At 45.8% G+C, this 57,671-nt stretch carries 50 protein-coding genes and 1 tRNA gene (2 of these 51 cut by a window edge); 34 read left to right on the top strand and 17 right to left on the bottom strand.

Annotation, left to right across the window (positions count from 1 at the left end; all coding sequences use genetic code 11):
• On the bottom strand, positions 1-248 hold the beginning of the coding sequence (gene xthA / locus RHEIN_RS06625; protein ID WP_008898205.1) for an exodeoxyribonuclease III. 565 nt of this gene lie to the left of the window's left edge; only the first 248 of its 813 coding nucleotides appear in the window; it begins with the start codon at positions 246-248; its stop codon lies off the left edge, out of view.
• A 137-nt stretch (positions 249-385) separates the two neighbouring features.
• On the opposite strand from xthA, the gene RHEIN_RS06630 reads away from it, so the two are divergent.
• Positions 386-1,075, top strand: a complete 690-nt coding sequence (locus tag RHEIN_RS06630) for a M48 family metallopeptidase (RefSeq protein WP_008898206.1) — start codon at positions 386-388, stop codon at positions 1,073-1,075.
• Between the two features lie 324 nt (positions 1,076-1,399).
• Entirely contained in the window at positions 1,400-2,134 is a 735-nt protein-coding gene (deoC, locus tag RHEIN_RS06635; protein WP_008898207.1) for a deoxyribose-phosphate aldolase, read from the top strand.
• A 32-nt stretch (positions 2,135-2,166) separates the two neighbouring features.
• Here the strand turns inward: deoC and RHEIN_RS06640 are convergent, their stop codons facing one another.
• The gene (locus RHEIN_RS06640) at positions 2,167-3,855 is read right to left on the bottom strand and encodes a response regulator (RefSeq protein WP_008898208.1); all 1,689 of its coding nucleotides are present in this window, start codon (positions 3,853-3,855) and stop codon (positions 2,167-2,169) included.
• Positions 3,856-3,958: 103 nt separating this feature from the next.
• Positions 3,959-4,043: transfer RNA gene (locus RHEIN_RS06645), tRNA-Tyr, on the bottom strand.
• Between the two features lie 111 nt (positions 4,044-4,154).
• On the opposite strand from RHEIN_RS06645, the gene RHEIN_RS06650 reads away from it, so the two are divergent.
• The gene (locus RHEIN_RS06650; RefSeq protein WP_008898209.1) at positions 4,155-4,613 is read left to right on the top strand and encodes a VC2046/SO_2500 family protein; all 459 of its coding nucleotides are present in this window, start codon (positions 4,155-4,157) and stop codon (positions 4,611-4,613) included.
• A gap of 7 nt (positions 4,614-4,620) precedes the next feature.
• On the opposite strand, the gene RHEIN_RS06655 is transcribed toward RHEIN_RS06650, so the two are convergent.
• The 3 genes from RHEIN_RS06655 to RHEIN_RS06665 form a co-directional block, all read right to left on the bottom strand.
• A complete protein-coding gene (locus RHEIN_RS06655) occupies positions 4,621-5,121 on the bottom strand; it encodes a YchJ family protein (RefSeq protein WP_139056422.1) in 501 nt (166 codons plus the stop codon).
• A gap of 165 nt (positions 5,122-5,286) precedes the next feature.
• Complete coding sequence (locus RHEIN_RS06660) at positions 5,287-5,757, bottom strand: cell division inhibitor SulA (RefSeq protein WP_008898211.1); 471 nt, start codon at positions 5,755-5,757, stop codon at positions 5,287-5,289.
• Positions 5,758-5,882: 125 nt separating this feature from the next.
• Positions 5,883-6,404 (bottom strand): tetratricopeptide repeat protein, encoded by a 522-nt coding sequence (locus RHEIN_RS06665; RefSeq protein WP_008898212.1) that lies wholly within the window; start codon positions 6,402-6,404, stop codon positions 5,883-5,885.
• A 247-nt stretch (positions 6,405-6,651) separates the two neighbouring features.
• Here RHEIN_RS06665 and RHEIN_RS06670 point away from each other — a divergent pair, with 247 nt between their 5' ends.
• The 3 genes from RHEIN_RS06670 (at position 6,652) to RHEIN_RS06680 (ending at position 9,591) form a co-directional block, all read left to right on the top strand.
• Positions 6,652-8,418 carry a GGDEF domain-containing protein gene (locus RHEIN_RS06670; protein WP_040554668.1) on the top strand — a complete coding sequence of 589 codons (1,767 nt, stop codon included), beginning with the start codon at positions 6,652-6,654 and terminating at the stop codon, positions 8,416-8,418.
• Between the two features lie 74 nt (positions 8,419-8,492).
• Positions 8,493-9,203 carry a DUF3581 family protein gene (locus RHEIN_RS06675; protein WP_008898214.1) on the top strand — a complete coding sequence of 237 codons (711 nt, stop codon included), beginning with the start codon at positions 8,493-8,495 and terminating at the stop codon, positions 9,201-9,203.
• 88 nt (positions 9,204-9,291) lie between these two features.
• Positions 9,292-9,591: a YciI family protein gene (locus RHEIN_RS06680; protein ID WP_008898215.1), complete on the top strand. Its 300-nt coding sequence runs from the start codon at positions 9,292-9,294 to the stop codon at positions 9,589-9,591.
• An 87-nt stretch (positions 9,592-9,678) separates the two neighbouring features.
• Here RHEIN_RS06680 and RHEIN_RS06685 read toward each other — a convergent pair whose 3' ends face one another.
• The 3 genes from RHEIN_RS06685 to lodA all read right to left on the bottom strand — a co-directional run bounded on the left by RHEIN_RS06685 (position 9,679) and on the right by lodA (position 13,790).
• Positions 9,679-10,494, bottom strand: a complete 816-nt coding sequence (locus tag RHEIN_RS06685; protein ID WP_008898216.1) for a substrate-binding periplasmic protein — start codon at positions 10,492-10,494, stop codon at positions 9,679-9,681.
• Positions 10,495-10,622: 128 nt separating this feature from the next.
• Positions 10,623-11,759 carry a lysine-epsilon-oxidase maturase LodB gene (gene lodB, locus RHEIN_RS06690; RefSeq protein WP_008898217.1) on the bottom strand — a complete coding sequence of 379 codons (1,137 nt, stop codon included), beginning with the start codon at positions 11,757-11,759 and terminating at the stop codon, positions 10,623-10,625.
• A gap of 6 nt (positions 11,760-11,765) precedes the next feature.
• Entirely contained in the window at positions 11,766-13,790 is a 2,025-nt protein-coding gene (gene lodA, locus RHEIN_RS06695; RefSeq protein ID WP_008898218.1) for a CTQ-dependent lysine 6-oxidase LodA, read from the bottom strand.
• A gap of 348 nt (positions 13,791-14,138) precedes the next feature.
• Between lodA and RHEIN_RS06700 the strand changes: the two genes are divergently transcribed.
• The 19 genes from RHEIN_RS06700 (at position 14,139) to recD (ending at position 36,115) form a co-directional block, all read left to right on the top strand.
• Entirely contained in the window at positions 14,139-16,463 is a 2,325-nt protein-coding gene (locus RHEIN_RS06700) for a TonB-dependent receptor (RefSeq protein ID WP_008898219.1), read from the top strand.
• A 284-nt stretch (positions 16,464-16,747) separates the two neighbouring features.
• Positions 16,748-17,224, top strand: a complete 477-nt coding sequence (locus RHEIN_RS06705; RefSeq protein ID WP_040554686.1) for a zinc-ribbon domain-containing protein — start codon at positions 16,748-16,750, stop codon at positions 17,222-17,224.
• A gap of 102 nt (positions 17,225-17,326) precedes the next feature.
• A complete protein-coding gene (locus tag RHEIN_RS06710; protein WP_008898221.1) occupies positions 17,327-18,142 on the top strand; it encodes a class I SAM-dependent methyltransferase in 816 nt (271 codons plus the stop codon).
• A gap of 353 nt (positions 18,143-18,495) precedes the next feature.
• Positions 18,496-19,023: a hypothetical protein gene (locus RHEIN_RS06715; RefSeq protein WP_008898222.1), complete on the top strand. Its 528-nt coding sequence runs from the start codon at positions 18,496-18,498 to the stop codon at positions 19,021-19,023.
• A gap of 604 nt (positions 19,024-19,627) precedes the next feature.
• Positions 19,628-20,161, top strand: a complete 534-nt coding sequence (locus RHEIN_RS06720; RefSeq protein WP_008898223.1) for a lipocalin family protein — start codon at positions 19,628-19,630, stop codon at positions 20,159-20,161.
• 470 nt (positions 20,162-20,631) lie between these two features.
• The gene (locus RHEIN_RS06730; RefSeq protein WP_008898224.1) at positions 20,632-20,868 is read left to right on the top strand and encodes a hypothetical protein; all 237 of its coding nucleotides are present in this window, start codon (positions 20,632-20,634) and stop codon (positions 20,866-20,868) included.
• Positions 20,869-20,968: 100 nt separating this feature from the next.
• Complete coding sequence (locus tag RHEIN_RS06735; protein WP_008898225.1) at positions 20,969-21,388, top strand: hypothetical protein; 420 nt, start codon at positions 20,969-20,971, stop codon at positions 21,386-21,388.
• Positions 21,389-21,477: 89 nt separating this feature from the next.
• Entirely contained in the window at positions 21,478-21,783 is a 306-nt protein-coding gene (locus RHEIN_RS06740) for a hypothetical protein (RefSeq protein WP_008898226.1), read from the top strand.
• 90 nt (positions 21,784-21,873) lie between these two features.
• Positions 21,874-22,269: a hypothetical protein gene (locus RHEIN_RS06745; protein ID WP_008898227.1), complete on the top strand. Its 396-nt coding sequence runs from the start codon at positions 21,874-21,876 to the stop codon at positions 22,267-22,269.
• A gap of 66 nt (positions 22,270-22,335) precedes the next feature.
• On the top strand, positions 22,336-22,677 hold the full coding sequence (locus tag RHEIN_RS06750) for a DUF6694 family lipoprotein (RefSeq protein ID WP_008898228.1): 342 nt from the start codon (positions 22,336-22,338) through the stop codon (positions 22,675-22,677).
• A gap of 108 nt (positions 22,678-22,785) precedes the next feature.
• On the top strand, positions 22,786-23,106 hold the full coding sequence (locus RHEIN_RS06755) for a hypothetical protein (protein ID WP_139056423.1): 321 nt from the start codon (positions 22,786-22,788) through the stop codon (positions 23,104-23,106).
• 119 nt (positions 23,107-23,225) lie between these two features.
• Entirely contained in the window at positions 23,226-24,320 is a 1,095-nt protein-coding gene (locus RHEIN_RS06760; protein WP_008898230.1) for an AraC family transcriptional regulator, read from the top strand.
• 111 nt (positions 24,321-24,431) lie between these two features.
• Positions 24,432-25,070 (top strand): DUF2306 domain-containing protein, encoded by a 639-nt coding sequence (locus RHEIN_RS06765; RefSeq protein WP_008898231.1) that lies wholly within the window; start codon positions 24,432-24,434, stop codon positions 25,068-25,070.
• Positions 25,067-25,840, top strand: coding sequence for a MipA/OmpV family protein (locus RHEIN_RS06770; protein WP_008898232.1), 774 nt, complete (start codon positions 25,067-25,069; stop codon positions 25,838-25,840). Before RHEIN_RS06765 ends, RHEIN_RS06770 begins: the two co-directional genes overlap by 4 nt.
• A 476-nt stretch (positions 25,841-26,316) precedes the next feature.
• A complete protein-coding gene (locus tag RHEIN_RS06775) occupies positions 26,317-26,565 on the top strand; it encodes a type II toxin-antitoxin system prevent-host-death family antitoxin (protein ID WP_008898233.1) in 249 nt (82 codons plus the stop codon).
• On the top strand, positions 26,565-26,888 hold the full coding sequence (locus tag RHEIN_RS06780) for a type II toxin-antitoxin system RelE/ParE family toxin (protein ID WP_008898234.1): 324 nt from the start codon (positions 26,565-26,567) through the stop codon (positions 26,886-26,888). Before RHEIN_RS06775 ends, RHEIN_RS06780 begins: the two co-directional genes overlap by 1 nt.
• 143 nt (positions 26,889-27,031) lie before the next feature.
• Positions 27,032-30,514: an exodeoxyribonuclease V subunit gamma gene (gene recC / locus RHEIN_RS06785; RefSeq protein ID WP_008898235.1), complete on the top strand. Its 3,483-nt coding sequence runs from the start codon at positions 27,032-27,034 to the stop codon at positions 30,512-30,514.
• Positions 30,511-34,221 carry an exodeoxyribonuclease V subunit beta gene (gene recB, locus RHEIN_RS06790; protein ID WP_008898236.1) on the top strand — a complete coding sequence of 1,237 codons (3,711 nt, stop codon included), beginning with the start codon at positions 30,511-30,513 and terminating at the stop codon, positions 34,219-34,221. Before recC ends, recB begins: the two co-directional genes overlap by 4 nt.
• The gene (recD, locus tag RHEIN_RS06795) at positions 34,214-36,115 is read left to right on the top strand and encodes an exodeoxyribonuclease V subunit alpha (RefSeq protein WP_008898237.1); all 1,902 of its coding nucleotides are present in this window, start codon (positions 34,214-34,216) and stop codon (positions 36,113-36,115) included. Before recB ends, recD begins: the two co-directional genes overlap by 8 nt.
• On the opposite strand, the gene RHEIN_RS06800 is transcribed toward recD, so the two are convergent.
• From RHEIN_RS06800 to RHEIN_RS06815, 4 genes are all read right to left on the bottom strand, one after another.
• Positions 36,112-39,120: an ATP-binding protein gene (locus RHEIN_RS06800; protein WP_040554675.1), complete on the bottom strand. Its 3,009-nt coding sequence runs from the start codon at positions 39,118-39,120 to the stop codon at positions 36,112-36,114. The two genes, recD and RHEIN_RS06800, sit on opposite strands and share 4 nt — an antisense overlap.
• Positions 39,121-39,379: 259 nt before the next feature.
• Entirely contained in the window at positions 39,380-40,501 is a 1,122-nt protein-coding gene (locus RHEIN_RS06805; RefSeq protein WP_008898239.1) for an HDOD domain-containing protein, read from the bottom strand.
• Positions 40,491-42,491 (bottom strand): EAL domain-containing protein, encoded by a 2,001-nt coding sequence (locus tag RHEIN_RS06810; RefSeq protein WP_008898240.1) that lies wholly within the window; start codon positions 42,489-42,491, stop codon positions 40,491-40,493. The genes RHEIN_RS06805 and RHEIN_RS06810 overlap by 11 nt, the downstream gene beginning before the upstream one ends.
• A 21-nt stretch (positions 42,492-42,512) precedes the next feature.
• A complete protein-coding gene (locus tag RHEIN_RS06815; protein WP_040554676.1) occupies positions 42,513-43,064 on the bottom strand; it encodes a response regulator in 552 nt (183 codons plus the stop codon).
• 107 nt (positions 43,065-43,171) lie between these two features.
• Here RHEIN_RS06815 and RHEIN_RS06820 point away from each other — a divergent pair, with 107 nt between their 5' ends.
• Genes RHEIN_RS06820 through RHEIN_RS20340 form a run of 3 tightly spaced genes read left to right on the top strand, consistent with a single transcriptional unit; the run spans position 43,172 to position 47,066 of the window.
• Positions 43,172-44,497: an HD domain-containing phosphohydrolase gene (locus RHEIN_RS06820; RefSeq protein ID WP_008898242.1), complete on the top strand. Its 1,326-nt coding sequence runs from the start codon at positions 43,172-43,174 to the stop codon at positions 44,495-44,497.
• Between the two features lie 6 nt (positions 44,498-44,503).
• Positions 44,504-45,679, top strand: a complete 1,176-nt coding sequence (locus tag RHEIN_RS06825) for an FIST signal transduction protein (RefSeq protein WP_008898243.1) — start codon at positions 44,504-44,506, stop codon at positions 45,677-45,679.
• Positions 45,666-47,066, top strand: coding sequence for a sensor histidine kinase (locus RHEIN_RS20340; RefSeq protein ID WP_008898244.1), 1,401 nt, complete (start codon positions 45,666-45,668; stop codon positions 47,064-47,066). The genes RHEIN_RS06825 and RHEIN_RS20340 overlap by 14 nt, the downstream gene beginning before the upstream one ends.
• Positions 47,067-47,112: 46 nt before the next feature.
• Here the strand turns inward: RHEIN_RS20340 and RHEIN_RS06835 are convergent, their stop codons facing one another.
• Genes RHEIN_RS06835 through wecA form a run of 4 tightly spaced genes read right to left on the bottom strand, consistent with a single transcriptional unit; the run spans position 47,113 to position 51,694 of the window.
• Positions 47,113-48,291: a polysaccharide pyruvyl transferase family protein gene (locus RHEIN_RS06835; protein WP_008898245.1), complete on the bottom strand. Its 1,179-nt coding sequence runs from the start codon at positions 48,289-48,291 to the stop codon at positions 47,113-47,115.
• The gene (locus tag RHEIN_RS06840) at positions 48,284-49,321 is read right to left on the bottom strand and encodes a nitroreductase family protein (protein WP_008898246.1); all 1,038 of its coding nucleotides are present in this window, start codon (positions 49,319-49,321) and stop codon (positions 48,284-48,286) included. Before RHEIN_RS06840 ends, RHEIN_RS06835 begins: the two co-directional genes overlap by 8 nt.
• Complete coding sequence (locus RHEIN_RS06845) at positions 49,318-50,634, bottom strand: flippase (protein ID WP_008898247.1); 1,317 nt, start codon at positions 50,632-50,634, stop codon at positions 49,318-49,320. Before RHEIN_RS06845 ends, RHEIN_RS06840 begins: the two co-directional genes overlap by 4 nt.
• Complete coding sequence (gene wecA / locus RHEIN_RS06850; protein ID WP_008898248.1) at positions 50,627-51,694, bottom strand: UDP-N-acetylglucosamine--undecaprenyl-phosphate N-acetylglucosaminephosphotransferase; 1,068 nt, start codon at positions 51,692-51,694, stop codon at positions 50,627-50,629. Before wecA ends, RHEIN_RS06845 begins: the two co-directional genes overlap by 8 nt.
• Positions 51,695-51,999: 305 nt before the next feature.
• Between wecA and RHEIN_RS06860 the strand changes: the two genes are divergently transcribed.
• The 6 genes in view from RHEIN_RS06860 to RHEIN_RS06885 are tightly spaced (at most 53 nt apart) and all read left to right on the top strand, a layout consistent with a single transcriptional unit that may run on beyond the window.
• Complete coding sequence (locus RHEIN_RS06860; protein WP_008898249.1) at positions 52,000-53,055, top strand: glycosyltransferase family 4 protein; 1,056 nt, start codon at positions 52,000-52,002, stop codon at positions 53,053-53,055.
• A 17-nt stretch (positions 53,056-53,072) separates the two neighbouring features.
• On the top strand, positions 53,073-53,798 hold the full coding sequence (locus RHEIN_RS06865; RefSeq protein WP_008898250.1) for a WecB/TagA/CpsF family glycosyltransferase: 726 nt from the start codon (positions 53,073-53,075) through the stop codon (positions 53,796-53,798).
• Between the two features lie 53 nt (positions 53,799-53,851).
• Complete coding sequence (locus tag RHEIN_RS06870; RefSeq protein WP_008898251.1) at positions 53,852-54,757, top strand: glycosyltransferase; 906 nt, start codon at positions 53,852-53,854, stop codon at positions 54,755-54,757.
• The gene (locus RHEIN_RS06875) at positions 54,754-55,464 is read left to right on the top strand and encodes a hypothetical protein (RefSeq protein ID WP_008898252.1); all 711 of its coding nucleotides are present in this window, start codon (positions 54,754-54,756) and stop codon (positions 55,462-55,464) included. Before RHEIN_RS06870 ends, RHEIN_RS06875 begins: the two co-directional genes overlap by 4 nt.
• Entirely contained in the window at positions 55,452-56,756 is a 1,305-nt protein-coding gene (locus RHEIN_RS06880; protein WP_083826287.1) for an O-antigen ligase family protein, read from the top strand. Before RHEIN_RS06875 ends, RHEIN_RS06880 begins: the two co-directional genes overlap by 13 nt.
• Positions 56,743-57,671 carry the 5' portion of a lipopolysaccharide biosynthesis protein gene (locus tag RHEIN_RS06885; protein ID WP_008898254.1) on the top strand. The gene runs 337 nt beyond the window's last position, so the window shows 929 of its 1,266 coding nt (coding positions 1-929); the start codon lies at positions 56,743-56,745; the stop codon falls past the right edge of the window. The genes RHEIN_RS06880 and RHEIN_RS06885 overlap by 14 nt, the downstream gene beginning before the upstream one ends.

Genomic DNA, 57,671 nt, shown 5'->3' on the forward strand with positions numbered 1-57,671 from the left:
TCTGTTGGGAAGCCGTACAACATCGACAGTGCTGGTTTTTTACTTAGAATAGCCACACCGTAATGGCCTTTTTGACCAAAATAATACAAGTGGTAGCCAAACTTCTGCATATCTTCCAGTGGAAATTCATCATCATGCACTTTAATTTCCTGCAAGCCGACAAAATCAGGGGAATGTTTGGCCAGTAAGGCTTCGATTTGATGAGGTCTGGCGCGTAAGCCATTTATATTAAAAGAGATAATTTTCATGATGATGCTCTGGTCCACATAAGAGTAATAGCCTTTGAGCTCTATACTAGCATTTTGTCTGCCCTGACGTGAACCGCTGCTTGCTCAGTCAGCCGACAAACTTTAAGCTATGCCTTTGCTTTGATGAGTCTGATGCTGTGAGTTCTGAGTTACCTGCCTATCAGTTAAAGTTTTCCGCCAGAAGACGTAGTGTTCAACTGAAAATTCAGTCAGGACAGCTATGGGTGTCTGCACCAACAGGCTGCGATCTGCAATTTATTCAGCAGCTTATACAGCAAAAAAAGGACTGGATTGATAAACACCTGAGTCAACAGCAACACACTACTGAACCCGGCTGGCTGGCGCAGCGACAAATTCCTTTATTCGACGATAAACTAAAGCTCAAAATTGTACAGGATACAGTCAACCAGTTTAGTCTGGACGGCGACTGTTTATGGCTGCAGTTATCAAGCCGAAACAAAAACCAAAGCCAGAGCAAATGGATAGAAAAGCTGGTAACCGAATTTTATCTGCAGCAGGCGAAGCTCTGGTTTGAGCAGGAAGTGCAACTTCGGCAGCAACAGATGTCGCTTTCCAGCCGCGAAGTGCGGGTGTGTAATTTCAAAGCCAAGTGGGGCAGTTGTGACTCATCCGGTGTACTGAGTTTTAACTGGCGCTTACTGATGGCTCCTGTGTGGGTGGCTCAGTATGTGGTGGTGCATGAACTGGCACATTTGGTCCATATGAATCACAGCAAAAGTTTTTGGGCTTTAGTCAGTCAGTTTAATCAGGACGCTGCCAAAGCACGGCTTTGGTTAAAACAAAATCAGCACTGGATGCAGTTGTAGTTTTCCAATCACCGCAGTTTGAACCAAAGTGATGTACCAGAAAAAAAGAAAGCCGACCCATAAGGCCGGCAAAGTTTACATCTTGGGAGAATAGAAAGGATGATTCACTAAGTCAGACTCTGGTCGTTGCAAAAGATTCCATTTTATTTTTGTTTTTTTGATCTCTGTGCTTTTCTTTGCAGTTTGTTGGGGTTAAAGCGCAACAGATGCTTTCCAGCGGGCGGTGTTTTCTGTTTTAATTCGCAGCAACCTCACTTGGACAGTGAAACTAATCAACAGCAAATTGGCCAGTCAGAGCCGATATTTTCTTTTCAGGACCACAACATGACGAATCCTCTGCGTATACAACAGCTAATGAAGCTGGTCGATTTAACCCGTTTAACGGATCAGGATAACGCTGACGCTATGCAGCAATGGCTGGAACAGGATTTAGCCCATGCAGTAATTCTGCCTGCTGCTGTCTGTGTCTACCCGGCTTATCTGGCGCAGGTGAAAAGCTTTTTGCAGCAGCGCCAGTTTTCAGTACAGCTGGCTACTGTAGTGAATTTCCCGACCGGGGCTTTGCCTTTACCAGAAGTGCTGGAGCAAATTCGACAGGCCTTAGCTGCTGGTGCTGATGAAATTGACTGTGTTTTGCCTTACCAAACTTTGTTGTCTGGCCAGACAGAGCAGGTTCGACAGTTTTTAGCTGAGGTTCGAAAAGCCACGGCAGGTGTTTGTTTAAAAATCATTATTGAATCTGGCGAGTTATTGACCTGCCAGCAAATCAGCAAAGCCACTGAGCTGGTGGTGCAGTCGGGCGCCGATTTTGTCAAAACATCGACAGGTAAAGTCAAAGTGGGCGTCACTGAAGAAGCGGCCCGTATTGTGTTGGCTGTGATTGCCGCTTCTGATCGTCCTGTTGGTTTCAAAGCCTCTGGTGGTGTGCGTTCAGTGGAGTTTGCATTAAAGCTGGTGGGGTTATTCGAAGAGCTTACAGGTCACCTGGCCACTCCTGAGTTTATGCGTTTAGGCGCAAGTGCGTTGCTGAATGATTTAAGCCAACAACTGGATTATTAAAATTGGTTTGATTGCAGCCGCGGAAAGGCTATTTAGCGGCTGTAACGTTTTTCTTCTTTGAGTTTATTAAACTGCAGCAATAATTCCTGATGGCGCACTCTGTGGTGTTCCGGCAGTGGCATATTGTCGACAATTCTGAAGGTCTTACGGCACTTTTCCGCCAGCTCGAGCGGTTTTTTCCGTTTTGGGTCTGCCATCATCTGTATGGCAGTCTGAATATAGTTCAGCGCGCTGCCTGTGTTCATTGGAGCAACTTCCAGGGCTTGTTCAAAACGGATCAACGCCTGTTCGTAATTACTTTCTTTGTAGAACTGAATACCTTGTTTATTGAGTTCGTTAAAGCTGGCCTGACGGCTTAATGAACGGCTTTGTTGTTCACTGAATAATTTTTCCAGTATAGGGTCAATGGCACCGGACAAGTTTTGTAGTTTCTCCACCAGTGCTGATGCCTGTTCAAACTCACCAATCTGGTTTAGCAGCAGCACCGCATCTGCTGCACAGTGCGGTATAGGTGGCATTTCGTCTGGTTTTTCCGGATCGATCTCAGGGTTCATTTGAGCGGCGACGCGATCAGAGACTGTGGCGAAGGTTTTTTTCGCCAGATACTGCTGACCACTTAAAGACTCCAGACGGGCCTGACATAAGGTTTCAAACAAATCAAAATCAAAGTCACGAATAACTGTATCTTCACGTTTCGCTCTGTGAATAGCCATCAGGGCTTCCTGCTGGTATTTATTACGCTGATTCAACTCTTCAGAGCGGGAAGCAGCGTCTATTACAGTGCGGATATAGTTCAGCAAATGCACCACTTCCTGACGGGCAGAACGTCTGGTAATTTCGTAAATTTGTTTGCTGGCTTGCACCAGATTGGCCAAATCGTCCATTTCTCTGGCGATGTCCATCAACAAATTTTGTCGGCTGACAGAAAACGGAGAAATAACAATGGCTTGAGTGATTACCACCATGGCTTCTTCCATCAAACCCTGAGCAATTAAGTTGCGGGCTTTCAGATCATAAGCTTCGGAAAAATACCTGTTGGTATCAATAGCCTCGTCACAAAGCTCTAAACTTTCCTCATAACGCTCCTGCTCAAAACACAAACGGGCTTGCAGCAATAAAGCCCAGTTCGTGCGGCTAAAAGCCAGAGTTTCTGACAGCAGAGCTTCAGCTTCCTGATACTGTTTTAGTTTTAAATGAGTTTCAGCCTGAATACGGCCGCACAACGAATGATAACGACTTGCTTGTTCACGTTCCTGTTTACAGGCTTCGATCACCAGTTCAGGCTGTTCATCAAACATGGCCTGATAAATAGGCGCAAGTTGCTTTTTCTTATTCTGAATTTTAACCAGACGGGTGCGTAATACACTTTGTGAAAAAGGTTTGATAATGTAGTCGTCAGGTTCTGCTTCAACAGCACCCACCACCATAGGCACCTGATTTTCTCCTGTGACCAGCATATAAACAGCAGCAGGGTGCAGCAGTTTTTTCTCGCGTAAATCTTCTAATAACTGACGGCCGTTTTTGCCTGAACCTAGGTTGTAATCGACAAATAACACATCATAAGAGCCGTGCATGCATTTCCATAATGCCTGTTCACCGGTTAGAACAAAGGCAATATTGGTCGCTCCCATCGAATACAGTATGCCTTTGAGCAATAACTGGAAGGGACGTTGGTCATCAACAATAAGGACTCGAAGATTTTCGAGAGTTTTGTACGACATTCAGCAAACCTATCGATTCAATTATCGCAAGTGTTGATAATATGTTTGATTTTAGCAAGGAAAATTTAGAGACTTATTTTTGAACTGCAACGCAGGAAGAAAATGGTGGAGGGGGAAGGATTCGAACCTTCGAAGGCAGTGCCGGCAGATTTACAGTCTGATCCCTTTGGCCACTCGGGAACCCCTCCACAAGTGTGGAGCGCATCTTATCAAAAAACATTTTGATGTAAAGGAAATTACTCAACTTTTTTGTCTGACTGCCGATAAAGCAAACAATATGATGTTTTTGTGCAGATTTTATGCTGATAAATGAGTGGCAAACCGGTATCCGGTTAAATAAAGCAATACAGCAACAACAGTTCAGTGATTTTTCGCTGTGGCTGGCTTTTTTATCGCCTGCCGTAGATGAGTTTGCTCAGTTTTATACGCCGGATACAGAAAGTGCCAGATTCCAACCGGATCTGTATCAGCAACTGGGTATACAGCAGGCCAGGCCTTTTAGTTTTCAACCACAAGACGAGCAACATTTAAAACAACAGGCCACCGCCTTTCAGCAAGGAGGGGCTGTTGCTCTGCGTTTAATGCATTCGTTGCAAGGCGCACCTTTGGTGATGGAAGACAATAAACATAAGCTGCCGGATGAGGTGAAATCAGGCTTAAGTTTGCATGCAAGACGTCACTTAGTGCAGCAAAAACCAGAAATGATGCAGGCCGATCCTACTGCTTTGTATGAAATTTTAAATCAGCTGCATGGCTGATGTTCATTTAAATATTGTGTCGGCATTTCTTAAATTTAAGGCCACTGCCACAGGGACAAGGATCGTTACGGGATAACCGGACTACAGGATGTTCTGTTAATACGCCACTGCAATACACCCAGCGGCCTTGTTCCAGTTCAAAATCTGATACTTCATCCAGCAGTTCTAATTTATCACCTGCCAGATAAGAGGCAATAAAATGCACCTGGTTGCTTGTTAACTTTTGATTGGGTCCTTTGGATCCTGAAAGTATTTTTAGCCCAACAAAATGCACGGCTTTGGCGAAGTCAGCAATATCTGCTTCGCTGTGCAAGGCCCGGGCTTTAGAATGGTAAGTCTGTACTATATAGCTGTAACACAGCGGATTTTTATCATGATGGCAATAGGCACTGTAACGTGAACGCATCAGTTGTTCCGGGCTTTGCGCCACAGCCAGGTTAAAGATCAGGGGCTCACAACAGGCGTTAAAGGTATTACCTGAACCGCAATAACATGGAAAAGACAACACAACCGCCACTTTGTTTACTCACTCTGCTTCAGATACGTCACTAAAAGCCTGAATATACAGCTTCTATGAAATACATCAATTAATCACCTTTATCAGAGCCTAGTGTAAGCAAAATGGTTGCCAGGGCCAAGCCGGTTATTAGTTAGGTCCGGCTTCAGGCCTGTATTAGTGGCTGACAGCAATACGCTGATTTATATTCTGAGACTGTGTTGTGTCATTGCTTAGCTGGTAAAAACAGGTTTGGTGTTGTTCTGCCAGTTGCTGATAATGCTGCAAAGAGCTTTCGCTGAACTGATCTTGCCATACCACCACTGCGCTACACGTGCTGCTGCTTAAGGCGTCACTCAATACTGTATGAATATTGCTGATTTGTTTTTGCTGGATCACCAGTACTTTGGACATATCTAGATCAAAACCACTAAAAGTCGATTTATCCGGTAACTGATTTGGTGCCAGTAACAGCACCCAGCCTGAATGTTGTTGATGCTGCTGAATAATAAACAGCAATTCAGGCAAGGCCAGTTGACCAGCAGTCACCTGCAATTTTTGATAAAAAGCCGTTTGACCGGTTTTATGCTGTGACTGATTTGGGTTCAATGAAGAGTAGGTCTGAACTGCTTTATTTAAATTCAACATAGTGACGCTCCAGTACTGTTTGTATTTACAGTGTATGGATATACAGTAGTTTTCTGTTGTTTAAAAAGCAAGCTCTTTTTATAAAGTTTTTGGCGGTTTTTTACTCTTTTGAAAAAGGTGAATTGTTACCTATTGTTTTGTAACGTAATTTTTTCAAAGCGTTCTGCGGCTAATTGCTGAGCCTGCTGTTGGTCCAGCACAGTTAAGTGTTTACACAGTACTGTACAGGCTTGTTCTGCTGTACTGTCCTGTTGTAAAGCTGCCAGAATAAACCAGCTGTAGGCAAAAACTGCTGACTTAGGTACTCCAGCCCCTTTTAAGTAACAGTGGCCTAACTGAACCTGGGCCTGTAAATGACCAGCATAAGCTGCACGACAATAAAAGGTAGCAGCCTGGTGTGTTTGTTGTTCTGATAAAGCAAGGGCCTGTTGAAACAACTGCTCTGCTTCTTGTTGATCTGTATGCAAAGTGTCGTTCTGAACAGTCAAAGCCGGGTCATTTTGCGGTAAGTACGACAGCATACTTCCTGGTGATTGCAACAAAACCTGCAGTAGCTGCTGATGTTCTTTCAATTTGGTGTCCACTTCAGCCAAAGTTAAATCATCAATACCCGTAAACTCTGGGCTTAAAAGCTGTGGTGTTGTCATAAATATAAAATCCGGTTTTGAAAAGCGCGCTATTAGACCCAAGGCACAGGGCAGGGTCAAGTTATTGAGTCTGCTTTATACCGTCTTCTGTCAGATTTCTGACGATAAAGCCAGCTGCAAGCCATTGTCTTGCCAGAATCGCGCCAAATCTGTGGTTTGTATCTTGTCGCAGGAAAAGGTCATGGTCATATGGTTGTCACACAGCTTTCTTACACTCCGCACTTTAACGACGTGTGAGCGCAGTACCATGTGGACAGATGAAAGTTACAGGCAAGAACTGGTCAGTATTTTACAGCAGCGTAAGTTGCAGCCGCTGTTTCAGCCTGTACTGGATTTTAATACCGGCCATATTCAGGGCTATGAAGCACTGATCCGTGGCCCATCCGACAGTCCGCTGCATTCTCCTTTAGTGTTATTTAAAGTGGCACATCAGTGCCAGTTATTGCCTGAATTGGAAATGCTTTGCCGGGAGCTGAGTATTGCTGCCTTTTCCGCTGCAGCTGTGCAGGGGGATTTGTATTTAAACGTGAATCCGCTTTTGTTGCTGTCTAACGATCATCCTTCCGGTTTAACTCTGGCCCTGCTGAAAAAGTATCAACTGGACCCAAGTCGTGTTGTTATTGAGCTGTCGGAGCAGTATCAGGTGGATGACTCCTCAGTGCTGATTAATGCAGTGCATCATTACCGCGAACTGGGTTTTCGTATTGCCATTGACGATTTAGGCAGTGGCTTTTCCGGTTTAAAGCTGTGGTCTGAACTAAAACCCGATCTGATTAAAATTGACCGCTACTTTATTAGCCAGGTGCATGCCGACCCGACCAAAAAAGAATTTGTCCGCAGTATTATTGCCTTAGCGAAAAGCACAGGCTCAGCTGTTGTGGCTGAAGGTATTGAAACCCGCGAAGAGTTGCTGCTTTGTCAGGAACTGGGCGCCGACTATGGCCAGGGTTATTTATTAGGCCGCCCAAATGCGGTGATGAGTTCTGTGGTCACAGGCAGTTATCAGCTTAATCCTAATCAGGGCAGTGCACCTCCGAACTCGACGGAACAAGTTGGCGCTTTATTATTAACTGTGCCAGCCGTGGCCAGCATTACAACTGTAGCGCAACTTTTTGATATTTTTAGTAAAAACCCGCAGTGGTCCAGTCTGGCAGTGGTCGAAGACGAACAGCCTGTAGGTATTATTCAGAAATCTGTGTTGTTTGAGCTGTTCTCAAGCCCTTATGGCCGGGCTTTGTATGAAAAGAAAACCGTCAAAGCTTTGATGGATCAGGATGCTGTGATCGTAGACGAGTATTGCAGCCTGGATCAACTCAGTCAGCAGGTGACCGATCAGGACGACGAAGGCAGCTGGTATTTTATTGTCACCCGCGAGCAAAAATATCTGGGCTTAGGTTCAGTGCGGGCTTTATTAAAACGTATCACTGAAAGCAAATTACAAAATGCGCGTTACGCTAATCCTCTGACTTTATTGCCGGGTAACGTGCCGATTTATCGTGAAATTGATGGTTTATTGCAGCGGCGTAAAAGTTTTCATATCGCCTATTTTGATTTAAACGACTTTAAGCCTTACAACGATAGCTATGGTTACAGCAAAGGCGATTTGGTGATCCAACTGGTGGCTGAGTTGCTGACCAGTATAGCCGGGGCTGATGGGCATTTTGTCGGTCATGTAGGGGGCGATGATTTTGTGGTGATCTTCACCAGCGACAACTGGCAGCTGTTGTGTCAGCAGGTGCTGAATGAATTTGCTGAGCGGGTACTGTTTTATTACGAAAGTGCTCATGTTCAGGCCGGCGGCATTCGCAGTCAGAATCGTAGTGGCGAACAGGTGTTTTATCCTTTACTCAGTCTGGCTGTTGGGGTAGTGTCACCCGACCCAAGGTTATGTGTTTGTCATCATGATGTGGCCGCTTTGGCCAGTGATGCCAAAACACAGGCGAAAAAACCACAGGGCAACTTTTTGTTTATCTCACGCCGACGTGGGCCTGGCCAGAATGTCTTAGTTAATTGATGACTGGCTAGACCAATTTAAACCGTGGTCTGAGGTACACTGCACCACTTCGATAGTCGTCAGGACGGGGATCCATGTTTTTACAGCAGTTTATTAGTGAGCATAACCACGAAGTCAGTTTTAGCCGTCAGCAGGCCTGCCGTTTTGCCAAGGAAGTGGCAACAGATTTTAACCCCATCCACGACGCCGACAGTAAAAGATTCTGTGTGCCTGGTGATTTGTTGTTTGCCCATATGGTCAGCAAACACGGTTTAGCCCGTAAGTTACATTGCACCTTCGCCGGTATGGTCAGCTCAGATGTGCTGTTGCACTCAGAGCAACAAGGTGATGAATGGCGTTTATGTGATCAACAGAAAAAAAATTATTTAATTTTGCGCCAGCAAGGTGAAATTCATCATGATTTGACCTATATCGAATCCTTAGTGAAAGACTATGTGCGTTTTTCTGGTCAAAACTTCCCGCATATTCTGCAGCCTTTAATGAAGCAGCATCAGGTGATGATTAACGCTCAGCGCCCGCTGGTTATTTACGAAAGCATGACACTGGAGTTCGACCGCTTCTGTGCCACTTCACCTGAGTTACGTTTGGCCCATAATGATTTAACAGTCGAAGGCAAACGTGGTTTAGCGCGTTTAGGTTTTGAGTTAGTAGAAAATGGCGAAGTGATAGGCCGTGGCGAAAAACGTATGATCTTAAGCAGCCTGCAGCCTTATGAAGAAACAGTGATGCAGCAAATGGTCGATTTTTACAACGAACGTAAAACTCAGTTTCAGCACGCCGGTTAACTAAAGTTTTCGCTGGCTTGGTTTGCACTTGTGCTTCTGCTAAGGTGCTGCGCCCCAAATGCCTTATTGAATTGAGCGGAGTTAATTGATGTATTACATGATTTGTTCTGAAGATGTGCCAAATAGCCTGGCTTTGCGTAAACAAGTGCGTGAACAGCATTTAGCCCGTTTGCAGGAATTAAAAGCCCAGGACCGTTTATTGATTGCAGGCCCATTGCCAGCAGTGGACCTGGAAGACCCTGCCGAAGCAGGTTTTACCGGCTCTTTAGTGGTAGCGCAGTTTGAGTCTTTAGAACAGGCCAAAGCCTGGGCTGCAGCAGATCCTTACATTGCTGCTGGTGTATACGCCAATTCAGTGGTCAAGCCATTTAAAAAGGTACTGCCTTAAGCTCTGTCTTGCTTTTCTGTTTAACCCTTCATAAAAATCCCCGACTTGTTTGGGGATTTTTTTTGATCATTGCAACCGGGGCCGCTGTTATAACTGCGGTTCTTGCAGCGGTAAACGTGAGGCTGGTTGTGGCAAACTAAACTGATATTCTGCCACCTGATAACGCTGCACTATGCGGCTTAACTCGCCATTGTTGTATAAAAGCTGCCAGGCTTTTCCCAGTTGTTCTAACTGCTGTGTGGATAAGGTTCGGCGATTAAAACCAAAATACACCGGGCTTTGATACACCTCAAATAAGGGTTCCAGGCCTACAGTGGGCAAGTTAGCCAGCTTTTTCCAGTAGTGATAAGCTGCAATATCTTCCAGTACGCCATGCACCCGGCCATTGAGCAGCAAGCCTTGTTTATCCTCATTGCTACGGATAAACACAAAACGGGTGCGGTTTTTTGCATCGTTTAAAATACTGTCCAGCTCATCGCCATAATAAGCACCATTAAGCAACGCAATAATACCTGAGGTACCGCTGCGTTTTAGTTCTGTCAGATTTGTTAAGCCCGGAAAAGCCTGTGCTATTCCGACCAGATAGATGATTTCCTGCTGATGAGGGCCAATAAAAGCAAAGTGTTCACTACGCTCGGTGTTGTAACTTAAGTGGCTTAACACATCCAGCTCGCCTTGTTCGATCAATTTTAACGAGCGTAACCAGGGGCTGTGAATAAACTCCAGTTTGCAATCGACCTCTTGTGCCAGACGCGCCAGCAACTCAACATTCAAGCCACGCCAGCTGTCACCTTGCTGAATAATATAAGGTGCAAAGCTGGTTTCAATGCCCATACGTAAGGTACAGCTGTAACCCGGAAAACTCAGGAGCAGACAAACCAGGGCAGCGTGTAAAAGCTTCATAGTGTCCTTGAGACAGCAACTAAAATATAACTCAACTATATACGCAGCCTGCAGGCAGTCAAAGTTTCTGCCGCAGGCACTGTCTGGTCCTCACTTCAGCACAGTTCTGTTTATTCGATAAAGAGCCATCAACCCGCCTGACGTCTTTGCCAGAATGGCGCATGAAGCCAGCGTTGTTCTGTCTGGTAAAAATGCCGCCTGAGTTGTTGGTAAGAGGCAAAATGAGTGTGCAGATCCTGCTGATACAACTGCCTGGCTTGTGTTACCGCCGTTGCCTGCATAAGGTTTTGCTGTTGCTCCAGCTCTGATATCACCAGCCGGGCAGCATGACAGGCTGAGGTCAGGGCAAAACCTAATCCCATCGACGAAATAGGGTCAAAAGCACAGGCTGCATCACCAATAGCCAGGTAATTACGAAGTGTGCTGGCATCACTGTACTGGCTAGCTGCATTACGCAACCAGGGATGGACAGACAAAGTTGTGTAGTCTTTGACAAGCCGCTTCAGATGCTGACTCTGTTGCAACAAGTGTTGCCAGTGCTGACGCTGGTTCAGCCGTAATTTGCTGATAATGTCGCTATCAGAAAAAAAAGTGGCGACATACTGCTGATTAGGCAGCCTGGCACCATACCACCAGCCATATTCAGTGCTTTCAATCAGTTGCTCCTGCGCGCCTTCTGTTTGCTCCTTGCAACTGAAAAAACAGCCTGCGCCCATCAATTGATCCAGTTTATGGGACTGGCCTCCCAGTTGACGGCAAAGTGAACTATTGCGGCCAGACGCATCAATAAGATAACGGGCGCGGATCTCAAAAGGAGCTTGCGTCGGGTGAGTGCACTGCAGCAGCCATTCTGAGTCTTGTTGACTGACGGTACAGTGAGTACGGGGGATCAATGTGCCACCCCGCGCTGTTAACTGTTCAATCAGAGTGAAATCAAAACTTTCTCTGTCCAGCTGCACACTGGCATTTTCACTGCTGAAAATAGCATGCCGTACTCGGGGTAAGTCGCTACCCCAATAGGTAGTGTCGCCATAACAAGGTAAAAAACAATGGGCCGGAAAATCACTTTTTTGTAGTTTCAGATAATCCAGCAAGGCAAATAAACTGTCTGAGACATGCTCGCCGACACGTACCTGACTGAAATCGGATTGCTCCAGCACCACGACATGAAGTGAGGAATAAGTTAATAAACTGAGTGCGGCGCAGACCCCGGCAGGGCCTGCGCCTATGATGACCACATCAGTTTTGATGTTAAGGTCGCTCATTGGTTGTTAACGCCTCATCCTGGTGCCTGAGCGGGGTGTGCCAAGGCCACCAGATGCCACTTCAATGGCTTTAAAAGCCCTTTGTTCCAGCGCTTTGACCATCTGCACTGCTCTGTCACTTTTGGCTTTTACCTGCTGAGTATCCGCCTCAATATAAAACACAGGTATAGTGGTTTCGTTATCATCCGGATTACCAGTAATAGCGCCAACTCCTACTTCCTTATAGGAGAAAATTTCATTGTTGCGTTCGGTTTCGGTAAAGTACGGATAGCCCGCTGCCTGACTGTTGTTATCCCGGATAAAAGCCAGCGCCGACCAGTGTTCCACCATCTGTACAAAAGAATTGATACCCCGGGCATAATTCATTTGTTGTCCGGCAGGCAGGTGAGAAGCAGCCTGACCTTCCACTGTGGTTTCACCCGTCAGTACATCCCATGGACTTTGTGGCGGCCACCAGTAGGCATAATAAGTTGGTGGTAAAGGGGCGCCATTGGCTTTATTCACTTCAGGCACGGTAAAGTTGACTGGCTGCACAGTGCACTGGAAAAAATCAGCCTGCCATGGGCATGCCATACGTTTGGTTAAGTCACCAGGCTGACAACCGCCGCCTTCACATTCATCACGCGAAGGAGTTAAACCTGTGCTGTTGTAACCGTTTGGACCTTTTTCATCGGCAATACGGTAAGGTGCGGCATAAACAGCAGGGTTTTGCATACTCCAGGTAACTTCAATGCCTGGGCACATCGGCAAACCAACACAATTACCAACACTGCCTTGATCCAGCGGGTTAACCGGATAAGGGGCGGCCTCATGGTGCGAATCAAACCGGCCTTCTGCCCACTGACTCAGCAAAAACTGCTGGGTTTCGTTCAGTGCCAGAAACTTCATGATCAGCTCGTTACTGACCGAATTACTGCCGGAATTCAGCGGCAACATAGGGAAGTTATCTTTAAATAACACTTGTTGTGGCTGATCGGCTGAAGGATCTCCTTCTTTGTTCAGGCCACGAAAATAAGAAAAATACTGCTGCCGGTTTGCTTTGTTGGCGTCGCTGTTATCGGCGTAGTCAAACTGCCGTGAGTTAAAAGCGCTCATGGCCTGCACATTGGCAACCCACTGATAACGACTAAGCCTCTCGACCAGTGGTTCAATATCACGTTGATAATTCGCCCAAAAATCCGGGTTAAACTGGCCGTTGCTGTAAATTTCAGGTACCAGATTGTAAAAGCGTACCCCCACATCAAACATGGTGTCGGACAAAGTGGAAATATTCACAATCTCTGGTGCAAAGTCGGGTGAACCCACCACAACCCAAGCTGAAAGTTGTTCTGAGCTGCCATCCTGATAGGTGACAGTGCAGTACACCGGGCCGTCTGAAATATCATCGTGCCAGGTGTTAGAACCGCCATAACTGGTCAAAGGCTCATCACCCCCTGCATTGCCATATCCACCTAATACAATTAAGCGCCCAAGATCATCTGTCAGTAAATCCCCTAAGGTGGTAATGGCAGTACCGTAGGTGACTGTGCTTGGCGGATAAGACACCGGATAACCCTGTGGTGCATTGTCTTTATCAAAACCAATACTCTGACGACGACCACTCAGGCTACGAGGGCCCGGATCAATAATCAGTTTTTGCCTGTCCTGCTCTGTTGTCTGATCCGGATTACGAAAGGGCACTTTTTGCTGCTGATAGCTATTCTGTGGGCCATACAACAAATTGCCCTGCAACTCGCTGTATTGATACCAGGCGGCTTTCTTATTGGCTAAATGCACTGTCCATTGAATGGACTGCACATTCGGATTGTCCAGAGTCAGCTCTGTACCGTCTTCTGACAATAATTTAAAGGCTTGGCCCTGGCGGCGCACCCGGCCTGCATAGTCTTTAAATTGATGAACTGGTTCGCCCTGATTACCGAATGGGTCTGCTTCAAAAGGCAGCTGGCCTGTTTTTTCCGGCGCAAGATAAAACTGTTCCGGACTGTTACCCAAGCGGGCAACTCCAACGGAAGGATGGATACGAAGAGCCATAGATATGTTCCTTGTTTGGCTTAAATGGCTGTATTCAGCTGGAATACTCTGGCTCAACTGAATGTTGTGATGCGGGCAAGTATTGAACGCGGCTAAACTATAGCGAACAAGCACAAGACTTTGTACCCAAAATCTTTATATTTTTCTGATATAGGTATGATAAGGTTGGTTTTACTGCCCAGCTTGCAGGGGTTGCTGATGTGTTTTTATTAAGTTGTATTTGATATTTTTCTTCTGTGCAAAAATGAGCTGCCCTCTGTAATTAACTTGTAAGCTAAATGTAGTTATAACGTCATTTAGAGTCTTTACTTTAATCCGCTGTTTAGTTCACCCAGATGGATTTTAGTTATGACGTATCCCACACAAAAACAATTTAAAAAGAAAATGTTAAGTACACTGGTCATGGCAAGTTTTGCCAGCAGCGTATTCAGTCTAGTCGCTGATGAAGCTGACGAAACGGCGATAGAACGTATCACTGTGACCACACAAAAGCGGGTGCAGGCTATTCAGGATGTGCCAGTGACGGTAACGGCTTTTAGCGGTGAAATGCTGGAGCAATTGGGCATTGCAGATCTGGATGTGTTGTCTGAAATCACTCCTGGTTTAGTGATCCAGGAGCAAAGCCCAAACAACCCTGGTTTTGTCATTCGTGGTATTACCTCTGACAGTGGTTCAGCTCAGTCTTCTCCCCGGGTTTCTGTGTATTACAACGGCGCTGATGTTTCCCGTTCACGCGGATCTTACTTTGAACTCTTTGATATTGAACGGGTTGAAGTGGTGAAAGGGCCACAAGCGACTTTATTTGGTACTGCGGCTTCCGTCGGCGCTTTGAGTGTTACCACCCGTAAACCTCAGGAAGAGTTTGAAGCCGCTGTTACTTTAGGTGCAGGTAATTTTGCTGCGAAAAATATGAATGGTTATGTCACAGGCGGCGAGCAAAAAGTGCAAGGCCGTCTGGCTTTTACTTACAAAGAGCGTGATGGTTATGTAGAAAATATCGCTCAAAACCAGCCGGATCTGCATGGTATTGAACGTACAGGTATTCGTCCTTCGCTACGTATTACTCCCAATGACGATTTAACTCTGGATCTGGTGTACAACTTTGAGAAAAACAACGATACAGGCACAGCTTTTAAGAGCCGTCGTTTTGCGCCAACTGGAGGCGATACCAGCCCTTACAGCTTTGTGGAAGCCAGCGGTAGCCCTTTAGCTTTACAAGTATTTGGTAAGTCTGATCTGGGTGTTGAGCGCACTGTGAAAGATTTAAACCTGACGGTCAACTGGGATTTAAACGAGCAGTGGCAGTTAACCAGCATCAGTGCTAAACGCAGCTTCGATTCGCTGGAAGTGTTTGACGCAGACGGCACTCAAGCCTGGTTTTTAGAGTTTGCGGAAGATGCGACAGGTGATCAGTTCAGTCAGGAATTACGCTTTAATTACAGCGCCGACAAGCTCAATAGCTTCTTTGGCATCAGTTACTTTGACGAAGATGGCTCTCAGTTGGTGCCTTTCAGTACAGAAGAATCCATTTATTTGAACTGTGTTGGCCAACTGGCAGCATTGAATGTGCCTTGTATTAATCCGGACGGCACAGTAAATATTCTGACGCCACTGCTGACTCAAGGACAGGCTCAGTTATTGCCTTATCAGGGCAGCTATCAGAACTTTGGCGAAAATAAAGCTTTTTCGGTGTTTGCTGATTTCAGTTATGCAGTCACAGAGGCGCTGGAGCTGACTGCAGGTTTACGTTATGTCGATGAAGATAAAACCAGCGGTTACGCTTCAAACTTTGCCAATTCGGTATTGGCTAAAGCTCCGCTGTTACCTGTAGTCTCAACCAATGGTGAAATTTTTAGCGCCGAAGGCAGCTTTGACGCCTGGTTACCGCGTTTTAATGCGTTGTACCGTGTGAACAATCAACTGAATTTTTATGCCACTATCTCCAAAGGGCGTCGTTCTGAAGTGGTAGATGTTAACTCAGCCAGCAGCCCGACTGGTGCAATACCTCGTATTACCGAACTTCCGGCAGAAACTATCTGGAACTACGAAGCGGGTATCAAAGGCAGCACTGAAAACAACTCTCTGCGTTATGCGGTATCGATGTTTTATCAGGACTACCAGAACTTTCAGGTCACTTTGCAGGACGATGCCGGTAATTTTTATACCGACAACGCTGGTAATGCCAAAAATATGGGTATAGAAGCCGAACTGAGCACAAGCTTAAGCGATGATTTGGAATGGTTTACGAACCTGGCATGGATAGACGCCAAAATTGACGACGACAGCAGCAACGGTAATCTGGCTGGTAACAGATTCCGCCTGCAACCTGAATACACAGCGGGCACTGGCTTGTTGCATTCGTATGAACTGGGCAGCGAATATCAGTTAAACAGCTCCTTGCTGTACAGTTTCCGCAGCGATATCTTCTTTGAAGAAGCCAATGCGCCTGTGGCGGGTTTTGATATTACTCAGGGCGCAGTGCAGCTTACCAGCCTGCGTTTTGGCCTGGAGAACACTCAGCAAAACTGGTCTGTGACTCTGTATTCCAGCAACGTATTTGATAAAGAATATCTGGTGGATGCAGGCAACACAGGCGGAGCTTTTGGTTATCCAAGCTTTGTTCCGGCTGCACCAAGGTTGTTTGGTATTGAGTTCAGTAAAAGCTTTATGTAATAGCGTTTTATATAAAAAGTAGTTGATCTAAAAGCACTTGATTGAAAAGCTGCGGTGGGCGAGGGCCATAAGGTTTTCCCTGCTGCGGCTTTATTTTTCACAAAATCCAAAAAGCCTGAGAGAAAAGCTCTTGTCTGATTATTTGTTGCCGGAAAAATAAAACTGATCTAATTTAGGCACTTATAGTGGCAGCATCAGAAAATATCTGTAGAGGAAAAATACTGATTTGCCAGAGAGTTGTACTAGTATTGGCCATGGAGGCTGTGAGTTTGAAAAGTGACCCAATGACGACGCCATACGTGAATCATCCGAGGTATGGAAATCTACCTATCCCTTCGGAGTTTTCTTTTACTGCTGATGAAATTGAAAAGGGGCACTGGCGATATTCCACTTTGAGGTATTTATCCAATACGGCTATACCAGCTGATACCAGCAAACAGTACTTCGCAATTTATCCCCGGTCGATATACGTTGATATCGAAGAACAATGTGAGCTATGTGGCCGATTATTCCTTTTCTATGCACTTGAGCAAAAATATTGGTTTGAGAAATTGCAGTTTTGGATTGATGCTCACTGTACCAGGTGTATCACCTGTAGACAGAAAAATCAGAATGTACGGAAGATGCAGAAATGCTATCAGGAACTGATGAAAAAGGTGATAAAAACGGAACGAGAAACAACACAGCTAAAGGCTGTTACTCTGGAATTGTATCAACTGGGATATATCAAGGATACTGGCAAAATCAATCATATGAGTTAACGACTTTTTGCAGGCTATGTACTAAATCATGTTTAAAACAATCGAATATAGCTACCTTTATCTACTCTTTCGAATAAAAATATACTCTAAAAGGATTTGATTATGCTCACTAAACTGTTGCGCCTAAGTGTAATTCTTCTGGCTAGTCACACCAGCTTCATCGCAACTGCCGATATCAGTCAGGCATTGCAGCATGAAGCCCGTACTGCAGAAAACAAAAAACGTGATGTTGCGCGAAAGCCGGAGCAAACTCTGGCATTTTTTGAAGTGACACCAGAAAAAACTGTAGTGGAAGTCTGGCCTGGTTCTGGCTGGTATACCGAAATTCTGGCTCCTTTGCTGGCCGAAAAAGGCAAACTCTACGCCGCCCATTATTCAGATAAGTTCACGCTTCTGCCTGCTGACTATATGCAAAAAGGCCGCACTGAATACAACACAAAGCTGGCATCGCACCCTATTTACAAAAACGTCACTGTGACAGATTTCGCACCTTTGGCCGATATTGCCATAGCGCCAGCCGCCAGTGTTGATGTTGTGCTGTCTATCCGCAATCAGCTCTATATGTTCGAAGGCGAAACCTCGTTAAAACACGCCTTAGCCAACTTTTACAAAGCGCTGAAACCCGGTGGTGTACTAGGGGTAGTAGCGCCACGCTTACCAGACCATTTGCTCAATACAGAGTGGAAAAAAACCGGTTATGTACCAGAGCAGTTATGGTTAACACTGGCTAAAGAAGCGGGATTCAGCTTTGAAGATCGCGACGACATGCTGCTGAACCCAAAAGATACCGCCGATCATCCATCAGGCATTTGGTCTTTACCACCTACTTTAGCCGGAACTGACGAAGAAAAAGCCAAACATCTCGCCATTGGCGAAGTAAATCAGATGGTGCTGAAGTTTAGAAAGCCGCGGGAGTAGGGCGACTGTTATTGCCTGAGTGACATGGGTTCGATGACTTGTAGGTTGCACTCGCCGCAAAGCGGCAGTGCAACAATTGGCTATCTTAAGCTTGTATGGCTGGTAGCGACTATTAGCTAATACAGCATTAGCAGGCTTTGGCTGTACCTATGGACGTATACACAATGTTATTTGCTTTGATAAGAAAACAGGCAGGTTTTGAGCAAATAAACAGGCACATTTATCCTTCTTTTAAAGCAGGAGAAACATTCCCATTTAGCAACTTTGAGTGAATCAGCCTAAAAATAACAGGCAAGAAAAAAGTAATAGTGTGCCAGTACAATATACAAATGTGAGGCATCAAGGAGCAGGAAGTGCCGTTGAACGTTGGGGATTGGGTAAGAAGCTACAGCACCGGAATATGGCAAATATACCGCGTAATTGAATACAAGTGCCGAAATCCAACCACCGGTTTGGAACAAAAAAAGACTACGATATTTTCTAAACGGTTTGTTTCAAATGCTTTCAGGCGGTCGTTTAAAGAAGAATGCTGCGATCCTGCTTTAATTGTGCCATTGAGTTTAGCCGAAAAGAATCAGATGAACTTGTTCATCAGGCAAAATGAAAATCTTTACAAAAAGTTTCAAGAGTACGAGCCAAAAAAAATTAATTGCGTGTACAACGCAAGAATTGAGATATCAGAAACACGGGACGCTGCCTCCATTGCAAAAGAGCTTTCCGGTTTAGGCCCTATGCGGGATTTAGACATAGATCAGCGCTTATCCTCTCTGGGCTATAACACGAAAGCAATGCCTTCTTGGACGGTTCAATTTGTGTCTGAGAACTTTAACTTGGTGAATGGCTATTTGGTGTTCAATTTTAGTAAAGTCTTGGAGTACTAAATGCCTAACAAGTGCACTAAGTTCGTTCCGGCCCTTCGGGCCTTCACCGGACGCGCTAAAGTGCGCCACGCATGTAAGCGTTAGTGGTGATTGAAAGTGGGTAAAAGTAGCTCTATATGTCTTATGTTTGCACTGACATTTTCATGCTTTGCTGCCGAATTCCCAGCTGGTCGACGCAGAGCATCAACGATATCAACAAACATTTTGCTTTGGCAATGCTGGACTGTCATGTCAAAGCCATCAGCGAACAATGTGAGTATCTGAAACTCTCGCCAATACCGACAGAGGCCGAAGCGGGGAAAACAACGGAAAACAGCAGTGGTTGGCCCGGGTTTTCCAGCTCGTTACGATACAGGCTTGTCCTGGCAGTATCAGTTAAGAACCAAGTAAAATGTGTCAAAAGCTTAAACTACAGCAGCTCTGTTGTACTGGCTGCAAAGCGACTGTGCAACAGAGCGTCACTGTCATTTTGCTTGAATAAATTCTGCCAGTGAGTTCAGCCTTAGTGATCGGGGCTAAATCTATTGAAGTACAGCGACAGAAGCGTTAGCTTTGAACTTAGCTCAGTGCATTGAGGCGCAGGCTGTAAATAGGTGGAAGCATAGTGAAAAGATTAGTGGTGGCAATAGCGGCGTTTGTTTTAAGCGGCTGTTTGGGCATGCCTGAAATGGTAAAACCAATATCAGGTTTTGAGCTGAATAATTACCTGGGTAAATGGTACGAAGTGGCCCGACTGGACCACTCATTTGAACGAGGCTTAAATCAGGTTACGGCAGAATACAGTCTGCGACAAGACGGTGGCGTTGCCGTTGCCAACAGGGGGTATTCGGAGGCAGAACAAAAATGGAAGGAAGCCGAAGGAAAAGCCTACTTTGTGAATGATGTGACAGAGGGATATTTAAAAGTATCGTTTTTTGGTCCATTTTATGGCTCTTATGTTGTCTTTGAGCTGGACAAGGAGAATTATAGCTACGCTTTTATTTCAGGCCCTGATACAGATTATCTGTGGTTGTTGTCACGCTCGCCCTCTGTTTCGCCTGAAGTCATGGACAAGTTTGTCAGTATGTCAAAACAACGCGGTTTCGATACCAGTAAGCTTATTTACGTGCAGCACCCCCAGGTCGCGGACAAAAGCTAAGAGTGCAGCCTAGCTCAAGGGGATCAAGCCAGCTGAGGCTGTTAAGTGAGTTGCTGAATACAGTCCACTTGTTTATCCCTTTTGTGCACTGCTGATTTTACCCATATTGCTTTGCAAGGCCGACTGCTTGTAGTACATAGCGCCTGTAGTGCTTTGGGTGTGCATCTGGACGAATACACAGCGTTATTTGCTTTCACTATAAAACAGGCACCTTTTGGTCAAATGAACAGGCGCGTTTATTTGTTGCTGAAGAAGGAAAAATCTTCTAATTTAGAACCTTAGAGCGGACCAACTTAAAAATAACAGGTCAGACAAAGGTAATAATGTGCCAGCACGCTTTGGGCCAAAGCTGGCAGTAACAGATTAGGATTAGTTGTTTTTTATCAATAATTTAAATTTTATTTGTCATTTGGTTTAACCAGTGAAAGCATGCTGGCACAATATATAAATGTTAAATGCTCTTGGAAATTATGAAGCACGAACTTTGGATAGAGGATGAAGATGGACAGACATTTTGTTTGGCTGGCCCTCATGGCGATAGTGCGCGTCGCTTGCTGGAGCCCGGAGCAAAACTTGTCTGGACATGTGAAGCATCATCTTACTTTGAGGCCATGACAAAGTACTATGAGTATATGGGCTGGGGGGAGTACAAGAGCGATTACCCAGAAGAAGATAAAAAGGCTTATTCCGAGCTAGGCTGGGAGTAATTGCATTTAACAAGGCCAGGCACGGCGAGGTCTTTTCCGTTGCGGCTTCGCCTTTACTACAAAGCCGCGCGTGCTGGCGGCGTCAAATGGAGTTGCATCTATGAACAAAGTTTTCAATGTCCTATGGAATTTTGGTGCTGCACTATTCTGGTGTGGGCTTGTGTTGTATTTAGGTATTTGGGGGCTGGGTTCACTATTGTTTAGCGGTTGTTCATTCGATGAGTATAAAGAGGTGCTCTCGCCAGACAGAAAAATGCGAGCAGTCGTGATAAATGCAGATTGTGGCGCTACGACAAATTGGCAAACTCAAATTTTCGTTGAAAAACTGGATGGAAGTAAAAAAACAGGTAATGTTATTCGGCTTGATGGGCATCCTAAGGATCTCGATTTTGCTATTTCATGGCTGAAGAAAGATGAGCTGTTAATCTCTGATTTTGAATTTGAAAAAATGCTTGAAGTTAAAAAACAGGACTGGGGACCTGATTTTGTGAGAGTGTATTTTAAAGTTAAAAGCGGCTAACAATCGCAATCAAAACGCCGCTTCGCGGCTCGACTCGCAACAAGTTGCTCGCCTGTGTGGCGGGCGCTGCAACTTTTCAAAGGATACTCATGTTTGGCACTACAACTAAGCATAAAGTTTTTTCTGCAATCTTGCTTTGTTTGGCTATAGCTACATTAGCAAACACAGTGTTTGAAATTTATGAGCAAAGTTCAGTAACAATTGATGTTGTAAAAGATTTTGGTTTGTTTTTAGTTCTTGTATCAATTGCTTTATTTCCTGAGTTTTTTTCCTCGAAGGCATCAAAGGCATTTAAATCAGACGGAAAAAGCAAGATAGAAAAAATCTCAGAGCAGCTTCTTATGAGTGGTTTTTTCTTGTTTGGAATCGCCGTTGTTATAGACATCGCGCTTTAACAAGCTCCAGCACAAAGAGCCTTAGGCGCTCAGTGCGCAAAAAGTTGCTCGGGTTTGTGGCGGGAGTTAGCACTATTACAAGGATTAAATATGGTCACCAAGAAATTGGTTAACTACGGTGCTCTCACTCACTTTATTTTGTATGGTCTGGTATTTTTTGTCTTTCTCCTGAATCAATACACTGTACCAGATAACTATGTTCATTTTTTGCTGAATTTTCTGGGGTTGAGTTTTATTGGGCTAACTACTGCAAAAAGTCATCTGGTCAATTGTTTCGCCTTTTCTGCGATTGTCAGCAGCACGCTCTTGACTATTGCATCCCTTCTTGGTGCAGTCATATCAGGTGAATTTCTTATGGTTTTTGCCGGATATTTTTTTGTGTGTTGGGGTATTGCGCTAGCCAACACCATTTGGGGTAAGGTGTTTAACTTCAGAGCTAATAATCAAGTTTTATCGCCAGCAAAAAGTGCTGATTGTGACAACTAGCTTGAAAAACGCCGCCGATGCGCGGTTTGTCAGGCTTAATTCGCGTTGTATTTATAGGGAGATTCAATGAAACATATAGTCTTTGCCTTTTTTATTACTCTTGTTGCTGGTTGCGCCAGCACAAAAAGCGATTATGTATTTGATGGTTCTACAGTTGAATCAACAAAGCAGGGGGTTTCTGATGTGACCAAACGCTTGAAGCCTTCTGAGCAATTGGCGTTTTTAAAGGCTCTAATGGCAATACAGTTTTCAGATGTTAGGAGTGTTTATGACATATTAGATGACCCTACTATGACTGACGAAATGAACTATTTCATTATTGGTAAAAAAATTGACGGTTTAAATTACTACGAGGTTTTAGAGTTAGCAAAATCCTCACCGACAAAAGTCAGTGTGTCTTCAAAATAAATAGAACAAGGCGCAATACTCGCAGTCTTCGGCTGCCGGGACGTCAAAGGCTAACACGTTTGTCCGCCCCTGTGTTTTGCGTGTGTGTCGGGGCAGCCTGCGCTGTGTATGAGTTATTTGTTTTACGGAGTAGAGAGAGTGGATGACAGCATAGGTGTATTGATTAGTTTTTTAATAGTAGCTGGCATAGGTATTTACACCCAGCTAAACACCTATCGTAAAAAAATTCGCTTTCTGGAAGTCAAAGTAGATGCTTTGATTAAGCTCACAGGTATTGAGTTCGATGACCGCAGCCTGGTTCCTGTTGAAGTTAACAAGGCTATCAAAGCTGGTCAGAGGTTAAAAGCCATCAGGTTATATCGAAAAATTACAGGTGCAGCTTTAAAAGAGGCATCAGAAGTCGTAGATGCGTTGCTTAAAAGCAGATAACCGGAACGTTCAGCTACTGCGATGCTCCCATGCCCGGTCTTATAAATTTAACGGTGCTGATAAAAGCATTTGCGGTAAACTCCAGCGAGGACTGTCCATATTGATCGGCGAGTAAACTTGTGTTCGATAACCTTCTGTCACTCTTATTTTTTGCCGCAGCTATGCAAGGTTTTTTATTAGCGGGCGTATTGGGGCTGCATAAGCGCAATGTTCAGGCGAATCATATTTTAGCCCTATGGGTGGCGCTTTTATCTATGGATTTGTTAGGGCAAATTTATTACGCGGAAAATATTTACAAACAATACCCGGAATTCATAGGCCTGACTAATTTCTTACCGCTTTGTTATGGCGGCTTCTTATTCTTGTATGTTCGCAGTCTTACTCTGGCGAAACCGCTGCGGTGGCAGGACAGCATACATTTTGCTGGTTTTTTTATAGGCGTACTGCTCAACCTGCCTGTCCTGCTGCAAAGCTCTGCGGACAAACTGCAATTAGTTGAACATATTATTGCCAGTCGGGTGCCCTGGCATTTTGAAATCGTCGATCTGTTTATGCCTTTGTACGCCACAGCCTACGCGATATTCAGCGGCATCCTGCTTTGGCGTTATCAACACTCTGCCGACAGCCGCATGTCAGGGTTGCCGCGGCTGCGATGGTTGCAAAGGCTGTTGATTATCAACATGATTATTTGGCTGGTGGTCTGGATCTCCACTTTGACACCCGTCCTCTACATTAAAATCGACAGTCAGGTGATTTATCTGTTGGTGAGCCTGCTTATTTACATCATGGGCTATACCAGCTTGCACCAGCCCGATATTTTTGCGGCGGTAAAAGAGAATGGCACCAAATACGGTGACAATCGCTTACCCGATGATTTGCGGGGACAAATTCTGACCGTGCTTGAACAACATATGCGCGACCATTCCCCCTGGCGCGCCAGCAATTTTAGCCTTGTGCAATTAGCTGAGAATACAGGCATTGCCAGCCACCATATTTCACAGGTGCTGAACGATCACCTCGGCCAATCCTTTAATGAATACTTGAATCAATTCCGCATCAATGCCGTTTGCCAACGCTTGCGTGAGCCTCAGTCGCAAAATTTACTCGACCTCGCGCTCGAATGTGGTTTCTCTTCTAAATCCAGTTTCAATGCCATTTTTAAGAAGCACACCAACCAAACCCCCTCGGAATACCGTAAGAAAGTACAAGACTAAGAGTTTGTACGTCCAATCTTAGAATTCAGGACGCTTAAGCAAGGCCGCATCAGCAAGATAAGCACAAATTAGCGCACCAGCGCTCAGTGCTTATCTACTCAGGACTTGCTTATGCCCGGCTTGCTACACCGCGCCCTGCAATACAGATTCAAAATTGTACTGCTGATGTTCGCCTTCGCTGTGACTGCTTATTCCCTTGGCTACCACTGGATTTACAGCGACAGTGATGAAGGCTTCATCGCTGAATTCCGCATCCTCAATCCCTTTTTGCTCTACGCGCATTTTGTCGGTGGCGGCCTGGCTCTTAGTCTGGGTGCAATTCAGCTCTGGACCAAAAGGCCTTCGCGTTTACATCGGTGGTTGGGGCGGGCTTATTGCCTCTGCGTCGTAGTTGGTGCCATTGGCGGAGCTTACCTCTCTTTTTATTCGCACCTGGGAGCCATCACAGGTTTAGGCTTTTTTATCGCTGCTGTTTTATGGCTTTGCACCACTTTTATAGCCTTGCGATTTGCACTTGCCCGCCAGTTTGAAGCACACCGCCGCTGGATTTTGCGCAGCTTTGCACTCAGTTGTGCCGCTATCAGTTTGCGGGTGTTGTTGCCTCTGCTTTCGCTCGTTTTTAGCTTTGATACCAGCTACGCCCTGGTTGCATGGCTTTGCTGGAGCATCAACCTGGTCATCATTGAAATTTATCTTTTTTACACTCTAACCCGCGCTAAAGCGCCAATCACTGGAAGCCTTACCTTATGAAAAAATACTGTTGTTTTATAGGCCTTATGGGTCTCAGTTTTTTTACCCCTACTATTTTTGCCCAAACGACTCCTGGCCAAACTCAGCAAGCCGAATTCGCTCTGGGTATTGGTGTGGCGAGTTTTCAAACTGCCCAAAAAGGAGTCAAAGCCAAACAAATTGCCATGCCGCTGGTTTCTTACCGGGGTGAACGTCTTAGCTTTCAGGTGACGACACTGAGCTACAAGATGGCAGAATTTGAAGGTGTAGCACTTAGTGCGCTGGTGTCGGGCCGCATTCAGGGTTATGAAGCCGCAGACAGTCCTTATCTGCAGGGTATGAAAATGCGTTCAGACACAGTGGATGGTGGAATTAGTGTCGATTGGAATGGCTTTAGCCTGTCTTACAAACATGATCTGTTGTCCAAACACCAGGGGGATGAAGTTGCACTTTTCTATAGCAAAGGCTTTGATTTCGGCAAATTACAACTGATAACAGGTGCAGGCATGACCTGGCAGAGCAAAAAGCTGAATCAGTATTATTTTGGTGTGAATGGCAGTGAAGCTCAAAATTTGGTGGTGCAAGGCCAGGTATTCAATCGCACAGAATACCGGGTAGACGCAGCCTTAGTACCCAAAGTGAATGCCATGGCTATTTACTCCTTATCACCATCATGGGCGTTAATAGGTGGCGGCGAAGTAGAAGTTTTACCAGAGGAAATTACCGACAGCCCCATCATGGGTGAAAAAAATGCGTGGGGTGTTTTTCTGGGTATAGTACGTAATTTTTAAAGCCCACTGTTTACGCGATTACCACTATCAGCTGGTCATCGCGTAGCAGAGCTTTCATTTGGGCCAAGCTAAGGTTGAGCGCGCATGATCTGAAAAAGCTGAATTAGACATCGGGGTGAGGAAATTAGCCAACATGACTGACAAATAAAAGTTTTGTGACAAACAAGCAGCCGATTATGCCAGACGTGCGGTGAAAGATGAAGCCAGTTATCAAGACGTGGGAAAGCCAAAACGGGTAGATCTATTCTCGCTACTTAAATACCCGAAGGTCAAATTCAAACTCCTGTTTCTCCGCTTTTGCCAGTATTTCGCTTAAAGCCGGGTGCTTTGGATTGACACTATAGTTGTGATCGCGGGGTGATATGGAGGAGGGGACTTGCAGCAACTTCATTGTGAAGTGACCACCATTCTGAATTTGCATAAATCGAACGATTCGACTATTTTGAGCGATAACTTATCCACTTTTGGAGCCAGCCGTGATTTCTTTAACCGCAAACGAAGCAAAAACTAAGTTTGGCACTATGTTGCTTACTGCCCAATCGGAGCCCGTAGAGATAGTGAAAAATGGTACTTCTGTTGCATTTGTAATTTCAGCCAAAGAGTATAAAAAGCTGGAGGAGATGAAAATGGAGCTGGTCAAAGCTCGTTTTCAGAATATCAATGAAGACGACTTGCGGGACGGTCAAAGCTTTTTTGACGAATTGGATTCCGGAAAGTATGACTGATGGCAAAAACTCCGTTTTTACTTCGTGGCCATGCCCGAGCTGATTTGGTGGCTATACGTAAATACACAGTCGAAATCTGGGGCAATGACCGGTGGTTGAGCTATAAAAAGGTCCTGCTGCAAAAGCTGCAGACCCTTGCCGATCATCCTGAAATGGGAATTCAACTAAAAGACGTTGCTGATAATGCCTATAGATTTCCGCTAAAAGATCAGGTGGTGTATTACCTGAAGCGAAAATCAGACGTGGTTATTGTCGGCATACTGTCTAATAGTATGGCTCCTGAACAGCATGTATTGCGTCAGCAGGATTTGACTCAGGATTAAGTTCTCTATTCCTAATATTTTACCTCTCGGTCTATTCCCCCTAATTTCATACAAAACCCAATAGGCGTATGCAACTCACTGTGGCAAAATCAGTTTTCTAGCTTAAACAGCAAACTAATAAACAATAACGGAGTACTGTCGCATTGGCACTTGAGCCTGGTTTTTTAGTGATCCATTCCAATCAGCTGGAGCAGCTGCGCTCGCTTCTGGTGCAGTTTTGTCAGCGTTATCCACTCTCGCCCTTAGAGCTGGAACAGGTGCTGGTGCAAAGTAATGGTATAGCGCAGTGGCTCAAACTCGCTTTTGCCGCGTCCCCAGATGAAGCCGATCCTTTTGCTCGTGGTTTAGGCATAGCCGCTGCTATGCAGGTGCAGTTGCCGGGCCGTTTTATCTGGAGCATGTATCAGTTGGCGCTGCCAGAGCAGCAACTGCCTGATTTATCAGTCTTTAGTAAAGACAGTTTACGCTGGCGTATTTTTCGATTATTGCCTGCTTTAGTCACACAAGATGAATTTGAGCTGCTGCGCCGTTTTATCAGTGACGATAAAGACCAACAAAAACGCTCACAGCTGGCATTGAAACTGGCGGATTTATTTGACCAGTATCAGGTGTATCGCGCCGACTGGCTGGCTGATTGGGCCAAGGGGCTGTATCGCTTAGCGCAAATGGATGGTGAGGCGAAAGCAATGCCGGATGATCAGCTGTGGCAGGCCAAACTCTGGCAAGCGATTTTGGCAGAATTGCCAGCTGAACAGCAGCAACAAAGCCGGTTTTCGTTGCATCAGGCCTTTTTACAGCAAGTAAAAAGCTGGAAAAAAGCGCCAAAGAATTTACCACGCCGGGTCATTATTTTTGGTATTTCGTCTTTGCCGCAACAAATGCTGGAAGTGTTGTCGGCACTTGCGCCTTATTGTCAGATTTTATTGGCGGTGCTGAACCCTTGTCAGCTGTACTGGGCTGATATTATTGCCGAAAAAGACAAAGTAAAAGCAGCGCAAAGACGCCAGCCACAAAAGGCCGGTTTTTTACCTTTTGCCAGCGCCGAGCAGTTATCAGGTCAGGCGCAGCCTTTGCTGGCGGCCTGGGGTAAACAGGGGCGGGACTATATTCGCTTGCTGGATCAGTTTGACGAAACTGCCGCTCATAAAGAGCTGTTTGCGCATCAAAAAGTCGATTTATTTGAAAGCCCCAACACCAGCCATTTATTAGGTCAGTTGCAGGACGATATTTTGCAGCTGCGATCCATCACAGAAACCCAAAGCCAATGGCCAGCTTTAACAGCTGAAGCGGCGCGCAGCATTAGTTTTCAAAAAGCCCATAGCCCGCTTCGCGAAGTGGAAATTCTGCATGATCACCTGCTGCAGCTGTTTGCCCAAAACCCAGAGTTGGGTGCTAAAGATGTGATGGTGATGGTGCCGGACATTAATTTGTATGCGCCTCTGATTGAAGCTGTGTTTGGCAAAGTGCCGATGGGCGATTTGCGTTATATCCCTTACAGTATTTCTGATCAAAACAGTAAAAAGCAGCAGCCGTTATTACAGGCGTTGGACGTGCTGTTAAGCCCGGAGCAACAACGCTTAAACGCCAGTACAGTCTTCGATATGCTGGATATCAGCGCCTTGCAGCAACGTTTTGGTTTAAAAGCTGCCGCTTTACCTAAGATTAAACAGTGGATTGAAGGGGCAGGTATTCGCTGGGGGCTGGATCAACAGCACCGTCAGCAACTGGGTTTGCAGCACGGTTTTGAGCAAAACAGCTGGCTTTTTGGTATTCGCCGTATGTTATTGGGTTATGTGGCGGGTGATACAGCGCCATGGCAAGGCATAGCACCTTATGCCGATGTAGCGGGTTTAGAAGCCGCCGAACTTGGTCCTGTGCTGGTCTTGCTGCAAAAAATCAACGAGCTGTGGCAACAACTGGCGGTAAAACGTAGCCCGGCCGACTGGCATCTGCTTTTTACTCAGCTGTTGCAGGACTTTTTTGCGCCAGACGAGCTGGAAAGTCAGCAGTTAGTGCAGCAATTGCAGCAGCAACTGCAAAGCTGGCTCGACAACACCACAGGCGCTGATCTTGAAGAAGAATTAAGTTTACAAATTGCCCGTCAGGCGGTGTTAGAACCTGTGCAGGCTGGCGGTTTGCAGCAGAAGTTTTTCAGTGGACGTGTTAATTTCGCCACTTTGCTGCCCATGCGCTCTATTCCTTTTGCGGTGATTTGTTTGCTTGGCATGAATGATGGCGCTTACCCACGGGTGCAGCAGCGGCAGGACTTTGATTTAATGGCGCTTGATTATCGCAGTGGCGACCGCTCGCGCCGTGATGATGACCGCTATTTATTACTCGAAGCTTTATTGTCGGCCCGTCAGCAACTTTACATCAGTTGGGTAGGTTTTAGCGTTTTTGATAACAGCGCCCGGGCACCTTCTGTGCTGGTCAGTCAGCTGCGTGATCATTTGTCTGCAGGCTGGTCCATGCTTACTGGGGTTAATGGGGCAGATGGCTCTGACTTATTAGAGCAAATCACCTCTGAGCATCCGTTACAGCCTTTTAGCCGCCGTTACCGTGAGGCAGGCTCAGGCCTTGTTAGCTATCAACAGGAGTGGGCCAGTTTGCATCACAAAGCCGGGGCTGCTGTGAAGACACAAGCGCTGCCAGTCCTGAACGATTTGCACTGGACTTTAAAACAAGCCAGCGACTTTATGCGTGAACCGGTGCGGTTCTTTTTTAATGAACGTTTAAAAGTACGGCTGGAATTGCCTGAACTGGCCAGTATTAACGATGAAGTGTTTGCTTTGGATCCGCTGGAACGCTGGCAAATGCAGCAGCAGTTGGTCGCAGAGTTAAAACGTAGTGTCGAGCAAAGTCAAAACGGGCAACATAACTGGCAACAACAGACCGAGCAACAGCTGGAGTTATTCCGCTTGCAAGGCCGTTTGGCTGTGGGTTCTGGCGCTGTGTTAATGCAACAGGATTTAGTGGCAGGGCTGGAAGAGTTAGCCGCAGGCTATCAGCAGTTTTTAACGGCCTATCCAACAGCGGACGTTGGTTTTTATCCGCTGCGTTTTGTTTGTCAGCAGGGCGAGCTTGCCGAACAGCTCACTGGTTTCCGACAAGGCCCTCCTGACAAAGGAGGTTTAGCTTACGCCGAGCTATTGCCAACAGCCTTGATTAAAGACCGCAGTATTGTCTGGCGGCATCTGGTCGCACCTTATCTGAAACTACTTTTATGCTGCGCCAGCGGTTTGCCGCTTACGCTTTATGTGCTTTCCAGAGTGGGCCAACTGGTGTTGCAACCTATTGAAAAACAACAAGCGCAAATGCAACTCGGGCAGATTTTACAGCTGATGCAACAAGGGCTATCAGAGCCTTTAGCGCTGGAATTTAGTGTAGGTGTTGAACTAATGAAACAGCTGGAAAAAGGCGCAGCTGTGGATGACAAACTGCTGTCGAAGCTGGAACGTGTGTATACAGGCGATGACTTCAACAATGGAGCCTTACAACGTAGCCCTTATTTGCAGCGCGCTTTTGCAGACTTTGATGCGCTTTGGCAAAAGGGCCAATTAGAAAAAAATGCCAGTGCTTTATACGCTCCTTTGCTCGCCGTAAACTACAGCGAGGTATCAGCATGACTGACGCTATAACACCTGCCATAACCAATCTGGATTTATTATCTTTCCCTTTATCCGGCAGTCAGTTGATTGAAGCGAGCGCTGGCACAGGCAAAACCTTTACCATCGCGGCTTTGTATTTACGTTTGGTGTTGGGGCACGGCTGTGAGAAAGCCTTATTGCCGCCCGATATTCTGGTGGTAACTTTTACCGAAGCTGCAACCCAGGAGCTGACTGAACGTATAGGCCAGCGTTTAGCCGACGCCGCCCGTTATTTTAGAGAGCAAACTGACTCTTTAAAAACAGGGCTGGCCGATCCTTTTTTACAAAGCCTGCGCAGCGAATTTACTCCTGAGCAGTGGCCACATTGTGCTTATCAGTTAGAGCTGGCGGTGCAGTATCTGGATGAAGCGGCCATTTCGACTATTCACGGCTGGTGTAATAAAGTACTGGCCGAATTTGCGCTTTCCAGCGGTTATTTGTTTGAACAAAATCTGGTGACAGACGTAGAGCAGTTGCAGTTGGATGTGATCCGGGATTACTGGCGTAATTTTTATTACCCCTTGCCGGAAGAGCATATAGCCACTGTTTGGCAACTACTGCAAAACCCTGAAACCTTGCGCAAAAAAATACTGCCGCTGATAAGTCATCTCGCATTATTTACAGAACCTGCGACACCGGCTTTGTTATTGCCTGAACTAAAAGCGCAGCGTAAGCAAAAGCTGGCAGAGTTAAAAGCGCCCTGGAACAACTGGGTCAGCGAAATCCGTATTTTGTTGCACGGCGCTATTGAGCGCAAAGAAGTGGATGGCCGCAAATTGCAGGCGAGGTATCTCGATAGCTGGCTGGCTAAATTGGTGGTTTGGATCACTGATGCCGACATGGTTGATCCGGATTTACAAACAGGCCAAAGCCGCTTAACCCCCCAAGGTTTGAGTGAGGCTTTTAAAGACAAAACGCCACCCAATCATCCGGCTTTTGAGGCAATGGCAAAACTGGCGGACGAACTGGCAGCTTTGCCGGATCCACAGCAGGATTTAGTGCTGCATGCCGCCTTTTGGTTTGCCCGGCGTTTCCATCAGTTGCAGTTAGAACGCTCTGAACTTGGTTTTGATGAGCTGTTAAGTCGCTTGCAGCAAGCGCTGCAAAAAGATGAAGGCGGTTTACTTGCTGAGCGTTTACGGCGTAAATTTCCGCTGGCGCTCATCGATGAATTTCAGGATACAGATCCTGTGCAATATCAGCTCTTTGATGCCATTTATCAGCTCAATCAAAACAGAACAGATTGCGGCATTTTATTGATAGGCGACCCAAAACAAGCGATTTACGCCTTTCGTGGTGCTGATATTTATAGTTATTTAGCAGCCAAACAAGCCACAGCAGGAAGGCACTTTCAACTACCAAAAAACTTCCGTTCAACCATCGAAATGGTCAGCGCGGTCAATCACTTATTTAGTTATGCCGAGCAGCGTGCTTTAGGCGCTTTTGTATTGGGCCGACCGGATTTGTTGAGCTTTTATCCGGTAGAAGCTCAAGGGCGTAAAGAACGTTTTATGGTGGAGCAACACCCGGCCACAGCGCTGGAGTTTTGTATTAAAGAATCACCCGATGGCAAAGCCTTTAGTAAGGCGGCCTGTTTGACAGAAATGGCGCAGGCTTGTGCTGAGCAAATCGCAGTGTTTTTAACCGGCAGTGCGGCAGGCCATACAGGTTTTGTGAAAGAGGGTGAGTTCACCGCACTTCAAACCAGCGATATAGCTGTTTTAGTGAATAACCAGCAGGAAGCCAATGCTATTAAAAAAGCTTTGGCAGAGCGGGATTTGGCCTCAGTGTATTTATCCGATAAAGGCGCCGTATTTGAAAGCCCGGTGGCACTCGATTTATTACTCTGGCTTAGAGCTTGTGCTGAGCCACAGCGTGAAGCCTTAGTGCGTTCTGCCTTGTCGAGCTGGAGCTTGTCGTTAAATTATTCTGAGCTTGAGCAACTGCTGCAGGATGAGCTGCTGTGGGAGCAGCAACTGGCGCGTTTTGCCAGTTATCAGGCGCTTTGGCAACAGCAAGGTGTGCTGGTGATGTTATGGCAGCTGATGCGTGATTTTGCAGTGGCTGAATTTTTACAGCAACAGCCATCAGGCGAGCGGCTTTTAACTGATATTTTGCATTTAGCCGAATTATTACAGCAACGCTCTATGGATCTGGAAGGTCCGGCTGCACTTATTCGTTATCTGGCCGAGCATTTGGCTGGTCAGGGCGATTTAGCGGCTGAGCAGCAAAAACTGCGGTTAGAAAGCGACGAAGCCCTGATTAAAATTGTCACTATTCATAAATCCAAAGGTCTGGAATACCCACTGGTATTTTTGCCTTTTATTGCTTTAGCGCGCGCTGTGGATGCCAACAAAGGCCCTGTGATTTACCATCAGGATGGTGAACTGACCGTCGTATTACAAGCGAACGAGCAGCAAGCGCAACAAGCCGAACGTGAACGTTTGGCCGAAGATATGCGCAAATTGTATGTAGCTTTAACCCGGGCGCGGCATTATTGCTGGGTCGGGCTGATGCCAGTCAAAGAGCACAGCGCCATAGGTTACTTGCTATCCGATGATGCTTTGGTATCGCCTGTGGCTTTGCAGGAACAGTTATCGCCTTTACTGACACAGCCACATATTCGCCTCGCCGATAACTTATCAGAGCAGCGTACTCAAGTCGCAGTGCTGGATCAGGCCGGTGAGCTGCTGCCTTATGCCCAAATGAATCGTTCGGTCAAAGAGCTGTGGTGGATAGCCAGTTACAGCGCTTTGCTGGAGCAACACCAGCATGACAGTAAAGCGGCTGAGCTGTTTCAGGAGCTGGCGCCAGAGCAATTGCAGGATGATAGTGAGCCTCAAGAGCCTGAAGCTTTAACTATTGCTCAGGGTTTTGTCCGCGGCAGTCAGGCCGGTACTTTTTTGCATGATGTATTGGAGTGGGGCGCAGCCCAGGGCTTTGAGCAGCTTCAGCAGCAGCCGGATTTATGGCAACAAGGCCTTAAACCTTTAATGCAAAAATATGGCTTGTTGCAGCAACTGCCAGAGGATAAATGGCAAATTCGGTATTGGGCAGAGCAACAAGCGCCTTATCCGGAAGCGGAAGACTTATCCAGTGCTTTAGTGCCTGTGCAGCAGTGGCTGACTCAGCTTATCCAAACGCCATTGTGGCAAACTGGCGGGGCCAGCTTAAGCACACTTAAAGAGGGTTCGTATCGCGCCGAACTGGAATTTTGGTTAGCAGTACAACACTGCAGCAGTGCGCAGCTGGATGCCTTAGTACAGCAGTATCTGTGGCCTGAATTGCCACGACCAGCACTTCGCACCACCCAATTGCAGGGCATGCTAAAAGGTTTTATCGACTTAACTCTCGAGCAGGATGGTCGCTATTGGGTGCTGGATTATAAATCGAACTATATAGCCGATGGCCAGTATGACAGTCATGCCTTAATACAACAGATGCTGGCACACCGCTATGATGTGCAGGCCGCTTTGTATGCAGTGGCCATACATCGCTTATTACAAAGCCGTTTAGCGGGTTATCAGGCAAACGAACATTTAGGTGGTGCTTTGTATTGGTTCTTGCGTGGTGGTGAGGCTACAACCAAAGGTGTGCTTGCTGTGGATATTCCGCTGGAGTTGGTGAATAAGCTTGATGCTCTGCTGCAAGGTCAACTGGTCGCTAAGGAGCTGGCAAATGTCTGATATTGAATTGGCAGAGAAGCAACTGGAATTGCAGTTGCAAGGCAAAGACTGGCGGGCTTTGGATAAAGCACTGGTGACTTTTTTCCGCGGGCAGCAACAGTTACCCGCAGCGCTTGCGCTATTGATTGGTCAATGCAGCTTTGCGCTGGCGCAAGGCCATTTGTGTTTACCACTCAAATCTATGTCGCAGCATTCGGAGCAAGAATGGCAGGCGCTGATGGCGCTTTATCCTGATTTGTTTGAATTAAACGAAAGCCGTAATCAGCCTTTTGTGTATGCCAATAATGCTTTGTATATGCGGCGTTATTTTAGCTATCAACAGCAGATAGCGCTTTATCTGCAGCAAAGCAGCCAGCGTAGTCAGCAGCTACGCCAGGCTATCAATCCGGCGCTGCTGAAAAACTTATTGGACCCGCTGTTTCCTGTGTCAGCAACAAAAAGTGCTGAGCCTGACTGGCAACGTTTATCCTGTGCCATAGCCGCCAGCAGTAGTTTTAGTGTCATTACTGGCGGGCCTGGTACAGGCAAAACCACCACAGTAGTAAAACTGCTGTTGGTATTACAGCAATTACAGCAGCAACAAGGCGCTGCGCCTTTAACTATTCAACTGGCTGCCCCTACAGGCAAGGCTGCAGTGCGGCTTCGAAGTTCTATCCGCACTACGCTGGATAAACTGCCTGCATCGGCAGAGATGAAAAGCCAGGTGCCAACCGATGTATCGACCTTGCATAAACTCTTGGGCGCGCGGGCACAAAGCCGGCAGTTTAAACAAAATGCTTTTGAGCCTTTGGCTTTAGATTTATTGGTGGTGGACGAAGCCTCCATGCTGGATGTGGAACTGATGGCTGCTTTGTTGTCGGCCTTACCAGCCCATGCCCGGTTGATTTTATTAGGCGATAAAGACCAGTTGGCCTCGGTGGAAGCGGGCGCTTTAATGGCAGAGCTGTGTCAGTGGGCAGAGCAGGGGCATTATTTTGCGGAAACCGCAGCCTGGCTCAATCAATTATCTGCTGCCGCTATTCCGGCAGCTTTAATCAGCGCTACAGGTAAAGCGCTGGAGCAGCAAATAGGCATGCTTCGGATCAGCCATCGTTTTGATCCACAAAGTGGCATCGCCAAACTTGCCCATGCGGTGAATGCTGGTAATAGCGCTGAAGTAGCTGCTATTTGCCGCGCAGATTATGCCGACTTGCAGTATCTGGAAGCGACAGACTTTAAGCAGTTAAAACAATTTGTGTTAACAGGCAAAGCAAAAACAGAGCAAAAAGAAGCTGCTGGTTTTAGTTTTTACCTGAATACAGTGCAGCAAAGTCCGTCTTTAGAAGCAGAAGATCAGGTCATTGATTTATGGGCACAGCAAGTGCTGGCCGATTTTTCCGCTTTTCAGTTGCTTTGTGCTGTACGGCAAGGGCCTTTGGGCGTTGAGCAAGTCAATCTAAGCGTCGAAAAAATGCTGCATCAGGCCGGGCTTATTCAGCAGAGCAGTCAGTGGTACGCTGGACGGCCTGTGATGGTGACACAAAACGATTATGCGCTGGGTTTAATGAATGGTGATGTGGGTATTTGTTTGCTGCGGCCTTATCAGGGCAAATTGATGTTGGCCGTGGCTTTTGCATCAGAAGACAGCAGCAAAGCGGTGCGCTGGGTTTTGCCCAGTCGTTTGCAGCAAGTTGAAACGGCTTACGCTATTACTGTGCATAAATCTCAGGGCTCGGAGTTCCGTCATGCGGTGCTGGTATTGCCAGAACATTTTAGCCCTGTCTTAAGCCGTGAATTGATTTACACCGGTATTACCAGAGCGGCGAAACTCTTTAGTTTGATTTGTGGCAAAGCGGAATTACTAGCCAAAGCTGTGGAGCTGAAAGTACAGCGTCATGGCGCTGTGCGGCTTTAAGGATTCTCCTGTTGTATGGCGAGCAGTAATTCATTGAGTTGCTCTGCTGGCCAGACGTTCTGAGCTAAAGCCAGTTCTGTAGCAGCAGCCAGAGTACTGATGCGGTTGAAACCAAAGCAGGCCGATGTGCCTTTGATCCTGTGTAACAGCGCTGCCGTAGGATCAGGTTCTTGCAGTTGCATCAGTTGTTCCAGCTCCAAGGCTACCGTGGGCAGGGTCTCGCGGTACATAGCTGTTAATTCGTCCAGCTGTTGCTGAACATCAGTTTGCGCCTGCACTTTCTTTTTTGCTGGCAGAAATTCAGCAATTTTGCTGTATAAAACCTGAGCTTGTACAGGTTTAGTCAGCACTGCATGGCAACCTGCTTGCAGGCAAAGTCTTTTTTGCTCTACCTGCACGTCGGCAGTCAGTGCAATGACAGGGAGCTGATAGCCGAGTCGTCTGATCTCGCGGGTGGCCGTTAAGCCATCCATCACAGGCATATGCATATCCATCAGAATCAAATCAAAAGGCTCTAAAGTTACTTTTTGTATGGCATCTAATCCATTAAACGCTGTTTGTATTTCCAGCCCTGTGCTTTTGAGTAAGGTACTAAAGAGCAAACGCAAATCTGGTACATCATCTACTATCAGCACTGATCCGATAAATTCAGGAAGTTGTTGCTGGGGTTGCACACTGTTGGTGACTGATTGTTTGGGGGCTTTCAGTAAAAGCTCAGTGTGCACAGACAGTGGTATGCTTAAAGTAAATTCAGCGCCCTGATCCAGAGTGCTGTGCAACGTTAACTGATACCCCAAAAGATCAGCGAGTTGTTTACAAATATATAAACCCAATCCGGTTCCACCAAATTGACGACTGACCCCTGGGTCCCCTTGTTCAAAGGCGGCAAAGAGTTTTTGTTGCATCTCTTTGCTGATACCTGGACCTGTGTCTGAGATACTAAGTTGTAACTGGTTCTGTTGAATGGTGGCAGATAAACGTACTTCACCTTGTTGCGTAAATTTAAGTGCATTACTTAGCAAATTCATCAGGATTTGTTTTAACCGCAAAGGGTCACTGTGCAAAGTGCGGGGCAGCGGATATTTGTTATTAAGGCTAAAGTTTAAAGCCTTGGCCTGCGCTGCAGGCAGCATACTTTGATGTAATTCGTTCAGCAGAGGCTGTAATTCAAAATCCTGTAACTCAAGTGGTAATTTACCTTCATCCATTTTGGCTGCATCGAGAATGTCATTGACGATTTGCAACAAAAATTTACTCTGGCTATCAATGGTTTGTAGCTGATTCTGCAGCAGAGGGTCGTGAGGTTTGGTAAGAATTTGTTGAATAAATCCCAGGATAACAGTGAGCGGGGTGCGAAGCTCATGACTCATATTAGCTAAAAATCTGGTTTTTGTTGAAGCAAGTTGCTGCGCTTTGTCACGTTCTATGGATAGTTCAGCGGTACGCTCAGTGACTCTTTGCTCCAATTGTTGGCTAAGACCGGTTTTTTCCTCCAGAGCTGATTGCAAGGCTTTATGACCCGACTGCAATCGTTGCTGCAATGAGGTAAAGCTTGTCAGCAAATGCTCAAATTCCAGAGCTGAGTTTTTTAACACCAGCTTAGAGGGTTCAACAGAGTTTAATTGCATACTTTCAATAGCATTCACCAGTTGTTGCAGGGCGCCGGTATAACCACTGGCAAAGCGACGGCTACTGCGTGATAACAACTCAAAACCAGCCAACATCAGTAATAAAGCCGCTAACGTAAGTAACTGATAAAACAAAGCCAGATGACTGTAGTCCCATAACAACAGCAGTGGCCAGTTTGTACCCTCTATCTGACTTTCTAATCTGATTTTATTGCCTTGCTGATTAAAATGCAGATCACCAAGGCTGTGGAAAGGGCTGTGGGTTAAATAGGCTTTGGACTTTGCCACAGAGGCATGATCCAGTGCTATTTTTTGTCCTGGTTGTTGAGGCGCGGCATAGCCCCAGATTTTTATCTGCTGACCATCCATCAATACAACCTGAAGATGATTATCCTGATAACGGGGTTTAAGCGCAGTCGTCAGTCTGTCAAGCGCAACGGATAACTCTAATACACCAGAAAACTGTTGTTCTTTATACAAGGGTAAACTTAAAGCGAACAACAGATCTGTACCCAGTCTCTGGCCTTGAAAAACGTCGCTGATATAAGCCTGACCTGTGCGTTGTGGTTGAATAAAGTAGTCTCTGTGAGCAACGGAGTAACCTTCTATATCCTGCGCTGCCTGCTCTTTAAAAAATGAACTGACTACACCTGAAGCATCTGTACGTAATGCCGATATAAACTCGGGTTGGCTGTATACCAGTTGTTGCAAACTTTGTTGATCCCCAACCAGATTGGCATAACGGGATGCGAGTCTTAGTTCCGCCTGATAGGACATGAGCTTTTGTTTTAACTGACTTTCGATCTGTTGCTGTTGCATAGCAAGTTCACTGACATAACCTGATAGATCCAGCACCACAGTGCCGTGCAGCAGCGCGCTAATCATCAATGACCATGGGATTGCAGCCATAATCGCTATTCGGCTGCCTAGCTGTTTCTGCAGAGATTGCTGGCGTTTCATATGCTGGCTTGCCGATTGAAATACAAAAAGCCGGGCGAAATGTTGGAGGATCATCAAAGTTGTGGTCAGTATCAGAACACCTGGCAGTACAGCAGTGACAGGCTGGTTCTGTTCTGGAAACCAGGACAATAGCAACAGACAACTAAGGGAATACGCCAGTACCAATGTCCACTTCATCCGGACTGTCTTACTGGCAAGCACTACAACCAAGAGTTGCAATAATGAACAAAGCCAATACAAGGCTGAATCTAAAGGGAATAACACCAGGGCCGCGGAGGCCAAACCCCACCAGAGACCATAGCGCTGCAAAATCACAATAAAAGCCAGATTACCCAACAATAATGGGGTTGTCAGTGGCAGTTCAAGAGCCAGCAGGTTAGCAATAAGGCCAAATAAACTTAAAGCAGCAACATTCAAAAGTTTGTTTGAGTAACTAATGCTCTCGTATGATTCTGTTGATGTTGACATTGGAAATTAAAATTAATTGAAAAAAATGATACTTAGATAGTAGAGGTTTTGTTGGGAAATTACACCGGGTTTGTAAGATTATTTTGGTTAAAATTGTTGGCGGTTTGGACCTGTGTTCGTTTTGCTTCAAACCACGGCTATGAAATTTCTGCCAGGTACCGAATCGCCTTTGGTTTGCTTGTTTTGGCGATTGGGTAACTTGGTGCGGTTAACCGGTCTTAAGCCCTGTCAGCAGCTCTGTCCAGGCCGGATAGAGCTGAAGAGACTCAACTATGTGTTGATCAGAGTCTGTGAGTTGGTAGTTCTTATGATGAACTACTTTGTGCGCCAGCCAATGAACTACGCCAGACAATGAACTACAGTCTGCCAGAGCTTCTGGCAGTATAACCGCCTGTACTATGCTGTGTTCAAATCCCCACAGCGTAAGCAAATAAGCTGAAATCATTGAAAAATGGCACGAATCTTCATCTGACATTGAGGGTTGTTGCAAATGTTCAGCCATCCAGCCCAGACAGCCAAATAACGAGACCAAAAATGCGTAGTCTTGCATCTCAGCACCAAGTCCAGCTTGTTTACAAAGATAGCGAGCCATACAAGCCTGATGAAAGGCTTGCTCGGTAATTCGTTGATGCTGGGCTGTACTAATACGCCCCTGATAGACCAGGCTACTTTTGAGTGCCAGTACTATGGATTTTGTCATATCCAGTCCAAGTCGGCTGATGGCTTCAGTTAAGGACACTGTTGATCGGGAGAACCCCAGAAACGCAGAGTTGGCTAATTGTAAAATTCTGCTACTGACAACAGGATCATGACTGATCAGTTCTGCAACATCTTTCAGCTGAAACTCTGTGGTATTCAGCATGCTTTGTATTTTCTGATACAGCGGTGGTAATACCGGCAACACACAAAGCCGGCCAAGAAAAGCGCGTTCAGTGTTTGAAAAGTCCAGCGTCTGTAACTGTTCTGTACAGGAGAAAACCTTGAGTAACTGCTCATCGGTAAAAGGTTTAGCCAGATAAAAGTGGATTAAAGCGCTATTTTGCAGCAATAAATCGGCGGAATTGTCGGCTGTCAGTATGCAGCGTAGAGCCATTGGACAAATTTGCTGTACTTGTAGCAATAATTGCTCGCCATTCAAGCCTGGCATCAATCTGTCTGTGATAACCACATCTGGATGCAAGCCCTTAGATAATACTTCTGTCAGCAAGTGTCCGTCCTGCAAGGTTTCCACTTTCCAGTGCGGTACTAATCGGCTCAGGGTCCGTTTTAATGCTCTTAAGATTAATTCTTCATCGTCAATTAATAGCACCAGAAATTCTTTAGTTACCATAGAAGTTTTCTCCAGCGAATGGTTGCTGTCTGAGCATGTCTGTAAATAGCTGTTCGTTCAGAGGTTTACTGTAGAAGTAGCCCTGAATAAGGTCACAACCCATCGCCTGGAGTAATTGCTGCTGTTCTATGGTTTCTATACCTTCTGCTGTAACCTCCAGGCCAAGTTCATGTGCCATCCGGATGATATTGCGTACCATGCCCTGACTCTGGATGTCGCTACTCAGTTCGGTCAGCAGTGAGCGATCCAGTTTCACTTCATCAATGGGTAACTTGGTCAGATAAGCCAATGAGGAATAACCAGTACCAAAGTCATCCATTGAAATGCGTACGCCGGTCTGATGCAGGTGGGACAATACTTTGTTACTTAACTGAATATCTTCCATTAAGTAAGTTTCTGTCACTTCCAGCTCAATTTGCTCCGGTTTGATTTGGTACTCAGCCAGTAAGTGCTGCAATTGATCGCTAAAAGCAGGATCCTGTAACTGACGCCCCGATATATTGATACTGAGCCAGTCTATCTCCAACCCTTGTTGATAAAAAGAACGAAGACAACGCAAGGATTGTTCAAGCACCCAAAGCCCGATACGGATGATCTGTCCATCCCGTTCTGCGATAGGTATAAACAAAGCCGGAGAAATACTACCAAGCCTTGGATGATTCCAGCGTAGTAAAACCTCAGCCTGACGTATTCTGCCATCACGAAGCGACACTTTGGGCTGGAAGTTCAGACTAAAACCGTTGTTTTCCAAGTCGCCATACAGCGCATTACTGATTTCAAACTGCTGTTGTTTACTATCAAGAATGGCCTGTTCAAAACGCATATAAAAATGATGTTGGTTATTTCTGTTGGTTCTGCAGGCCAGATTGGCGTATTTCAGCAGCTTCTCAGCAATGATGCTGTCTTCAGGTGCAATAGCGTAACCCAGATTAAAATTTAGCTTTATCTGTCGTTCATCATGCAACAGGGGGTGATCAAAGATGGATAAACACTCGGTAATTTGCAGTTGCAGCGCCATCTCATCAGCACAATTGGTAAATATAAACGCAAATTTGTCGCCGGATAAATACGCCAAATGCTGGTGGGGTTTTAGTTGCTGCTGCAACAGCGACGCCACTTTATTAATCAGCAAATCGGTTTTGTGATAGCCCATGGTGTCGTTGATCAAGTTGAAGTTATCTATATCCAGCACTGCAACAGCAATAAGGCCGGATTTGACGGCAATATGCTGCTCTATCAGCTGACATGCTTGCTGATGAGTGAGCAGGTTACTCAAGCTGGATAGGTCAGAGCTGAACTGCGGCAGTGGCTCCAGCCGTTCCAGTTTGAGCAGTAATCTATGACCGGTAACTAATCTGTGGCTTAGCTCAATTTCATGTTGCTGATTATCCAAACACAACAACGTGTTTTGCTGGTTGCTTAGAAATTGCTGTAGTTGTTGTGCTGACAAAGTAGGTAAAAAAGCAGATAAATGCTTGGGACTTATGTTGGTCGCATCCAGTAGCCATAATTTAGCTAAGGCCGCATTGATACGTAAAACTTGGCCTTTATCATCCAGTTCCAGCAAAGCGTCCTGACTGCTGATTAACAACTGGGTATGCAAATCGGGCAGGGTCCTGCGCTTGAATTCGGTCTCTGCGTGCTGGATCTCCGATAGTAATAATTCATCCGTCCAGGGTTTTTGCAGGAATTTGTATGCAATACCTGAATTCAGGGTGTCTACCACTGCATTAAAGTCAGCGTAACCACTTAAGATCAAACCTACAATCTGTGGGTGCCTTTGTTTGACAACTTTGAGCAGCTCGTTACCACACATCAATGGCATCCGGAAATCTGTCAGCAGAATTTGCACCTGATGTTGTTGCAATAACTCGAGTGCTTCGGCACCACCACTGGCTGCTATTACCTTATAGCCTGCACGGCATAACAAACGTTCCAGGCTACGAAGCACTGCCGCTTCATCGTCAACTATCAGTAATGTACTTGTCATCCTAAGCTCCGATTTATCGCCTTAGTGGAGTAACTGCGCTATCGCAGTGAGTAATAACGTATTGTCAAAAGGTTTTGCCAGAGTTGCATCAGCTCCGGCTGCTCTGGCTTTCTCTAGTTCAACCTGGGCTAAACCTGAAATAACCAGAATTTTTATGTGGTGAAGCTCTGGGCGCTGGCGAATAAATTTAAGGACTTCAAAACCATCCAGCCCTGGCATCTGCAAATCAAGTGTCATCACAGAAGGTTTATTTTCCAGCAGCATGACTCCAACCTGAAAACCATCTGCTGCCAACAGAACTTCATAACCTGAAGACTTCAGAACACGTTGTATAGCACGTTGATAAGCAACGTCATCATCAACAACCAAGACTGATGTGGCCTGGTTAAATTCAGCGGGGACTGGCATTTTTTGTTTTTGCAGAAACTCAATAAAGTCAGCCAATACCACTCTGTAATTACCTCTGCCCGGAAGTTTAAAGCCCTTCAGTTGTCCGCAGGCAATCCATCGGCTGACCGTGCGTTGATGCACATCACAATACTGGGCTATTTCGCCTGGCGTCAGAGTTTTCATGGTTGTTTTTTGACCTTATTCTTGCACTCAGACTGAATTTAGCATAAGTTTAAGCTAAATGCGACACAAGAGACAAATAAGACATTTGTCCTGTCCAAGGAGCCAGAATGAATGCTGATGAGCGACCAGTCGCAGCTCTGGAGATGAGTGCAGCAGTGCTTTGTGTTGACGACGACACCAGTACACTGAACGCTTTACAGCGTTTGTTGATGGCTGCGGGTTTAGGTGTTGTCACCGCAACCAATGGTAAACAAGCTCTTGCCCTGATGGAAAAGCAAGACTTTGCCGTTATCCTGACTGATATGAGAATGCCGGGCATGACAGGTGCAGAGTTTTTGCGACTGGCTGCACAACGGGCACCAGAGAGCCAGCGTTTGGTCTTAACTGGCTATGCAGATCTGGATTCAACCATAAATGCAATTAATCAGGGGCAAATCCAGCGTTATGTTCAAAAGCCATGGAATAACGACGAATTGCTGTTGTTGCTCAGAGACTCTGTTGAGAAGTATCAATTACTCAGACAAAACCGCGAGTTACAGCGCAAGCTCGCTTTACAAAACAATAGTCTCAAAGCCTTGAATCATCAGCTTGAACAGCATGTATCGAAGCGGACAGCGCAGTTACGTCAGGTATTGAAACAGCTTGAGCACGAGCACCAATCTTTATTGGATTTACTCTTTAACTTTATTAGCGTGAATCCACATTTAAACGGCCATTTCGCTCAGCATGTGGCAAGAACCTGTCATTTGTTGTGTTCTCATCTGGAATTGGATGAAAAGGAACAACAGCAGATAGTGATGGCGGGATTGTTGTCTCAGATTGGGTTATTAGGGATGGAACCTACACTGTATCGTAAAGCTTTTTTTGAGCTGGATGGAACAGAGCGTCAGCAATATGTCACACATCCGGCTATGGCTCAATTGATGCTGCTTCCGGCCAGTCATCTGGCTGTGATGTCGGATGCTATTTACCATCAGTATGAGCGCTACAACGGTTCAGGTAGTCCTGATCATTTGGTAGGTACTGATATACCGCTTGGCGCTAGAATTGTCGCTTTAGCCAGAGATTTTTGGTTGATGATAGAGCGGCAGGGGGCGCAACAAGACAATGCTTATGCAGCAGCATTGCAGCAGCTAAAAATGCAACAAGGCAGCTCTTACGATCCGGTACTGCTGAACATTTTGTCTGCTCTGCCGTGCGATGAATTATTTGGTTCGGAACTTATAGCCTCTTCTCATCTGCAGTTAAGTACTGATGAGTTGGAAGTGGGTATGCTGCTGGAGCGTCCTTTGTACAATGAAAACCGGATCCTGTTGCTGCCTCATGGTCATGTATTTTCGCTGAGCAGCGTAGCTAAATTGCGGCAGATTGAGCGTAATCGCCAGAAAAAATGGACGCTGCTGGTGTCTTCAGCCAAAGTAAGTTTGGAGTAAAAGCTGATGTTTGAAATAAAAACCGCATATAGCAAGGCTGATACAGCAGCAGAAATCTGGCAGGATTTACAGCAGCAACTAGATGAACAACACTTCCAGTTTGGTCTGATCATGGGGCATCACAGTAGGATCTCATTGCTTGGCGAATTGCCTTTGTGCCGTTATTCAGAGCAGTGGCTGGGCGGCAGTTCTTGTCTGGGCGTGATGACAGATCAAGGCGTTTTTTTGCAGCAGGATACAGTGGCGGTGCTAATGATCAAGGATCAGGGCGGCTATTATGGTAGCGGCAGTGCTGTGATTGAAAACTCAGATACAAGCAAAGCAACCACAGAAGCTCTGCTCAAAGCTCTGCAGCAGGCGGGGCGTCCTTATCAGGTGCCGGAACTTGTCTGGTGTATGCAACCTCCAGGCACTGAAGAGGCCGTATTACTGCAGATAGAGCAGGTTTTAGGAAAAAAAGTACCGGTTTATGGCGGTAGTAGTGCAGATGATGATGTGTCTGGCCACTGGTTGCAATTCGATGGGCATGGGATCCACCAGCAGGCCGTAGTGATTGCCGTGTTTTATCCCTCTGTGGCCATTAGTCATTTTTTTCATTCAGGCTATATACCAACAGAACATAAAGGCAAAGTGACTAAAGCTGAGGGGCGTTTATTGCAGGAAATTGATCATCAACCTGCTGTTGAGGTGTACAGTCGTTGGCTGAACAGACGCATCAATAATAATTATATGCAAGAAACGACCTTAAGTCCGTTGGGGGCGGTGATTACGCAAGAACAACTGGACCTGCCGTTGTATGTGTTGAGTTTACCCACAAACTTTCTTTCTGATGGCAGTATTGAGTTGTTTGCTGAAGTACAACAAGGTCAGGAGTTGTGTTTAATGACCAGTGAGGTGCCACGCCTTCTCAGCAGAACTGGTACTATGTGTGAATGTGCACGCTCAGTATTACCTCAACAGCGAGTCAGCGGAGGTATTATTATTTTTTGTGGTGCCTGCTTGCTCAGCATCAAAGATCAAATGTCTTTTGTCCATGACAATGTAAGGGTTGCGTTGGATGGAGCTCCTTTTTTGATTGCTTTTACCTTTGGTGAGCAAGGCTACGCAGTAGATCAAACCAACAGACATGGGAATTTGATGTACGCCACAGTGTTATTTGGAGAGACGGATGCCCAGCGTTGAAAAACTAATGGAGAAGGTAGTTGAGCTGACCTTTGAACGTGATAATGCACTACTTCATGTAAGGTTAAATCAGCTTTTACAGAAGGGATTAGATGCTATTTTAAGCTCTGATACTCTGGAAGATACTTTCTCTAAGTTTTTTGGGGTGATGGCTGAAGGCGTGAAGTTTGACAGTGCTGTTTTATTGCGCCTGGAATCAGGTCATTTTACGCTGATCGCCAGTCAAAATGCGTCTGACTGGCCACAACAGGCTGATTTGGGCTGTGACACTTTGGCTGCAGCACTGTCTGGCCGTCATGCCGTGCCTGTATTTAACTTATTACTGCTCCCAGAGTGGGGCCCACACATTATACATTGGTGGCCTCAAATTCACTCGGCTTTATTTCAGCGTATTCATACCCGTGATCAACAGTTCCTTTTGATCCTTGGCTCTGGATCTGTTGCAGCTTTTGGTCCGTCAGAAGAAAAAATTGTCGGCCAGTTTATCAGTTTTGTCGCCAGCACTATCGCCAGTGTTGAAAACAAAAAGCTGTATATGGTGTCGCAGTCTTTAAAAGAACGGCAACAACGCATAGAGCAAAGCCTGTTGCAATCAGAAAAGATGGCATCTCTGGGTCAGCTGGCGGCTGGCGTAGCACATGAACTGAATAACCCTATAGGTTATTTACTCAGCAACATTCATATGTTTCAGACTTACCTGACCATTTTTAAAAGCTTATTGCACAACTATCAGTTGTTGTGCGAAGAACATCAAAGTGAGCAGGTAAAGCTGCAGGCCAGACAGCAAATTAATGCTTTGTACCAAAAAGAGAATGTGGCTTTTCTACTGGAGGATAGTGACACCCTGATTGCAGATTCAGTGGAAGGTGCGATCAGAGTAAGAGATATAGTGCAGAGTTTGCGTCGTTTCTCTCATCCTGATACGGATCAAATTGAGCTGGTCAATTTGAACGATAGTATTGAATCGACAATTAAAATTATTAGCGGTGAGATAAAACACAGCCTGCTGTTGAAAAAGCAACTCTTTCCTGACGCTCTTTACGTAATGGGAAAATCAAATCAGATCAGTCAGGTTTTTCTGAACCTGATGATGAACGCCAGACAAGCCATTACACATGATCATGGTGAACTTGTGATTAGTTCGGGTATCCTGGGTGAAGAAGCATGGGTGGCGTTAGAAGATAATGGTACTGGCATAGCACCGCAGCATATGAGCAGACTGTTTGAGCCCTTTTTTACCACCAAAGATGTCGGTAAAGGCACTGGTCTTGGTTTATCTTTGTGCCACAGTATTATGCTGCAGCATAGCGGCCGTATTGAAGTACAGAGTGAGTTAGGGGTGTTCAGCCGTTTTACTTTATATTTTCCGTTGAGTCATCCGGCGTAAATAAAGCTCAGTATCTCTGACACTGAGCTTCTCAATAGACTTTAGTTTAACGGCCTAAATACTTATCTAAAGTTTTATATAAACATTGCCACATGGTTTGGTTTTTTTGTTTCAGTTTGGCTGCGTTGTCGGCCAGAAGAGGAGTAATTTGCTCTTGTTCTGCCAATAACTGACTGACTTTTTGAGTCAGGCTGACGGCTGAGAGTTTTTCCAGGCAGTAATCGGCCATACCAAAATCAGACATCATGGCGTGGTACTTATGGCTCCAGCTGGTTGCTATACAAGGCACACCCTGACTCAGTGCATTAATAGCACCGTGGAAACGTGAGCTGATGGTAATGGAACTTTGACCAATAAAAGCTTTGACTGCCAGCGGATCTTCAATCTGAATAATTTCACAAGGCGCTAAACGGGCAATTTCCTGACACAGCAGTTGATCCTCTTTGCCTTCGTGATTCACCAGTACTACAGCATAACCTAACTCTACCAGCTGGTTGGCCGCAGCAGCAAAAGCTTCGACATAGTTAGTGCGTTCGGCTTCGGCATTGGCGTGGTTAAACTTAGACACTACTTTGCTGTTAGGAATTAAAGCAGCAAATTTACCTTCAATTTCAGGCAGCGCTGTGGTGCTGTGGCCTTTTAAACCTACGGTAAAGTCCGGGGTTAATTTGACTGTGTCCGGCAGATTGGCTTCACAGCTTTGTAAATGGCTGAAGGACACCGGGTCGCGCACGTAAATCAGTGCTGCGTTGTGAATAATGTCACGCATGGCTGCTTTGCTTTCGTCGCTGCTAAAAGGGCCAAAGGCTTGAGGCATAAAGACAAAAGGTTTACCTGCCTCTTGAAAACGTTTGACTTCACGGGCTGTGTTTTGCAGAAACTTCAACGGCCACTGATCACCATAAGCAAAACCGCTGGCCTCTAAAATCACATCAACATCACGCTCTGTCACCATGCCATAACGTTTCATCAGATTACGCAATGAAGCGGGGAGTTTGCCAAACCATGGCGTTAAATCCAGACCTTTACGGCGGAATGACACCTTCTGCCATGCACCTAACAAAGCACGTTCACGATACGGCAAGTTAGGACCAGGCGATAACACCAGCTCTGTGTTGTTTAAGGTTTTTAAACCTTGTAAACAGGCAAGCAGCATCAGGTAAGCGCCTTTGTTGCGGAACTGGACGCCTTTAATTTCGACTAATAAGGCTTTTGATTCAGACATAAGTTAATAACTCCGTAGCAGTTTTCTTCTCGGAGTGAGGGATCAACGCCTGCGGATCAGGGTAACCCACAGCAATCAGCATCACGACTCGTTCGAAAGGTTGTAATTTCAGTAAGCGGCCAATTTTGGCTTCGTAGTTTTCGATATCAGGCCAGTTGATGGAGCACGAGGCCAGGCCCATAGTCTCCAATGCCAGCATCAATTGCATATTGGCTAAGCTGGCGTCGATATAAATCACGTGGCGGTCGCGCTCAAAAGGATAAGCACTTAAATCACCAACCACAGCAAGCAAGGCAGGAATGCCATTAGCATAACCCACAGTGCCCATTGGTAAGTTTGCTAACTTATTGAGCATCTCGCCTTCGGTGGCAGCTATATAACGAAAGGGCTGACGGTTACAGGCACTGGGTGCCTGAGCAGCAGCAGCAACTGCTTGCTCCAGAACGGCTTTAGGAACGCTCTGAGGTAAAAAAGTACGGACTGAACAGCGCTGCTGGCACAAAATTAAAAACTGCTCGTAGCTGATATCTGCTCTGGGTCTTTGTGCGTAAGGGGCTGGGGCTGAAGGGCTGCTTTGTGCTAAACGTGGTGCTATCTGGGCTTTTAAGGCGGAAAAAGTCACAGGTTGACTGGCACCTTCTGGCCACTCTGTCACCGAAAAATAGCTGTCCATCACATCGTGACAGTATTTCAGCAGTACTAAATCCAGGGCCTGATGATCGGCCAACAGGTTTTGTAATGCAGTTAAAGTTTCATCAATATAATCCAGCGCAAACAACGACTTGCGCGGCACCATGCTTAAACCTTTTTCCAGCCGGTGAATATTACGGCGTAAAATAACTGTCGCTATGCTGCTGCTTTCTTCGTGCAGATGATAGTGATGTCGGCCCGCCGCTGTGGCATGTTGCTCACGGCGAAAATGCGGGTTAAAAAATGCGTAATACAGCGTTGCCGCCAGACGGCTTTTGGCTGCGTAAGGTAACAAGACCTTATCGAGCTTTTGCCTGATTTGTTGGAGTTGTTTTTTCATACCGTCTCTTTCTCTACCACCACACCGGCCCTTTTTACCTTGATCAGTTGCCATAACTGACGACGGGTTCTGCCGGAAAAAAATAAAAAGAAAAATGAAGCGTAGGCATAGGAAATCAGCGTTGCCCAGGCTGCACCATCAATGCCCATAATGGGGATCAGCCACCAGTTCAGCAGCACGTTTAATACTGCACCTATGCCATGACTGGCCAGAGATAAAGGCTCCTGGCCGGTAATAATTAAATGTTGTCCTATCAGGTAACGGATAAAGATAAATACACCGGCCCAGATATGAATTTGCAGTACTGAAATACCTGCCTGAAACTTGTCACCAAAGATCAGTGGCACCAAAGGAGGAGCCACAATAAATATAACCACAGCTATGGTTAACGCCATTGCAAAAAAGTAACCCGTGTATTTGCGTAGCAATAATAAATAACCAGACCAACTGACCTGATGACTTTTTAACAGCTCAGGATAATAACGCACTGCTAAGGTTGCAGGTATCACATACCACAGCTCAGAAATGCGGCTGACAGCAGCGTAAACACCTGCGGCTTCAATATCAATCAGGCGTTCAATCATAATCAGATCAATACGCAGATAGACCACAGATAAAATACCAGAGACCCACAACCAGCTGGAGCGGTGCAATAACTCCTTGCCATGCTGCCAGTTAAACCAGGCCGGTGTTAAGCGACCAGAGTCTTTGTTGTGGCCTTTATAAATCTGATATTGCAGCAAACCTGTAGCTGCAAATTCTAAACCTACTACCCAGAATAAAGCGCCAATGCCTAAGCCATACCAAAGCACTGCCAATTTTGCGACCAGACCTATAATTCCCAGCCCCAGTTTGCTGTAGGCGAGGGTGCGGAAATGGCCTAAATAATTCTGGTGATATTCAAATAAAATAAAGGCATTAAACAACTGACCGACAAAAAGTACTGCAGCGCCAAGTTGATAAGGTTCAAATTCTGTTGGCAGATACCAGCTAAAACCAACAAACATTAAAGCAGCAAATACAAATCCTGCTATTAAACGAAGCCAGGTGGCAGTAAATAAGATCTGCTGGCCTGTGCGTGGGTCAGCGGCAGACTGCACTGACTTTTGCACCAGATTGTTTAATCCTAAGTTAGCTAAGGGCGCTAAAAATGCGCTCCAGGTCATGACGATAGCGTAATAACCTGTGGCTTCAGGCCCAAGCATACGCGCCACAATAATAGTGATTAAGGCGCCTGCGGCCAGCTTGACTAAACGTTCACCTAATAAAGCGACAGCTTTGGCTTTGGCAACTTTAATTAGAAACTTAACCACGTCGTTTCGCTTTGTAACGTTTTATAGCACGGGTGATGCGCCAAATATGCTGCAAAGTGTATGAATAAACACTGAACACTATCAGGAACAATAGCAACATAATTAAATCAGGCACCATCAGGTACTCACCAATAATACCCAAAGTAGCCAGCATACAGGAGAAACTACTGATCACTATTAAAGCCTGACGGGAATTTAAACCAAGACGCAGGAATATATGATGCAGGTGTTCACGGTCGGCCAGGAAGGGCGACTGGCCTTTACGAATACGGCGCAACATAATGGCCACCATATCCATCAGCGGCACTGCGATGACCCAAAGGGCTGTAACAGGCCGAAAACTGGCGCTGTCACTTTGGGTGCCGATGATCAGTAACCAGATGACTGTTAAACCAATCAGCATACTGCCGGCATCCCCCATAAAAATTTTACCTTTGCCTTTGCCAACCACATCCAGGTTAAACAGCAAATAAGGGATAAGCGCAAATACCAGCACCATAGGTAACACTGCATGCTCAAGCTGACCACCCATGCCCATCATCAAAGTGACAGAGACAAAAGTGACACCACTGAGCATACCGGCCAGACCGTCTATGCCGTCAATCATATTAAAGGCATTAATAGCAGCAATAACGGCAATCAAGGTAACAGGAATGCCGATATAGCCCAAAGTGACATCGCCCAAAGCAAACAAATTACCTAAATTACCTAAATGCAATTGCAGGCCATAGACCATAGCTGAGCCAATCAGCAACTGGACACAAAGCCGTAATTTGACGCTTAAATCCATAAAATCATCAAATACACCCAGAATGACAATAGTGCCGCCACAAAGCAGGTAGTAATAATGAATATCCTCCGGTAAACCAAACCAGGCTAACGTCAGGCCTACACCAGTAAATATAGAAATACCACCTATCAGTGGCACTGACCCCGTGTGTTGCTTACGGCCTGCAGGTTTGTCCACCAGTCCGACTTTGACAGACAAAGGGATCAGAATAAAAATGGCGGTCAGGGTAAGAACAAAAGTGGTAATAAACAGCTGCAGATGTTCTGTCATGTGGTTTCCATCGGCTTTTTGGCCTGAAATAATGCGAACTGGCTCAAACGAAATTGGGCTGATTATAGGTGAAGATAACAGGGCTGACTACGGCACTTCAGAGATAAAATTGAAAGGAATAACGACTTTGTCAGAAAATAATGCTCTAATTGTTATTTCTGTCACACTTGCAGTGACCGCATAAGGTACTAACCGATTTTTATGCTGTTAATCAAGACGTTGGCGAACCCTATTTATTAAGAAGAGCTCAGGTTTTTATGGTTTTTCCCCATCAGAATTTGTGCAGTTGACGCAGGATACCGGCTGTGACCAAAGCAGTATTGATTATCACCAATATGGGGCCTAAAGCCTCTGCACCTTTTCAGGGCCAGTTTGTAAAAAATCAGGTGCTGGCACTGCAACAGCATCAGGCTTTGGCTTATTTTTATATGAGCTGGCACAACGACAGCCTGCTCAATAAACTGCTGAAATACCCTGTACTCTTTTTACAGTTTTTCTGGTCTTATATTCTGAGTTTTAAAAGCTTTGACATTATTCATGTTCACTTTTTTTATCCAACTATCTGGCTGGCTCTGGCCTATAAATATTTGCGTAAACCTTCAGTAAAAATAGTAGTCACCTGCCATGGCAGCGATATTTATCACTATCAGCCTTTTAATGTTTTATACAGGTGGTGTTGTGGTGCTGTGGACCAATGGATTTTTACCAGTGAAAAACTTCAAAGCAAAGCTTTTACTGCAGCACCCAAGGCTGTTGTGTTGTCCGCTGGTATAGCTCAGGTGTATGCAGATGCAACACAACACAACAGAGCAGAAAAAGACATCGATCTGCTGTATGTCGGTGCATTGGATAAAAATAAAGGCATGGACAGGTTGATAGCCGTACTGCCGCAACTCAAAGATAAAACAATTTATGTGGTAGGCACTGGGCCTTATCAGGCGCAATTTGAGCAGTTAAAAAAAGACTACCCAAATTTACAGCTCGAAGCGGGCCAAAGTGCAGAACAATTAAAAGCCTTGTATCAGCGCAGCAAATGTTTTTTAAGTTTGTCGCGCAATGAATCTTTTGGCCTGGTGATGACAGAAGCCATGGCCTGTTATACACCAGTGATTGCGACTCTCACTGATGGTTCTGCAGAGCAGTTGGGGGCAGACTCATTTTGGGTGATAGATCAAACAGATGAACAAGCTTTGCAGCAAAACTTGCTAAAAAAAATTCAGCAGCTATTAAGTTTGTCAGACTCAGACTACACCGCATTACAGCAGTCTGCTCACCAGCATGCAAAAGACTGTCTGGTAGATGATGTAGCGGCAAAAATACAACAGTTGTATCAGGCGTTATGTCCTGAACAACGATCATAGAAAAGGTAATTATAAAGATGGCAATTCAACCTGAAGTGGTACCGGTAGGTGGCATTGGGGTGATGGCGTTCAGCGATATGGCTGAACTGGTTAATTACATTATTCAGGACGATGGTACTGTGTTTGCGGGTTCTGCTATTGCAATGAATCCGGAAAAAGTGATAGCGGCCAGTAAAAACCCTGAATTGATGAGCATTCTGAATAAGGCTGATATTCGTTATGCCGATGGCATGGGGGTAGTGAAAGTGATGCGGCGTAAATTAGGCCGCAAAGTTGAACGTATTCCAGGTTGTGAGTTGTGGCAGGCATTAATGGCTAAAGCAGCTGTGACTAAAACTCCGGTGTTTTTAGTAGGTGCCAAACCGCAGGTGATGGCTGAAACTGTGGAAAAACTGACAGCTATGGGCGTCAATGTGGTGGCATCGCAGGATGGTTATTTTAAAGATGAAAACGAACTGATCAGCCGTATAGCTCAAAGTGGTGCCCGTATAGTCACAGTGGCTATGGGATCGCCTAAACAAGAGATTTTTATTGGTAAATGCCAGCAGCAATTACCTGATGCCTATTATATGGGCGTGGGGGGGACCTATGATGTGTTCACCGGCCATGTGCAGCGAGCGCCAGCTTTGTGGTGTAAGTTACATTTAGAGTGGGCTTACCGACTCTTGTCTCAGCCGTCCCGTATTGGTCGTCAATCAAATCTGGTGACTTATGCCTGGTTATATCTGACGAATAAACTCTGATAAAAACGATTAAAACAAAAAGAATCATAAAGAGAATCACAGAGAGAAGCATAGTGCAGCAACAGTCCGATTTACCTTTGATCAGCGTCTATATGCCTACTTTTAACCGGGTAGCTATGGTGCAACGTGCCATTGCCTCAGTGCTGGTGCAGGATTACCCCAATCTTGAATTGCTGGTGGTGGACGATGCCTCCACAGACAGTACCTGGGAGACGTTAAACCGGGTTTATGCTGATGAACCCAGAGTGCGTCTGTTTCGTCAGGATAAGGGGCAGGGCGCTTGTGCGGCGCGCAATCTGGCGATAGCGCAAGCCAAAGGTGAGTTTGTCACTGGTCTGGATGATGATGATGAGTTTTTGCCGAATCGTCTGAGTTCCCTGTATCAGGCTTATGACGATCAGTATGCTTTTGTCTGTTCCAGTTATTTTTGGGATTACGGCACTATACGCAAGCAGCTGTACCCGGACTCTGCCATTGTGGGTTTAAATGAACTGCTGGATGCACATTGTTTATCCAATCAGGTGCTGGTAAAGCGCAGCCGTATGCTGGCGCAAGGTGGTTTTGATATAGGGCTTGCCGCTTTTCAGGATTACGATATGTGGATCCGCTTAGTGGCCGCATACGGCAAAGCGCTGCGTTTGGCTGAAGCCACTTATGTGGTGCATGTAGGGCATGAACTGGGCCGTATTACCACCTCACCAAAACGTTTGGCTGCACAAAGTTATTTTGTTGAAAAACATTTACCGCTGATGAATGAACGCAATATACAAAACCAGCACTTTTACCGTCTGGTCATGGAGCAGAAGCAACTTTCATTAGGGCGTTTACTGTTTTTCTGTCGTTATGGTTTATGGTCTACGAAGATCCGTTATTACCTGAAACAAAAATTGCAATGGGCGATTAAATTCCGCCAGCAGCTGTTAAGCAAAGGCATTAAAGGGTTGTTTTCGAAAAAATGAGTCAGAATTTATTAGCCCACGCCAATTTTGTTAGCCTGAGCGCAGTTTTGCTCAAACGTTTTTGGCTGCTGTTACTGGCTGCTGCAGTCTTAGGTGCGGCTGCTTTGTATATAGTGCAACTCAGCACTGCCCTGCGGTTTCAGGCGACAGCTGTTGTGACTTTAACCGACTGGCAAACCGAACGTTTAACCCGACGTGATGATCCAAACGATAAAAATCCGGCCAATGTAGGTGGCGCTTCAGCGGATGCCATGTCCAGAGCTTTGTTGTGGTTAAAAGCCCCTGACTTTTTTCAGTCACTGGCCCGTTCTGCCAATGCACAGCAGTTGAGTGTAGACCACAAAAGACGTGGCAATCTGGTGACTTTAAAGTGGAGCAGCAACTCAGCAGCCAATGCTGAAACTGAATTGGCTTTGGTGCTCAGACTCTGGGACCAGCGTTGGCGCCAGCAGTTTATTCAGCAAAAACAACAAGAATTAGCGACCTTACAACAACTGCCGGTTACGGATCTGGCGCAACAACAACAACAGCGCACACAATACGAGCTGGACTACGCGAAAAAAGCTCAGCCTTTTGCATTACAGCAATTAGAAGGTCCAAAAGCACCAAAACAAAGTGAGCGTCCAGCCTTGTGGCTGATGTTATTGTTTGGTGCATTTTTGGGTTTTAGCTGTGCTTTTATTGTGTTGATGTTATGGCGGCTTTAATGCGCTTGTCTGCTTATTTCCAGCAGGTGTTACCTCTGGATAAACTGATCCTGTTATTGTGCAGCTGCTATTTGCTTATCGATGCCTGTAATGGCTTTTTACTGAATCAGTTTGGTCGCAGTTTTGGCTTATCTGCGCTGTATAAACTCTTGATCCTGATTCTGATGTTGAGCTGCCTGAGCCTGCGGACTGCAAAGGCTTTTTTGCTGTTTCCGGCACTCTTTGTGCTGTTGGTGCCTGGCCCATTTTATAGCTGGCTGCAATTGGGCGGTACTTTAGCGGCAGATATGGGCTTGATGCTCAAACTGATTTCACCTTTTATCGCCTTTTATTACCTGCTGAGTCTGGCCCGGCTGGATAAAGCTTTTGCGCTGCAATCCATGCACCGGGTTTTTGTAATCAACTATCTGATTGTATTGGTTAATTTTACTTTTGGCGCTTTAGGTTATGGTTATACCTCCTATTTACCTCAAGCCCATCTGGCCCAGGTCGATTTGGGCAGTAAAGGCTTTTTTAATGCCGCCAATGAGCTGTCTGTGGTGCTTTTGGTGTTATCAGCCTGGTTATTGCAGTACTACTGGCGACAACAAAAACTGATTTTCCTGGCTGTGGCCGCAAGTTCGCTCTGGTGCGCCAGTTTGATGCTGACCAAAACGGGTTTGCTTGGAACCATTATTTTGGTGCTGTTGATCCCGCTGATGCCGGTTCTTCTCCGCCTGAACTGGTCGCGTCTGGCGCTGCTGATATTCTTGTTGATGGTCACTGTCATCCTACTGATTTGGCAAGCCCCCTTGTTGTTAACTCATTTGGGGCTGGCTGAGAAATTACAGCATATCTACCAGCAGCAAGGTTTACTTGGTGTTTTGTTATCTAACCGTGATAAATACGCGGCAGAGATCTGGCAGATGGCCAGTTTTTACTACAGCGACAGTCACAGGTTTTTTGGCATAGGGCTTATTGGTGTATCAGAACATTTATGGAAGTACTGGGCTGAGTCGGATCCTTTTGATTTATTGATCTTTTATGGTGTGGCTGGTTTGATGTTTTTCTTGTGGATTTTTACAGGTTTTATTGCTCAGAATTTAAAGTTGTGCCGGCTTTTTTCCAGCGAATTAGCTGCTACTCTGGTGTTGTTAAATCTATTATTGTTATTCGTGTCCTGTATCGCGGGTCATGTGATTAGCTCCGGCATGTTGTGGCCTGTTTGGGGTTTTATTAACGCAGCGGCTTTGATCCATTGCTCTGTTGATACAACAGCAAAAAAGACGGAGTCTCTGCATGTTACGCAGTGATTTTGCGCAAAAACTGCTGAATAATAGTCTGGCTCATGGTCTGAACTTCGGCTCGCGCTGGCTGCTGAATCTGGTGGTGGCGCGACAACTGCTGGCCACTGACTTTGGTGTCTTCAGTTATGTCTATATGCTGGCCAATTTGTTTTTCCCTACCATAGCTTTTGGCGTCAGCTTTTACCTGATCCATTATTCAGCGAGACAGCAACACATCAGCTTGTTGTTTAACAGCCTGGTGCTGAGTTTTATGGTGTTTTTGTTGTTATGCCTCGGCGTCGTCGCTATCGACTATTGGATCAACGACAGCGTGCCTTATTACCTGTACCTGCTGAGTTTACTGATAGGCCTGGTTTGGGCTGTCAGTCAGGCGATATTTTGTTATCTCAAAGGCCGGCAGCAGTTTTTTGTCGAAGTAAAATCACAGTTTGTTGGCGCTCTGAGTTTGCTGGTGGTGGTGGGTTTGCTATTCGGCAAAGTGATCACTGAACTGGACGCTATGCTCGAAGCTGTGCTGGTTGCGAGTGTATTGCCTGTGCTGATGGGATTGAATGTGCTCTGGCCTGAGCTGAAAGCTGGTGTTGGCCCTTATCTGCGTAATTTCAGCCACTACTTTGGCTGGCAGGATATAAGGCAGCGTTTGCATTTTGCTTTGCATGATGTTTTTGCCATTATTATGAGCAATATTCCTTTTATTTTTCTGGCGTTATTCAGCACCTTACTGGCGCTTGGACAGTTCAGAAAACTCTTTATTTTGTTTATGCCTATTACCTTATTGCCGGTGATTTTTTCGCAGGTGTTTTTAAGTCGTTTAAGCCGTCTGACGGATCTGGGCACTAAGTTGCAGTTTTTCCGTAAGGTATTCCTCTTTACTTTACCGCTATTGTCTTTGCCTTATGTGTTGATGTGGCCAGTAGGAGA

Origin of the sequence: Rheinheimera sp. A13L (genome assembly GCF_000217935.1) — a bacterium.
Classification (GTDB): Bacteria; Pseudomonadota; Gammaproteobacteria; order Enterobacterales; family Alteromonadaceae; genus Pararheinheimera.

Coding starts and splice junctions, on each gene's coding strand:
- deoC (WP_008898207.1), top strand. CDS start 1,400: ATGACGAATCCTCTGCGTATACAACAGCTAATGAAGCTGGTCGATTTA.
- RHEIN_RS06640 (WP_008898208.1), bottom strand. CDS start 3,855: ATGTCGTACAAAACTCTCGAAAATCTTCGAGTCCTTATTGTTGATGAC.
- RHEIN_RS06650 (WP_008898209.1), top strand. CDS start 4,155: ATGCTGATAAATGAGTGGCAAACCGGTATCCGGTTAAATAAAGCAATA.
- RHEIN_RS06660 (WP_008898211.1), bottom strand. CDS start 5,757: ATGTTGAATTTAAATAAAGCAGTTCAGACCTACTCTTCATTGAACCCA.
- RHEIN_RS06665 (WP_008898212.1), bottom strand. CDS start 6,404: ATGACAACACCACAGCTTTTAAGCCCAGAGTTTACGGGTATTGATGAT.
- RHEIN_RS06670 (WP_040554668.1), top strand. CDS start 6,652: ATGTGGACAGATGAAAGTTACAGGCAAGAACTGGTCAGTATTTTACAG.
- RHEIN_RS06675 (WP_008898214.1), top strand. CDS start 8,493: ATGTTTTTACAGCAGTTTATTAGTGAGCATAACCACGAAGTCAGTTTT.
- RHEIN_RS06680 (WP_008898215.1), top strand. CDS start 9,292: ATGTATTACATGATTTGTTCTGAAGATGTGCCAAATAGCCTGGCTTTG.
- RHEIN_RS06685 (WP_008898216.1), bottom strand. CDS start 10,494: ATGAAGCTTTTACACGCTGCCCTGGTTTGTCTGCTCCTGAGTTTTCCG.
- lodB (WP_008898217.1), bottom strand. CDS start 11,759: ATGAGCGACCTTAACATCAAAACTGATGTGGTCATCATAGGCGCAGGC.
- lodA (WP_008898218.1), bottom strand. CDS start 13,790: ATGGCTCTTCGTATCCATCCTTCCGTTGGAGTTGCCCGCTTGGGTAAC.
- RHEIN_RS06700 (WP_008898219.1), top strand. CDS start 14,139: ATGACGTATCCCACACAAAAACAATTTAAAAAGAAAATGTTAAGTACA.
- RHEIN_RS06705 (WP_040554686.1), top strand. CDS start 16,748: ATGACGACGCCATACGTGAATCATCCGAGGTATGGAAATCTACCTATC.
- RHEIN_RS06710 (WP_008898221.1), top strand. CDS start 17,327: ATGCTCACTAAACTGTTGCGCCTAAGTGTAATTCTTCTGGCTAGTCAC.
- RHEIN_RS06730 (WP_008898224.1), top strand. CDS start 20,632: ATGAAGCACGAACTTTGGATAGAGGATGAAGATGGACAGACATTTTGT.
- RHEIN_RS06735 (WP_008898225.1), top strand. CDS start 20,969: ATGAACAAAGTTTTCAATGTCCTATGGAATTTTGGTGCTGCACTATTC.
- RHEIN_RS06740 (WP_008898226.1), top strand. CDS start 21,478: ATGTTTGGCACTACAACTAAGCATAAAGTTTTTTCTGCAATCTTGCTT.
- RHEIN_RS06745 (WP_008898227.1), top strand. CDS start 21,874: ATGGTCACCAAGAAATTGGTTAACTACGGTGCTCTCACTCACTTTATT.
- RHEIN_RS06750 (WP_008898228.1), top strand. CDS start 22,336: ATGAAACATATAGTCTTTGCCTTTTTTATTACTCTTGTTGCTGGTTGC.
- RHEIN_RS06755 (WP_139056423.1), top strand. CDS start 22,786: ATGAGTTATTTGTTTTACGGAGTAGAGAGAGTGGATGACAGCATAGGT.
- RHEIN_RS06765 (WP_008898231.1), top strand. CDS start 24,432: ATGCCCGGCTTGCTACACCGCGCCCTGCAATACAGATTCAAAATTGTA.
- RHEIN_RS06770 (WP_008898232.1), top strand. CDS start 25,067: ATGAAAAAATACTGTTGTTTTATAGGCCTTATGGGTCTCAGTTTTTTT.
- RHEIN_RS06780 (WP_008898234.1), top strand. CDS start 26,565: ATGGCAAAAACTCCGTTTTTACTTCGTGGCCATGCCCGAGCTGATTTG.
- recB (WP_008898236.1), top strand. CDS start 30,511: ATGACTGACGCTATAACACCTGCCATAACCAATCTGGATTTATTATCT.
- recD (WP_008898237.1), top strand. CDS start 34,214: ATGTCTGATATTGAATTGGCAGAGAAGCAACTGGAATTGCAGTTGCAA.
- RHEIN_RS06805 (WP_008898239.1), bottom strand. CDS start 40,501: ATGGTAACTAAAGAATTTCTGGTGCTATTAATTGACGATGAAGAATTA.
- RHEIN_RS06810 (WP_008898240.1), bottom strand. CDS start 42,491: ATGACAAGTACATTACTGATAGTTGACGATGAAGCGGCAGTGCTTCGT.
- RHEIN_RS06815 (WP_040554676.1), bottom strand. CDS start 43,064: ATGAAAACTCTGACGCCAGGCGAAATAGCCCAGTATTGTGATGTGCAT.
- RHEIN_RS06820 (WP_008898242.1), top strand. CDS start 43,172: ATGAATGCTGATGAGCGACCAGTCGCAGCTCTGGAGATGAGTGCAGCA.
- RHEIN_RS06825 (WP_008898243.1), top strand. CDS start 44,504: ATGTTTGAAATAAAAACCGCATATAGCAAGGCTGATACAGCAGCAGAA.
- RHEIN_RS20340 (WP_008898244.1), top strand. CDS start 45,666: ATGCCCAGCGTTGAAAAACTAATGGAGAAGGTAGTTGAGCTGACCTTT.
- RHEIN_RS06835 (WP_008898245.1), bottom strand. CDS start 48,291: ATGTCTGAATCAAAAGCCTTATTAGTCGAAATTAAAGGCGTCCAGTTC.
- RHEIN_RS06840 (WP_008898246.1), bottom strand. CDS start 49,321: ATGAAAAAACAACTCCAACAAATCAGGCAAAAGCTCGATAAGGTCTTG.
- wecA (WP_008898248.1), bottom strand. CDS start 51,694: ATGACAGAACATCTGCAGCTGTTTATTACCACTTTTGTTCTTACCCTG.
- RHEIN_RS06865 (WP_008898250.1), top strand. CDS start 53,073: ATGGCAATTCAACCTGAAGTGGTACCGGTAGGTGGCATTGGGGTGATG.
- RHEIN_RS06875 (WP_008898252.1), top strand. CDS start 54,754: ATGAGTCAGAATTTATTAGCCCACGCCAATTTTGTTAGCCTGAGCGCA.
- RHEIN_RS06880 (WP_083826287.1), top strand. CDS start 55,452: ATGGCGGCTTTAATGCGCTTGTCTGCTTATTTCCAGCAGGTGTTACCT.